General features: G+C 69.9%; 47 protein-coding genes and 1 pseudogene (1 of these 48 running past the window's edge). 24 read left to right on the top strand and 24 right to left on the bottom strand.

The window, feature by feature from the left end:
* The 5 genes from AC07F3_RS33780 to AC07F3_RS33760 all read right to left on the bottom strand — a co-directional run.
* Window positions 1–309 carry the 5' end (the start) of an ATP-grasp domain-containing protein gene (locus AC07F3_RS33780; protein ID WP_479118371.1) on the bottom strand. Its footprint begins 1131 nt before the window's first position, so 309 of the gene's 1440 nt are visible here — the first part of the coding sequence; its start codon is at window positions 307–309; the stop codon falls past the left edge of the window.
* Window positions 310–373: 64 nt separating this feature from the next.
* On the bottom strand, window positions 374–1126 hold the full coding sequence (locus tag AC07F3_RS33775) for a hypothetical protein (RefSeq protein WP_479118370.1): 753 nt from the start codon (window positions 1124–1126) through the stop codon (window positions 374–376).
* Between the two features lie 52 nt (window positions 1127–1178).
* Window positions 1179–1478, bottom strand: coding sequence for a 2Fe-2S iron-sulfur cluster-binding protein (locus AC07F3_RS33770; RefSeq protein ID WP_479118369.1), 300 nt, complete (start codon window positions 1476–1478; stop codon window positions 1179–1181).
* On the bottom strand, window positions 1475–2470 hold the full coding sequence (locus AC07F3_RS33765; RefSeq protein WP_479118367.1) for an NAD(P)/FAD-dependent oxidoreductase: 996 nt from the start codon (window positions 2468–2470) through the stop codon (window positions 1475–1477). Before AC07F3_RS33765 ends, AC07F3_RS33770 begins: the two co-directional genes overlap by 4 nt.
* Window positions 2471–2765: 295 nt before the next feature.
* Entirely contained in the window at window positions 2766–3821 is a 1056-nt protein-coding gene (locus AC07F3_RS33760; protein WP_479118366.1) for a ParB/RepB/Spo0J family partition protein, read from the bottom strand.
* A gap of 738 nt (window positions 3822–4559) precedes the next feature.
* Here AC07F3_RS33760 and AC07F3_RS33755 point away from each other — a divergent pair.
* Complete coding sequence (locus AC07F3_RS33755) at window positions 4560–5672, top strand: IS701 family transposase (RefSeq protein WP_479118365.1); 1113 nt, start codon at window positions 4560–4562, stop codon at window positions 5670–5672.
* 309 nt (window positions 5673–5981) lie between these two features.
* On the opposite strand, the gene AC07F3_RS33750 is transcribed toward AC07F3_RS33755, so the two are convergent.
* From AC07F3_RS33750 to AC07F3_RS33730, 5 genes are all read right to left on the bottom strand, one after another.
* On the bottom strand, window positions 5982–6590 hold the full coding sequence (locus AC07F3_RS33750) for a TetR family transcriptional regulator (RefSeq protein ID WP_479118364.1): 609 nt from the start codon (window positions 6588–6590) through the stop codon (window positions 5982–5984).
* A gap of 801 nt (window positions 6591–7391) precedes the next feature.
* Window positions 7392–8015: a ScbR family autoregulator-binding transcription factor gene (locus AC07F3_RS33745; RefSeq protein WP_479118362.1), complete on the bottom strand. Its 624-nt coding sequence runs from the start codon at window positions 8013–8015 to the stop codon at window positions 7392–7394.
* Between the two features lie 553 nt (window positions 8016–8568).
* The gene (locus AC07F3_RS33740; protein WP_479118522.1) at window positions 8569–10557 is read right to left on the bottom strand and encodes an APC family permease; all 1989 of its coding nucleotides are present in this window, start codon (window positions 10555–10557) and stop codon (window positions 8569–8571) included.
* Window positions 10558–10692: 135 nt separating this feature from the next.
* A complete protein-coding gene (locus AC07F3_RS33735) occupies window positions 10693–11244 on the bottom strand; it encodes a hypothetical protein (RefSeq protein ID WP_479118361.1) in 552 nt (183 codons plus the stop codon).
* 87 nt (window positions 11245–11331) lie between these two features.
* Complete coding sequence (locus tag AC07F3_RS33730) at window positions 11332–12906, bottom strand: Na+/H+ antiporter (RefSeq protein ID WP_479118360.1); 1575 nt, start codon at window positions 12904–12906, stop codon at window positions 11332–11334.
* Between the two features lie 243 nt (window positions 12907–13149).
* Here AC07F3_RS33730 and kdpF (AC07F3_RS33725) point away from each other — a divergent pair, with 243 nt between their 5' ends.
* From kdpF (AC07F3_RS33725) to AC07F3_RS33705, 5 genes are all read left to right on the top strand, one after another.
* Window positions 13150–13239 (top strand): K(+)-transporting ATPase subunit F, encoded by a 90-nt coding sequence (kdpF, locus tag AC07F3_RS33725; protein WP_189960045.1) that lies wholly within the window; start codon window positions 13150–13152, stop codon window positions 13237–13239.
* Between the two features lie 204 nt (window positions 13240–13443).
* Entirely contained in the window at window positions 13444–15981 is a 2538-nt protein-coding gene (locus tag AC07F3_RS33720; RefSeq protein WP_479118359.1) for an ATP-binding protein, read from the top strand.
* A gap of 63 nt (window positions 15982–16044) precedes the next feature.
* Window positions 16045–16884, top strand: coding sequence for a DUF4118 domain-containing protein (locus tag AC07F3_RS33715; RefSeq protein WP_479118357.1), 840 nt, complete (start codon window positions 16045–16047; stop codon window positions 16882–16884).
* A 188-nt stretch (window positions 16885–17072) separates the two neighbouring features.
* The gene (locus AC07F3_RS33710) at window positions 17073–18647 is read left to right on the top strand and encodes a hypothetical protein (protein ID WP_479118356.1); all 1575 of its coding nucleotides are present in this window, start codon (window positions 17073–17075) and stop codon (window positions 18645–18647) included.
* Between the two features lie 43 nt (window positions 18648–18690).
* Window positions 18691–18954 (top strand): hypothetical protein, encoded by a 264-nt coding sequence (locus AC07F3_RS33705; RefSeq protein WP_479118354.1) that lies wholly within the window; start codon window positions 18691–18693, stop codon window positions 18952–18954.
* A gap of 6 nt (window positions 18955–18960) precedes the next feature.
* Here the strand turns inward: AC07F3_RS33705 and kdpB (AC07F3_RS33700) are convergent, their stop codons facing one another.
* Window positions 18961–21141, bottom strand: a complete 2181-nt coding sequence (gene kdpB, locus AC07F3_RS33700; RefSeq protein WP_479118353.1) for a potassium-transporting ATPase subunit KdpB — start codon at window positions 21139–21141, stop codon at window positions 18961–18963.
* A gap of 572 nt (window positions 21142–21713) precedes the next feature.
* Here kdpB (AC07F3_RS33700) and kdpF (AC07F3_RS33695) point away from each other — a divergent pair.
* The 6 genes from kdpF (AC07F3_RS33695) to AC07F3_RS33670 all read left to right on the top strand — a co-directional run bounded on the left by kdpF (AC07F3_RS33695) (window position 21714) and on the right by AC07F3_RS33670 (window position 29726).
* Window positions 21714–21803, top strand: a complete 90-nt coding sequence (gene kdpF, locus AC07F3_RS33695; RefSeq protein WP_063801986.1) for a K(+)-transporting ATPase subunit F — start codon at window positions 21714–21716, stop codon at window positions 21801–21803.
* Window positions 21804–21811: 8 nt separating this feature from the next.
* Window positions 21812–23476, top strand: a complete 1665-nt coding sequence (kdpA, locus tag AC07F3_RS33690; protein WP_479118352.1) for a potassium-transporting ATPase subunit KdpA — start codon at window positions 21812–21814, stop codon at window positions 23474–23476.
* The gene (gene kdpB, locus AC07F3_RS33685) at window positions 23473–25596 is read left to right on the top strand and encodes a potassium-transporting ATPase subunit KdpB (RefSeq protein WP_479118351.1); all 2124 of its coding nucleotides are present in this window, start codon (window positions 23473–23475) and stop codon (window positions 25594–25596) included. The genes kdpA and kdpB (AC07F3_RS33685) overlap by 4 nt, the downstream gene beginning before the upstream one ends.
* Before the next feature lie 24 nt (window positions 25597–25620).
* Window positions 25621–26295, top strand: a complete 675-nt coding sequence (locus tag AC07F3_RS33680) for a potassium-transporting ATPase subunit C (protein WP_479118349.1) — start codon at window positions 25621–25623, stop codon at window positions 26293–26295.
* Between the two features lie 139 nt (window positions 26296–26434).
* A complete protein-coding gene (locus AC07F3_RS33675; RefSeq protein WP_479118520.1) occupies window positions 26435–27121 on the top strand; it encodes a response regulator in 687 nt (228 codons plus the stop codon).
* 61 nt (window positions 27122–27182) lie between these two features.
* Entirely contained in the window at window positions 27183–29726 is a 2544-nt protein-coding gene (locus AC07F3_RS33670) for a DUF4118 domain-containing protein (RefSeq protein WP_479118347.1), read from the top strand.
* A 131-nt stretch (window positions 29727–29857) separates the two neighbouring features.
* Here AC07F3_RS33670 and AC07F3_RS33665 read toward each other — a convergent pair whose 3' ends face one another.
* Window positions 29858–30070: a hypothetical protein gene (locus AC07F3_RS33665; protein ID WP_479118346.1), complete on the bottom strand. Its 213-nt coding sequence runs from the start codon at window positions 30068–30070 to the stop codon at window positions 29858–29860.
* A gap of 301 nt (window positions 30071–30371) precedes the next feature.
* Here AC07F3_RS33665 and AC07F3_RS33660 point away from each other — a divergent pair, with 301 nt between their 5' ends.
* Window positions 30372–31460 carry a hypothetical protein gene (locus AC07F3_RS33660; RefSeq protein WP_479118345.1) on the top strand — a complete coding sequence of 363 codons (1089 nt, stop codon included), beginning with the start codon at window positions 30372–30374 and terminating at the stop codon, window positions 31458–31460.
* Window positions 31461–31462: 2 nt separating this feature from the next.
* Here AC07F3_RS33660 and AC07F3_RS33655 read toward each other — a convergent pair whose 3' ends face one another.
* The 3 genes from AC07F3_RS33655 to AC07F3_RS33645 all read right to left on the bottom strand — a co-directional run bounded on the left by AC07F3_RS33655 (window position 31463) and on the right by AC07F3_RS33645 (window position 33286).
* Window positions 31463–32275 carry a GNAT family N-acetyltransferase gene (locus tag AC07F3_RS33655; protein WP_479118343.1) on the bottom strand — a complete coding sequence of 271 codons (813 nt, stop codon included), beginning with the start codon at window positions 32273–32275 and terminating at the stop codon, window positions 31463–31465.
* A gap of 86 nt (window positions 32276–32361) precedes the next feature.
* Complete coding sequence (locus tag AC07F3_RS33650; protein ID WP_479118519.1) at window positions 32362–32436, bottom strand: 50S ribosomal protein bL37; 75 nt, start codon at window positions 32434–32436, stop codon at window positions 32362–32364.
* Window positions 32437–32476: 40 nt separating this feature from the next.
* The gene (locus AC07F3_RS33645; RefSeq protein WP_479118341.1) at window positions 32477–33286 is read right to left on the bottom strand and encodes an SDR family NAD(P)-dependent oxidoreductase; all 810 of its coding nucleotides are present in this window, start codon (window positions 33284–33286) and stop codon (window positions 32477–32479) included.
* Between the two features lie 974 nt (window positions 33287–34260).
* Between AC07F3_RS33645 and AC07F3_RS33640 the strand changes: the two genes are divergently transcribed.
* From AC07F3_RS33640 to AC07F3_RS33620, 5 genes are all read left to right on the top strand, one after another.
* Window positions 34261–35364 (top strand): hemopexin repeat-containing protein, encoded by a 1104-nt coding sequence (locus AC07F3_RS33640; RefSeq protein WP_479118340.1) that lies wholly within the window; start codon window positions 34261–34263, stop codon window positions 35362–35364.
* Between the two features lie 472 nt (window positions 35365–35836).
* Window positions 35837–36148: a hypothetical protein gene (locus AC07F3_RS33635; protein ID WP_479118338.1), complete on the top strand. Its 312-nt coding sequence runs from the start codon at window positions 35837–35839 to the stop codon at window positions 36146–36148.
* Window positions 36149–36412: 264 nt separating this feature from the next.
* On the top strand, window positions 36413–36871 hold the full coding sequence (locus tag AC07F3_RS33630; protein WP_479118337.1) for a DoxX family protein: 459 nt from the start codon (window positions 36413–36415) through the stop codon (window positions 36869–36871).
* A gap of 337 nt (window positions 36872–37208) precedes the next feature.
* The gene (locus tag AC07F3_RS33625; RefSeq protein WP_479118336.1) at window positions 37209–38426 is read left to right on the top strand and encodes an APC family permease; all 1218 of its coding nucleotides are present in this window, start codon (window positions 37209–37211) and stop codon (window positions 38424–38426) included.
* A 352-nt stretch (window positions 38427–38778) separates the two neighbouring features.
* Window positions 38779–40077 (top strand): M1 family metallopeptidase, encoded by a 1299-nt coding sequence (locus tag AC07F3_RS33620; RefSeq protein ID WP_479118335.1) that lies wholly within the window; start codon window positions 38779–38781, stop codon window positions 40075–40077.
* Between the two features lie 63 nt (window positions 40078–40140).
* On the opposite strand, the gene AC07F3_RS33615 is transcribed toward AC07F3_RS33620, so the two are convergent.
* The 3 genes from AC07F3_RS33615 to AC07F3_RS33605 all read right to left on the bottom strand — a co-directional run bounded on the left by AC07F3_RS33615 (window position 40141) and on the right by AC07F3_RS33605 (window position 46879).
* Window positions 40141–41373 (bottom strand): amino acid kinase family protein, encoded by a 1233-nt coding sequence (locus AC07F3_RS33615; protein WP_479118334.1) that lies wholly within the window; start codon window positions 41371–41373, stop codon window positions 40141–40143.
* Between the two features lie 16 nt (window positions 41374–41389).
* Window positions 41390–42778: an aspartate aminotransferase family protein gene (locus AC07F3_RS33610; RefSeq protein ID WP_479118333.1), complete on the bottom strand. Its 1389-nt coding sequence runs from the start codon at window positions 42776–42778 to the stop codon at window positions 41390–41392.
* A 102-nt stretch (window positions 42779–42880) separates the two neighbouring features.
* Window positions 42881–46879: a Pls/PosA family non-ribosomal peptide synthetase gene (locus AC07F3_RS33605; protein WP_479118331.1), complete on the bottom strand. Its 3999-nt coding sequence runs from the start codon at window positions 46877–46879 to the stop codon at window positions 42881–42883.
* 1073 nt (window positions 46880–47952) lie between these two features.
* Here AC07F3_RS33605 and AC07F3_RS33600 point away from each other — a divergent pair.
* A complete protein-coding gene (locus AC07F3_RS33600) occupies window positions 47953–48330 on the top strand; it encodes a nuclear transport factor 2 family protein (protein ID WP_479118330.1) in 378 nt (125 codons plus the stop codon).
* Window positions 48331–48512: 182 nt separating this feature from the next.
* Here the strand turns inward: AC07F3_RS33600 and AC07F3_RS33595 are convergent, their stop codons facing one another.
* The 3 genes from AC07F3_RS33595 to AC07F3_RS33585 all read right to left on the bottom strand — a co-directional run bounded on the left by AC07F3_RS33595 (window position 48513) and on the right by AC07F3_RS33585 (window position 51448).
* The gene (locus AC07F3_RS33595) at window positions 48513–49754 is read right to left on the bottom strand and encodes a collagen-like domain-containing protein (protein WP_479118329.1); all 1242 of its coding nucleotides are present in this window, start codon (window positions 49752–49754) and stop codon (window positions 48513–48515) included.
* A gap of 258 nt (window positions 49755–50012) precedes the next feature.
* Window positions 50013–50450, bottom strand: a complete 438-nt coding sequence (locus AC07F3_RS33590; RefSeq protein WP_479118328.1) for an SH3 domain-containing protein — start codon at window positions 50448–50450, stop codon at window positions 50013–50015.
* 566 nt (window positions 50451–51016) lie between these two features.
* Window positions 51017–51448: a sec-independent translocase gene (locus AC07F3_RS33585; RefSeq protein WP_479118327.1), complete on the bottom strand. Its 432-nt coding sequence runs from the start codon at window positions 51446–51448 to the stop codon at window positions 51017–51019.
* A 1083-nt stretch (window positions 51449–52531) separates the two neighbouring features.
* Between AC07F3_RS33585 and AC07F3_RS33580 the strand changes: the two genes are divergently transcribed.
* The 4 genes from AC07F3_RS33580 (at window position 52532) to AC07F3_RS33565 (ending at window position 55269) form a co-directional block, all read left to right on the top strand.
* Entirely contained in the window at window positions 52532–52885 is a 354-nt protein-coding gene (locus AC07F3_RS33580) for a hypothetical protein (protein ID WP_479118326.1), read from the top strand.
* An 88-nt stretch (window positions 52886–52973) separates the two neighbouring features.
* Window positions 52974–54437 (top strand): LCP family protein, encoded by a 1464-nt coding sequence (locus AC07F3_RS33575; RefSeq protein WP_479118325.1) that lies wholly within the window; start codon window positions 52974–52976, stop codon window positions 54435–54437.
* A 94-nt stretch (window positions 54438–54531) separates the two neighbouring features.
* Window positions 54532–54756, top strand: coding sequence for a cold shock domain-containing protein (locus tag AC07F3_RS33570; RefSeq protein WP_479118324.1), 225 nt, complete (start codon window positions 54532–54534; stop codon window positions 54754–54756).
* A 276-nt stretch (window positions 54757–55032) separates the two neighbouring features.
* Complete coding sequence (locus AC07F3_RS33565) at window positions 55033–55269, top strand: cold-shock protein (protein WP_479118322.1); 237 nt, start codon at window positions 55033–55035, stop codon at window positions 55267–55269.
* Window positions 55270–55622: 353 nt separating this feature from the next.
* Here the strand turns inward: AC07F3_RS33565 and AC07F3_RS33560 are convergent, their stop codons facing one another.
* Complete coding sequence (locus tag AC07F3_RS33560; RefSeq protein WP_479118320.1) at window positions 55623–55781, bottom strand: hypothetical protein; 159 nt, start codon at window positions 55779–55781, stop codon at window positions 55623–55625.
* A gap of 305 nt (window positions 55782–56086) precedes the next feature.
* Between AC07F3_RS33560 and AC07F3_RS33555 the strand changes: the two genes are divergently transcribed.
* On the top strand, window positions 56087–56713 hold the full coding sequence (locus AC07F3_RS33555; RefSeq protein WP_479118319.1) for a TetR/AcrR family transcriptional regulator: 627 nt from the start codon (window positions 56087–56089) through the stop codon (window positions 56711–56713).
* A gap of 336 nt (window positions 56714–57049) precedes the next feature.
* Here AC07F3_RS33555 and AC07F3_RS33550 read toward each other — a convergent pair whose 3' ends face one another.
* Window positions 57050–57421 (bottom strand): VOC family protein, encoded by a 372-nt coding sequence (locus tag AC07F3_RS33550; protein WP_479118318.1) that lies wholly within the window; start codon window positions 57419–57421, stop codon window positions 57050–57052.
* 66 nt (window positions 57422–57487) lie between these two features.
* Window positions 57488–57671 (bottom strand): annotated as a pseudogene (locus AC07F3_RS33545) (manganese transporter); the annotation flags it as partial.

The raw sequence follows: 57671 nt of genomic DNA, 5'->3' as shown, positions 1-57671 counted from the left end.
CAGTGCCATCAGGTGGCGGTAGCCCTCCCAGACGGTGAGGCAGCACTGCACTTCTTCGCCCGCTGCCCGGAGCCGGTCGAGGTAGCCCTCGACGTCGTGGGCCGTCAACACGTGCCCGCCGGTCACCCGCACGTCGTCGGCGAGGTCGGCCAGCGCCGCCGGCCTGGATGCCTGGTGCTGTGGTTCCGGCAGTGAGCTGAGCACATAGCCCATCAGCCCCCGCGCCGAGACCGTGTCGAGAAGATCCTCCATGAAGGAGAACCCGACATGGCTGAGCAGCAGCACTCCTCTGGCGTTTTCGGTGCTCATTCCGGCCTCCTTGCCGGCAGGCGGGGGCGCGGCGAGGTCGCGCCGCGCCCCCGCTGGGGACGAATCAGGCCGGCTGCTTCTCGGCCCCGGCGATGGTGTCCAGGTAGAGCTCCTCGAAGTACTGCGCCAGGATCTGCTGGTGCTCGCGGAGGTACCGTTTGAACGCGTCGATGTCTTCCTGGCCGCGCAGCAGGTGCCGGACAGCCGCCCAGACCTCGCCGGGGTGGTCGTCGTTGATGTCGGTGTGCGAGTGGTTGATCTGGCCGCCGATGTTGGCCTCGCCGACCGACTTCTTGAGCGCCTCCAGCTTTCGGGGCTCCAGCTTCACGTTCACGTACTCGACGAGATAGGAGTACGCCACCACGCCCAGCGGGCCTTCGTGGTCCAGGAGGTAGGAGAAGTAGCCGGTGAGCAGCTTGGTCGACAAGTAGGGCTCAGTGGCCAGGAATTGCTCGCGGGACACGCCCGCCTTCTCCAGGTCGGTGATGAACAGTTCGTCGTGGAGCATCTCCTCCTGTTCGTAGTTGGCCCAGACCTGCGCCGCCTCGGGGCTGGTCTTGGCGATCTCCACCAGCGCCTTGGCCTCGGACACGCGCAGCATCCGGATGCGCCAGGCGGTTTCGATCAGGTTCCGCTTGTAGTACGCGGAGTCGACGTTCCTGCCCTCGAGATGGGCGGCCTCGGGGACGTTGGCGTACCACTCGAGGACCTGCTGGTCGAGCTGCGCGTCGATCTCGGCGCGCAGCTTCGCCGAGGCACTGCTGCTGAGGAACGGGGTGCGGTCCCCGTAGCCGACGTTGGTCACGCGGTTCGGCATGGTTCACCTTTCGGTTCGGACACTCGGACTCTCGGTGCGAGCGGTCTCGGATTCAGATGTCGTCGGCGACGCGAACGGTCGCGTCGCCCCGCAGCCGGCACTGGCAGGCCAGCCGATGGGTGCCGCCAGTGCGGCCGAGGTCTTCCAGGAAGTCGAGCTCGTCGGGGGCGGGTTCGCCGAGGGAGCCAAGACCATCGAGCACCTCGATGACGCACGCGCCGCACGATCCGGAGCGGCATCCGAAGGGGATGGGCCGCTGCGATGTCTCGTACTCGACTTCGGTGAGCGGGGATCCGGCCGGCAGCAGGATTTCGGTTCCGGCCGGGAGGATGGTGAGCTTCTTCAGGTTCATGACAGCGTCGCGGTGTCGGCGTCGGTGGAGTGCTCCGGTGCGAGGCGCGCCCCGGGGCGCAGTCCGACCGCCGCGTGATTCGCCGCGGTCGCCGCCTCGCCGAAAGCCACGGAAATGAGCGGAACTCGGCCGTCATAATGGCAGATGTCGCCGACCGCGTATACTCCCGGCCTATTCGTCCGCATCGCTCCGTCGACCGTGACGAGACGATTGTTCATCCGGAGGCCCCAATCGGCGATCGGGCCCAAATTGGTGATGAATCCCAGCGCTCCGACGAGTACTTGCGCGGGTATTTTCCATTCGTGTTCTTCGGTCCTGACCCAGACGTCTTCCAGATTTCCGTTTCCTTGGCAAGCCGTCACTTGTGCGTCGGTCACCACTCGCACACCTGACGCGTACATCTGCTTGACGCTGTGCTCGTGGGCCCGGAAGGCCGAGCGCCGGTGCACGATCGTGACGGACCGTGCGATCGGCGCAAGGGCGAGGGCCCAGTCGACCGCGCTGTCGCCGCCGCCCACGATCACCACGTCACGGTCCCGGTGTTCGTCCGGACGCGGCACGTGGTGGGCCACTCCGCGCCCCTGATAGGGAGTCAGGCACGGCAGGGTGCGCGGGACCGAGCGGCCGAGCCCGGCCGCGATCACGACGGCCCCGGCACGCACCAGCCCGCCGTCCTCCAGCCGTATCGCCCAGCCCCTGCCCTCCTCCGACGCCAGGGAGATCGCCGTGCGGCCGAGCAGGAAACGGGGTTGGAACGGCTCCGCCTGGGTCATCAGACCGTCGATCAGTTCCCGGCCCCGCACGGCCGGATGGCCGGCGACGTCGTAGATCTTCTTCTCCGGGTACAGGGCCGCGACCTGTCCGCCCGGCTCCGGCAGCGCATCGACCAACACGCTGGTAAGTCCTCGGAAGCCCGCGCAGCAGGCGGTGTACAGACCGGCCGGCCCTGCGCCGACTACAGCCACGTCCGCGCTCGCTTCCGCGTCGGCCACGGTCGTCTCCACTCGAACCTCCGCTCGGTTCATCCTGAAATTCAGGCATTTCTAGCGTTCGGTCGAACAAGTTCGCCTGCCCCATTCCGAAGGGCGGCCGTCCGGGTGACGAGAAGAAATTGCCTTCCCGTCGCCCGGCTCTTTCCTGCCGGTATTCGGCGCTGGTGCTGCTGAACTGCTTCTCATCATTCAGCGGGTTTGATCCGCCGTCAAACAAGTGATTCGAAAGCGCACCCGCCGCTATTCATGAGCCGCACGGCGCAAGGCCGTTTTCGCTCAGGTCGGGGCGGCTCGTTCACCCCGCGGGCCTTTCCGGATCCGCCGCGCTCGGCTGCCCGTCCGCGTCACCGACTGCCTGGTCCAGAGCGCTGGCGAAGCGCTGCCACTCCTGGGCGTAGGAGCTGGCCAGGTCTGCTACCGCGACGGCGCAGTGCGGCGGCACCGCGGCGAGCAACTGCCGCCCCGCTTCGAGATCGGGCGCCCGCTCGTGGAGCCAGCGCAGCAGCGCGCGCCCGGACTGGGTGAACCTGAGGGAGGGGTCCTTCGCCAGGCTCTCGATGTGCTGGGCCCGTCCGCGCCGCGCGCACCTGCTGCTCACAAGATCGCCCGCGGAGGACCGGTCCCGGACTTCGCGTGCGCCGTTCCGGTCCGGTGGCCTGAGCTCCTGCTCGCCATGCCGCATCCGCTGCCGGATCTCACACGCCGTGCTCATCGACACACCCGCGGCGGTGGCCGCCTCATGGAGCGTGGCGGCGGGATGTTCGGCGAGGAACGCGCCGACTGCCTCCCGGCGTTGCGCCGCATCGAGAGGGCGAGAACGCCCGTCCGCTCCGATCCGGACCTTCGACTGTGGAACTTCCTCACTCGAAGTGCGGCGGACGGCTCCCACGGTCTTGGGTGACAACCTGGTGATGCGCGCGATCGCCCGGTCCGACAGATCCGGGTGTTGGGTCAGGATCCGCCGGGCGGCCGCTTTCCTGTCCTTGAGGGTCAGTGGCAGACCGTGGCTGACGTTGGCCGCCACGGAGTGGATGAAGACTTCACTGGCCGGTCCGTCCAGATATCGGACTGGGATTATCTCGTCGCCGCGAAGACGCACGGCCCGGAGCCGATGCATCCCGTCGACCACGCGCCGGGTGTCGCGGTGCACGAGTATCGGCTCGATGTCGCCCTGGGCGAGAACGTCGATGTGGTCCTGACTCAGCCCTTCCAGGCGCGGTGAGTCGGCATCCACCAGCGAGGCGACGGGCGCCAGATGAACGCCGGCGCTCTCTGCCGATGGCGTCGGGGCGGGGTCCCGGGCCGACGTTGGCGACAGGCCCGGCAGATGTGCGGGGGGCGGGTTGTCCACAAGATCTGAAGGCACCGAAGATCTGCTTTCTGTCGTTTCTGCAGGGGGAGATGCGGGCCCCGAGGAAGATGTCATCGGCTCCGGTGGGCGTGAGGCCGGGCACAGGGGTGCCATGCCGGGGGAGACGGCGAAATGGATCTCGCCGCGAGGGCGAGGACTGTCAGGACGGGGCGGAGTTGGCGCCCGAGGGCGGGCCGGGCATCGGCGGCACGACACGACATGTCCGTCGGTCCCCGCAGGGCTGCCGGGGGGAAGCCAGTGCCTGGTGCGGCTTCGCCCGTCGTCGGCCCGCCCGCGCCGTACAGCCGAAGACGGGATCGGCGGATGCTCCTGGTGTCGGCTCGTGCAGCAGTGCCATCGGGACTACCTCCACGCGACGTACCGCTGTCCCCGATGCATGTGCGGCGGTCCCGCCGCCGACTGCAGGGGATCAAGCGACGGCATGGCCGAGTCAAGCATAAAGAGCGCTATTCATGTGAGTGGGCACGGTGCCGAGTCGCCACTTGGCCAAGTCCACTCGTACGAAACATCCCAACTCGGCTCAAACATGGCGGACTTGCGCCGCTGCCTGGCGCAGTCCTGACACTTGCTCAGGTCGTCACGCACCCTCTAGCCATACATAGAGAGCGCTCTTTATGCTTGGCTCGGCCTCGTCGTCGATGAAACCCCCGTCGCCGACGGCGGGGCCGCACACACGCATCGCGAAGAGCGGTACGTCGCGTGGGAGGGGATGTTCCGATGACGCTGCTGTACGAGTCGGCGCCGATGACTCCGACCGAGGGCGCCCAGGGCTCATGTCTCCCGTCCTTCGTCGAGACCGTCTTCGACCACCTGCCCCGAGCAGACCAGCGCAGGTGGGCGGAGCTGTACGTCCGGGCACTGCTGCAGACACCAGGAAAGAAGTCGTTGCGGCGGCTGGCGGAATCCGTCAGCGACTCGCCGACGGCCACACAGGCTCTGCACCAGTTCGTGAACGCCAGCCCCTGGGACTGGATGACGGCACGCCGCAATCTCCTGCCCTGGGCGGCACCGGCCGGGGAAGCACTGACGGCCTGGACACTGGCACCGGCCTTCATAGCCAAGCGTGGCGAGTGCTCCGCCGGAGTCCACCGCAGGTTCGACCCAGTACGGGGCCGGATGTCGAACTGTCAGCTCGGCCTGGTGGTGCTGGCCGTGGGCGAGCACGGCCCCATGCCCGTCGACTGGAGCCTGTACATACCTCGGACCTGGACGCAGGCACGTCGGTCGAAGGCACGGGTGCCGGACGAGGTCCGGGGGCCGTTGTGGTACCAGGCCGCGGACGTCCTGCGACGAGCGTCCTCGCTGTCTCCCGGCCGATGTGCTCCTGTCACGGCCGACCTGTCCTGGCTGCCGGACCGCGAGGCCCTCCTCGGTCACCTCGCGCGGAGCGAACAGCCCTTCGTGGTGGAGGTTCCCGACACCGTGCGCGTCGCGTGCGCGCCGTCCCCTTCGGCCGGCTCGCCGCTGCTCACCGTGCGCCAAATCCTGGCGGACCGCGGCAACATGACGGCGGAGGAACGGCAGCGCGTCCTCACTCTCCCGGTGTCCCTGCCCTGTCCGCCGAGTGGACACGTCCGGTTGCGATTACTCGTTCAGCATCGGCGGAACGACTCGGCGCAGTACTGGCTGACGAACCTGGTCGACCCTCCGCTGTCCCACCTGAGCCCGCTGATGCGACAGCCACGTCTGGCGGCGCGTGTGATCAACACCCTCCACGAGGACTTCGGACTGCGGGACTTCGAGGGGCGGTCGTTCCCGGGCTGGCACCACCACACCACACTGGTCTCCGCCGCGTTTGCCTACATCCGGCTCCGCAGCCGCCTCCCCTGACCCGGACCGCGCGATCAACTGCGTGGAGGAGTGGCGGAAGCGGCTGCCGCTCGGCGCCACGGGTGCCCGGCCCAACGTGTCCGCCCGGATCAGTTGTCACCCGGCTACCGGGCTGCTGAGACATGCGAGAACATGGGGCTTACGGGCTCATATCCGTGCCGGTCGACTGCGCACTGCCGGTGGCGTCGCGCCGCGAACCCTGCGGCCAGTTGGACCGGACGATCACGGTGTCACCGGCGCGCGCGCCGCCACTCGGAAGAACGGAGGGGAGCGCGTCGCCCGGTCGAGGCGCCTGGCAGCACGGAAGGGTCAGGACCGGTGCGGTGACAGGCCGCCGAGAACCGCGCGCCAGACCTCCGCGAGGTCGGCGACCGATGAACCGCCCTGGATCGCGGCCCTCCGGGACTGTGCCGCCACTCCTGCCGTCACGTACATGATGAGATGCGCCGCTGTCGTCGGCCGCATGCCGGCGGCCAGGTCCCCGGCGAGGGATGCCTCTTCGAGCAGCCGCAGGATCTCCGCGCGGAAGGCATCGAGCCAGTCGGAGCGTACGTGCCCCTCCTCGACCAGCCGCACCGCGGCCCGGCTGAGCGCGGCGGTCTGCAGAGCCGTGGCTACCCGGAGCACAAGGGAGGACAGGTCATGCAAGGGCCTACCGGTCGCGAAGTTCGCCGCGCTGAGGCGCTGCAGTTCGCCGATACCTTCCTCCGCCACTGCCGATGCCAGGGCCGCCTTGGAGCGGAAGTGGAAGGTGAGGGCCCCGAGTGTGACGTTGGCCGCCACACAGACGGAGTTGAGCGTCGTACCGTCGTAACCGTGCTGATCGAAGTGGCGCGCTGCTGCCAGGACGAGATTCGCGCGGGTACATGCGGCGCGTTCGCTGTTCTTCATAAGGGGCCTCGGGGTCAGGGCGTGCATGAGGGTGCGGGTCGGGCTGCGGAGAACGGCGGCGGTGAGCCGTCGGGCCGGTCAGACTCCGGCCGGGGCCAGAGCGGGGATTCCGTGGGCGGATTCCCTCGGGGCCGTCTCGACCACCCCGGAGGTAACGGCGTCGCGGAGCTCGTCGCATGCTCCGGAGTGCGTGCCCGCCTCCTGTCGTCCTTCGCCATGACGAGGCTTGTCAGGTCTCTCATGTACCGTCCCCGGCTTCGGCGCCCGTGACCGCGGGCGAAGCGGTCCCGCGGCGATGGCTCGACGGGCGGTCCGACCCTATGGTGAGGGCTGGGTGACGGGCACGAGAACGAGGAGAACCCGAAGCGTTTCGAGCAAGTCGGCCGCCCCTCTGCGGCCAACGGGCCGTCCATCCCTGGTCGACAGCTTGGCCGCGGTGTAGGCGGCTGGCTTTGACGCGCTATGACAGACGACCCTGAATCAGGCGTGTCCGTCACAGCGCGTCAAAGCCGCACGTATCGTCGCTGCGGAGAGTTTGACGATGTGTCCCACCAAAGCCTCGGCGGCCAGGCACACGATGGGACGGTCGTGTTCTGGCCGGTCGGGGTCGTGCGCGACGACGAACGGGGGATCGGCGCCGTGAGAGACGTCCACAAGGCTCCCCAAATCCCCGCCATCGCGGGCGCGTTACTGGATGCCGGATGGATGCACTGAGCAACGGGCCCTGTGGCTGGTCAGGGTGAGCGATGGCGAGGCGCCGGGTGCCTCACCACCAGCGAAGTGACTTGCCCGGTGAGCACGATGTGCGGGATGTCGCCGCGGTCATGGTCATGGGGTGGGTATTCGGGTGGGGCCGACGCGGATGTCGTGCAGCACCGCTTCCGAGGCGATGCTGGGCAACAGCAAGTCCCACATGTCGCAGACACGTTCCATGAGGTCGACGCGCTTGGTCGCGAGATTCGAGTAGACCTGCATACCGGTGCAGGCGCCCACCACGAAGCGGGCCAGCCGGACGGTGTCGATTCCGTCGCGGAGTTCACCGGTGGACCGGGCCACGTCCAGGTGGCTGCACATCAGCTTCCGCCAGTCCTCGAAGGAGGTGGCGTCGTTCATGCCGTGGCTGCCCTGTTCGATGGCGAGACGGACCCCTGCGCGGAGGATCGGGTCGCGTTTCATGCGGTCCGCCCACACCAGGGTGATGTCCACGACGTGCTGTAACCCGGTTGACGTGAGGCGGGGTTCTATCGTCGCCGGCTGAGCGTTCATCAGGGCTTCGGCCAGTCCTTGTTTGGAACCGAAGTGGAAGTAGAGAGCGCCGAGAGTGAGCCCCGCCCGTTCCACGATCTGGGTCACGGACGCCTTCTCGTAACCGGCCTCGTCGAAGACCTCGGCCGCCGCGAGCAGGACTCGTTGACGCGTACGGGCAGCCTGCTCCGCCTTGGCAGTCGGCACTGGCCATCACTCCTCAACATACATAGATAGTGTCCTTTATGTTTACCCCATCGCTATTGGACAGGTCATCCATACCGAGGAATGCGTGTGGGCAGGCGCCGCTTTCACGGCTGCGGAAGTGACAGGACACGGGGCCCTCGAGCAGGGTTTCGTAAGTCCTCGTCCACCAGCACGCGGCCACCGAAATGCTCGTCGCCGGAGGGCCCGCGTCGCAGATGCGCCGTTCAGGATCAGGCATGTCAGGCACCGACAAGGGGCCCCGTCAGCTGCCCCGGCCCAGCCATAGGGACTGTGATCGAGCGGCACCCTGGCGCCGATGATCGCTCTGCGCTGGTTCCGTCCGGGGCCTTGGGGGGGGCGGGGGATGGCATGCCCGGTGTGCGGACCGTAGAGCGGGTTGATCGCCCTGCTGGGACAGTACCGCGCGGAGAACGGGAGTCGGCCGTTCCCTGGGGTGCGGGCGCGCTCGCAGCCTTGTCGGGTGCGCCCGGAAGCACACTGTCCGATGCGTCAGCGATGCACCAAAAAGGTCATGGATGCCGGAAGTTGGGCGTCAGCCGTTGTGGGTGGGTGTGGTGTTTCTGTGGGGTGCGGTGGGTTCGCCGCGGCGGACGGAGCCGGGGGCGCGGGCGGCCGGGTGGTCGGCGCGGGCGGCGGAGGTGAGCTGCCAGGGGACGCTGGTGACCATCACGCCCGGGGTGAAGAGCAGTCGGCTCTTCAGCCAGAGGGCGGACTGGTTGTGGAGGAGGTTCTCCCACCAGTGGCCCACGACGTATTCGGGGATGAACACCGCGACCACGTCTCGGGGGCTGTCACGGCGCATCGTGCGGACGTACTCGACGACCGGCTTGGTGATCTCGCGGTAGGGGGAGGCCAGGACCTTCAGCGGGACGTCGACGTCCAGGTCCTGCCAGCGGCGTTGCAGGTCGCCGGTCTCCTCTTTGTCGACGGCGACCGTCAGTGCTTCGAGCCGGTACGGCTTGAAGGCGCGGGCGTAGGCGAGGGCGCGCAGGGTCGGTTTGTGGATGGTGGAGACGAGGACGACCCCCAGCACCCTGGACGGTGGGACGAGTTCGTCGCGGGGGTTCTCGACGGCCAGTTCTGCGGCGGTGTGGTCGTAGTGGCGGCGGATGCCGCGCATCATCACCCACAGCAGGATCGCGGCGACCACGGCGAGCCAGGCGCCCTGGGTGAATTTCGTGATCAGCACGATCACCAGGACCAGTCCGGTCACGCAGGCACCCAGCGCGTTGACGACGCGTGCGGACTGGTGGCGGCGGCGCACCGCCGGGTCGGGCTCGGTGCGCAGGGCGCGGTTCCAGTGCCGCACCATGCCGAGCTGGGAGAGCGTGAACGAGGTGAACACGCCGAGGATGTAGAGGTGGATGAGGCTGGTGACATCCGTCTTGTACGCCCACAGCAGCGCGCCGGCGACCATGGCGAGGGCCAGGATGCCGTTGGAGAAGGCCAGCCGGTCGCCCCGGTTGTGGAGCTGGCGGGGCAGATAGCGGTGCTGGGCCAGGATCGAGGAGAGCAGCGGGAAGCCGTTGAAGGCGGTGTTGGCGGCCAGGATCAGGACGAGAGCGGTGGCGGCCTGGATGACGAAGAAGCCGATGGAGTGGTCGCCGCCGAAGACCGCGGAGGCGAGCTGGGCGATGACGGTCTTCTGGGTGAAGGTGTCGCAGTTGCCGCCGATGCCGGTCAACTGGCAGGAGTTGTCGGTGATATGGACCTTCGCGATCAGCGCGAGGGCGGTGACGCCGACGAACATGACGACCGCGATGATGCCCATCGCGGCCATGGTGTCCGCCGCGTTCTTCGCCCTGGGCTTGCGGAAGGCGGGTACCCCGTTGGAGATCGCCTCCACGCCGGTCAGCGCCGTACAGCCGCTGGAGAACGCGCGCAGCACCAGCATGATCAGGGCCATCCCGGCCAGGTTCTGGTTGCCGGGCTCCGGGTGGATTCCGTACGCGGCTGACTCGGCGACCGGCGCGTCCCCGAGTGCGTACCGGATCAGGCCGGTCGCAACCATGATGATCACGCCGCCGATGAAGAGGTAGGTGGGGGCGGCGAAGGTGCGGCCCGACTCGCGCACGCCGCGCAGGTTCATCGCGGTGAGGATCGCGACGAAGCCGAGCGCCAGCAGCACGCGGTGCCCGGCCAGCGAAGGGATCGCCGAGATGATGTTGTCGACCCCGGAGGCCACCGACACGGCCACCGTCATGACGTAGTCGACGAGCAGCGAGGCCGCCACGACCAGACCCGCCGAAGGGCCGAGGTTCCGTGACACCACCTCGTAGGAGCCGCCGCCGCTCGGGTAGGCGTGCACGACCTGCCGGTAGGAGAGCACCACCACCGCCATCAGGGCGACCACCCCGGCCGCGATCCACGGCGTGAAATGGAGGTAGGCGAGCCCGCCGAGGGTCAGCACGAGCAGGATCTCCTGCGTCGCGTACGCCACGGAGGACAGCGGGTCGGAGGCGAAGATCGGCAGCGCGAGCCGCTTGGGCAGCAGCGTCTCGCCCAGCTCCTCGCTGCGCATGGCGCGGCCGATCACGAGGCGCTTGAGCACGCCGGTCACGTTGAACACGTCGCGAGCGTAGGAAAGGGGGAGGACGGATGCCCGTTAAGGAGCCGTCAAGGTTCGCGCAATTCATACCGAAGCAGGAGGAAATGACTACTCCAGGCCGGAGATCTTGAACACAGTGCGGGCTGCTTCGCGGTCCACCCGGGCCGCGATCTGCAGCAGCGCGGTTTCGCCGCAGCGCAGCGTGCCTCGGGTGACGCTGATGCGGGCGTCGGCATCGAGGACGTGCCAGAGCGCAGGGTTGGCGATCAGGATGCGGGGGTCGAGCTCGGTCCGGTTGCCGTCCGCATCCCGCAGGACCAGGCGCTGGGCGACCCCGTTGGACCAGCGCACCGAGACCAGCCGGTCGGTGCGCACCCGGGCCTCGCGCCTGAGGCCGCGCGTGGTCAGCAGGCCCCGTGCGGCCGATACCCGGGTGGGCCACAGCACTGCGAGCAGCAGGGCGCCGAGGAACAGCCACAGGACCGCGCGCAGATCGGTGAGCGTCCCTGCGACCTCGTCGACGCCCGCGAGGAGAACGAACAGGAGCGCCCCGTACCCCGCTGCCGAACGGGCCTCGCCCGCCCAGGTGATGTCGTACGCGACCGGCTCGGGCAGCATGGCCCGGCCTCCCGCCCTGTCGCGGGTCGTCCGTCGTCCCATACCGGGACCGTAAGCGGGCCCGTCGCGATTGTCGTGGCACCGACACCAGTCTTGATGCGGGCCTTACGGCTTTCTGACGCCCAGGCCTCATGTGTCCGCCAGCCGGGCCTCCTCCAGGTCGAGGGAGCGCTGGAGGCGGCGGCGGGTGGTGTCGCTGATGTGGTGGTCGTCGTACAGGCGCTGGAGTTCGGCGGCCTCTTCGAGGATGAGGTCGCGGCGCAGCTGGCGGTAGATGTGGTCGGCCGACGCGCCCTGCCCGTTGCCACCGCTGGTCTCGTCGAGGCGTTCGCGGGCGTGTTCCTGGCGGGCCTGCAGGGCGCGGCGGAGGCGGTCGGCGACGACCTCGGGGACGGCCTCCAGTTCGGATATCTCCTCCAGGCGGCGCATTCCGGCGTCGGCGAGGCTGAGCCGGGCGTGGGCCTCCTCACGTTCGGTGTGGTCGGGTTCGAGGGCGATGCCGGAGCGGCGTACGACGGTGGAGAGGGAGAAGCCCTGGACGACGAGAGTCACCACCACCACGGAGGTGGTGAGGACGAGAACGAGCGGGCGGCCGGGCAGCGTGGCTCCGCCCGCCGTGGCGACCGGGATGGACAGGGCGGCGGCCAGTGGCATGACGCCCCGGGTGCCGGCCCAGGACAGGACCACCGGGACCCGCCAGTTGGCGCGGCGCTGGCCGGCCTTGCGCTGGAGCACGGCAGAGAGCGGGAAGACCCACAGCATGCGGACGGCGATCAGGGTCGCGGCAAGGGCGAGTGCGTACAGCGGCCACAGCCGGTCCGCGGTGCCGAGTTCGCGTATCAGGCCGGGCAGGGAGAGCCCGATCAGGCTGAAGACGACGCTTTCCAGGAGGAAGACCACCGTGCCGTACACGGCGTGGAGCTGGAGGCGTATCCGGGCGCTGGTCAGTCGGTCCGAACGGCCGCCGAGGATCACGCCCGCGACGACGACCGACGTCACCCCCGAGGTGTGGGCGGCCTCGGCGAGTACGTAGGCGGCGTACGGGGTGACGAGCGCGACGACCGTCTCCAGGACCGGCTCCTCGGTTCTGCGCCGGATCAGCACCACGACACCGGCGACCGCCCCTCCGATCAGCGTGCCCCCGCCCGCGAGCAGTGCGAACTCGCCGCCCGCACCCGCCCAGGAGACGGTGGAGGCGGCGACCGCGACACCCACAGCCACCTTGAACAGGACCAGAGAGGTGGCGTCGTTGAACAGACTCTCCGCCTGCACCAGGACTTGCACCTTGGGCGGCAGGGCGAGGCGTCGGCCGAGCGCGGTGACCGCCACCGGGTCGGTGCTGGCCAGGACCGCGCCGAGAACCAGCGCCATCTGCCAGGGCAGCGGGGTGAGCGCGGAGGCGACGAAGCCGACGATCGCGGCCGATGCGAGCACGAGCCCGATCGCGAGCACACCCACCGGCTTCCACACGACCCGCAGTTCGCGCCAGGAGACCTCCTCGGCACTGGCGTACAGCAGCGGCGGCAGCACGACCAGGCCGATGATCTCGGGGGTGACCCGGATCGGCGGGGCGCCCGGCAGCAGCGCCACCGCCAGGCCCGCGACGACCAGCAGGGACGGCGCGGGGATGCGCCACCTGCGGGCCCCGGTGGCCACCAGGGTGGCGAGTACCACCAGGAACAAGACCGTACCTACGCCGCGCATGCCGCCCCCAGGTTTCCGGACCCGATAGTCGGGCCCACCTGGCCCGTTACGCCGACCAGACTTCCCGGCACACCGCCTTCACCCTATCGACTGCGGCAGTCGTCAAGGCCGCGTCAACGAAGCACCCTGCGACGACAGGGAGGTGTCAAGAGGCGCACCCGGGAGGGGCGGGAGGAGTTCGCTTGACGCGTCGCACGAGCCGCCCTTCGCCGTGGTCCACTTCGATCAGGGAGCTGAACGTCTGTGAGCGTCGAGAACATCGTCGGACTGAGCATCGGCGTGTGCCTGCTCGGTTACCTGATCTTCGCGCTGATCTTCCCGGACCGGTTCTGATGGGTCCGGTCGCACTGCTGCGGGGCACTTTCGGTGAAGGGTGACCGAGGACGTAGGAGTTGGGTCAGGAACGCATCAATCTCCTTGTAAGCGGCGCCTTTTCGCGGCGGCTCCCCACGATGATCGGGAACACACATCGCGCCCCGACCGCCCAGCTCGCCCTGGGCGGTCGGGGCGCGCGTATGGAGTGAGGAGGCAGGTGCTGTGGTGGTGGAGCCGGACGTCCCGCCCGGAGGTCGGGGACCCGGGAAGCGGGGTCGGCTGAAGGTCTTTCTCGGAGCCGCCCCCGGGGTCGGCAAGACCTACCGGATGCTGGACGAGGCCCGGCGGCGGGCGGAGCGCGGTACCGATGTGGTGGTGGCGTTCGCCGAGTGCCACAAGCGGCGTCACACCCTGGGAAAGCTGGACGGCCTGGAGGCCGTGCCCAGGATCCAGCGCGCCTACCGCGGCGGCCGGTTCGAGGAGATGGACCTCGATGCGGTGCTCGCCCGGCGGCCGCAGGTGGCCCTCGTCGACGAGCTGGCGCACTCCAATGTGCCCGGCGGGCGCCATGACAAGCGGTGGCAGGACATCGAGGAACTCCTGGCCGCCGGGATCGACGTCGTCACCGCCGTGAACATCCAGCACCTGGAATCCCTCAACGACGTCATCGAGAAGATCACCAAGGTGCCGCAGCAGGAGACCGTCCCCGACGAGGTGGTGCGCCGCGCCCACCAGATCGAGCTCGTGGACATGCCAGCCGAGGCGCTGCGCCGTCGCATGGCGCACGGCAACATCTACGCCCCGGAGAAGGTGGACGCGGCGCTCGCCAACTACTTCCGGGTCGGAAACCTGACGGCATTGCGGGAGTTGGCCCTGCGGTGGGTTGCCGACCAGGTCGACGAGGCGCTGCAGAAGTACCGCAGTGAGCACGGCATCGGCGGGGTGTGGGAGACCCGGGAGCGGGTGGTGGTCGCCCTGACCGGCGGGCCCGAAGGGGAGACGATCATCCGGCGGGCCGCCCGGATCGCCGACCGGACGGCCGGGGGTGATCTTCTGGCCGTGCACATCGCGCGCAGCGACGGCCTTGCGGCCGGGGCCTCCTCGGCGGCGCTGGCCCGGCAGCGGGCGCTGGCCGAAAGCCTGGGCGGCAGCTACCACTCGGTGGTCGGCGACGACATTCCCACCGCTCTCCTGGAGTTCGCCCGTGCCGAGAACGCCACGCAGCTGGTGCTCGGCACCAGCAGCCGGGGCCGTCTCGAACGGTTCGTGACGGGGCGGGGCATAGGGGAGACGGTCGTCGCACTCTCCGGGGACATCGACGTCCACATGGTCACCCACGAACGGGCGGGCAGCGGGCGGCTGTTGCCGTCCCGCCGGCGCACCCTGTCGACGCCCCGGCTCGTCGCGGGCCCGGTGTCCGGCCTCGTGCTGCCCGTCGTGCTGACCCTGGTGCTCGACCAACTCCGGGACAGCCTCAACGTCACCAGCGAGGCCCTGCTGTTCCTGCTCGTGGTGGTCGGCGTGGCCTGCCTCGGGGGAGTCGTGTCCGCGGTCGTCGCCTCGGTGACGGCCTCGCTGCTCCTGAATTATTGGTTCATCCCGCCGATCGGTGCGTTCACGACCACCCTTGACAGCGTGCTCGCCACGGTGGTGTTCGCGGTCGTCGCGGGCATCGTGGCGGCCGTGGTGGACCGCTCGCTGAGGCTCTCGCGCCGCTCGGCACGGGCCACCGCGGAGGCCGAGACCCTGTCGTCGCTCGCCGGCTCCATCGTCCGCGGTCAGCGGGCAGTACCGGCGCTGCTGGAACGCACCCGGGAGACCTTCGGGATGGAATCGGCCGAACTCGCCGAGGCACCCGTGCCGGACGACGGCGCCGTCGTCCAGGTCCCCGTCGGCGAGCAGGCACACCTGGTGCTGCGCGGCCGCCCCCTGCCGTCCTCCGAACGCAAGGTCCTGACCGCCTTCGCCGCGCACGTCGCCGTCGCGGTCGAGCGGGCCCGGCTCGCCGAGGCGGCCGCCGAGGTCGAACCCGTCAAGGCCGCCGACCGCATGCGTACCGCGCTGCTCGCCGCCGTCAGCCACGACCTGCGCACCCCGCTCGCCGCGGGCTGGGCCGCCATCACCTCGCTGCGCAGCCGGGATGTCGACTTCAGCGACGAAGACCGCGACGAACTCCTGGCCACCGCCGACGAGTCGATGGCCCGGCTCGGCCGCCTCATCGACAACCTCCTCGACATGAGCCGCCTCCAGGCCGGCGCCCTCCCCCTGAGCCTGCGCGCCACGGCCCTGGAGGAGGTGCTGCCCACGGCTCTGGAATCCCTGCCGCCCGGAGCGCCCCGCGTGGACGTCCAGTGCCCGCCCGGGATCCCGCCTCTGCTGGCCGATCCGCCCCTGCTGGAACGCGTGGTCGCCAACCTCCTCAGCAACGCCGCCCGTCACACCCCGCCCGGCGAGAGCGTCCTGCTCACCGCGAGCACCCTCGCCGAGCGCGTCGAGATACGTGTCATCGACCGCGGCCCCGGGCTGCCCGCCGAGGACCGCGAGCGCGCCTTCGTGCCGTTCCAGCGCCTCGGCGACACCGACAACACCACCGGGGTCGGCCTGGGCCTGGCCCTGTCCCGCGGCCTCACCGAGGCGATGTCCGGCACCCTCACCCCCGAGGACACCCCCGGCGGCGGACTGACCATGGCGCTGTCACTGCCCGCCGCCGACCAGCGGATGTCCGGCGAGGCCGGCGCCGGGGGAGCGGCGGGCGCGTAGGGGCGTAAGGAGTCCGTCAGGACAATCGCTGCCAGTGCTCCGTCTTCCCGCTGCGGGAGCATCGTGGAAGGCGGAGCACTGGAGGTGGCCATGTCCGGCTTCACGCTGCCAGGGGCCCTGGGGCGGTACGCCCGGCCCGTACGGATCTCCCGCCCGACGCGCGACCAGCTCGCCCTTGCCCTGGCCGTCGCCGGTCCGCTCGCCGTCGCCGCGGCCCTCACGCCCTTGCGTACGCATGTGGCGAGCACCAACCTCGCACTGATCCTCGTGGTGGTCGTGGTGGCCGTGTCCGCCAACGGGCACCGGGGCGCGGGCGCGCTGGCCGCGCTCTCCTCGGCCCTCTGGTTCGACTTCTTCCTCACCCGCCCCTACGAGCGGTTCACCATCTCCAGCGGCGACGAGATCACCACCGCCGTCCTGCTGCTCGGGGTCGGACTCGCGGTCTCGCAGCTCGCCGCGTGGGCCCGGCGCCTGAAGGTCGTCACCGTCACCGATGCGGGCCATCTCGCCCGCATCCACGAAACCGCCCGGCTCGCGCAGAACGCCGCGTCCGCGGACGCCGTCGTCACCCACGTCCGCGACCAGCTCATCGACCTGCTGGCCCTGGACGGCTGCCGCTTCGAATACGGAACGCTTCTCGGCCACCCGCCCGGCCTCGAAGAGGACGGCAGGGTCACCACGGCGCGCGGTGCCCGGTGGGACGTGGAGCGCCACGGCTGGCCGCGGGGGCAGGAGATCGAGCTGCGTGCCGTCGGCAAGGGGCACTACTACGGCCGGTTCATGCTCAGGCCGCGGCCCGGCGACGTCGTTCCCCTGCAGGCCCGGCTGGTGGCGGTGACCCTCGCCGGGCAGGCCGGGGCGGCGCTGGCGGAGGCGGGGGAAGGCGCGGTCCGCGAGGACTGAACACCGGGCCGGCACAACGGGGGACCGACCGGACACGACCGACGGCTTCCGGCCGTCAAGTAGGCGTTAAGCCAAGGCTCTTGGGCATCAAGGACCCGTCAACGCCAGGATCACTCGAACTTCTGCCCCACATGATGGTCAGCGCACGGGAACGTACGAGCGGCCCGTGGCGCGAGGTTGGAGGGCGAGTGACGGTCGCCGCCGGTGCCGGGCAGCGTCAGGGCGCGGGGGCCCCGGCGACTGCTGAACCAGACCCCGCGCCGGACGTTCGTCGCGGGGGAACTCCCGAGCAGCGGTCCGTAGGGGGTCCGCGCAGCGGACAGCCGGGGCGACGGCCTCCCATCGCCGTCGCCCGGCTCGTCCATCTCTTCCGGTACGCCGTCGGCCGCTACTGGACGGGCCGGCTGCGGCTCGCCCGCGCGGTGTGCCTCCTGCTCGGCGCGGGACTCGTCGTCCTGATCGCCGTGGCGGCCACCGGGCTCTCCACCACGTGGGACGCGATCGAGCACCGCGCCGCACCCCGCACGGTCGCGGCGACACAACTCAACCTGGCACTCAACGACATGGACGCCCAGGCCGCCAACATCCTTCTCTCCAGCGGGAATTCGGGCACGGGGCGCCTGGACGAGTCGTACAGCAAGGCGAGCGGCTTCTACCGGGATGCCCAGCAGACCATCAGCGGCTCCCTGCGCACCCTCGGCGCCGCCTCCGAGTGCGACAAGGCGACCGAGGACACGGTGGTCACCCTCACCGACGACTTCGCGCACTACCAGGAGCTGATCGGCCGGTCCCTGGAGAACGACGGGCACCCCGGCGGCAAGGACGCCGCCCGCGCCGACTACCGGCTGGCCACCGACCTCCTGACGCAGCGCCTGCTGCCGCAGGCCCGAAGGCTCGTGGACGCCAACAACGCCGTGTATGAGGGCGAGTACGAGGCCACGCGCTCGGACCTGTCCGTCCAGCTCGTCACCGAGGCCGTCCTTGGGGTGCTGCTGCTCATCGTCCTGGCGGTGCTCCAGGTCCGCATCGCCCGCAGCTTCCGGCGCGTCTTCAACCCCGCACTCCTCGCGGCCACGCTGTGCGCGGTCGTCGCGGTGGTGTGCGGCAGCCGGCTCCTGACGGTCTCCGAGGAGCAGCTGAAGATCGCGCGCCACGACTCCTTCGACTCGGTGGTCGCCCTCTCCCGCTCCAAGGCGATCGGCTACGACGCCAACGCGGACGAGAGCCGCTTCCTGCTGGACGCCGCACGCAGGGACACATACGAGAAGTCGTTCTTCGACAAGTCGCAGCAGCTGTACGGGCTCGACGGCGCGAGCCCTGCCACGTACGACGCGAAACTGGCCGGGACCTGGTCGGCGTATCGACGCGACCACAGCGACAAGCGGTTCACCGGCGAGTACCGGCGCGAGCTGGACAACATCACCTTCGCTGGGGAGCGCGAGGCGGCGGAGAAGACGGTCGAGGCGTACGCCGTCTATCAGAAGGACGACCGGACCCTGCGCCGGCTCGTCGCCGAGGGAAAGCTCCAGGAGGCCACGGTCTTCTGCATCGGCTGGTCCTCCGACACCTCCAACGCCCACTTCGGCGACTGGATGAAGGCCCTGGACCAGGTGACCGGGATCAACGCCGCCCACCACGAAACGGCGATCGCCACCGGCCGGAACGCAATCAACACCCAGGCGTCCACGGCCGCCGGGGCCCTGATCCTGGCGGCCGGGCTCCTCGTTCTCGGGCTGCGGCCGCGGCTGGCCGAGTTCCGCTGACGGGGCGTCCACCGCGGGGAAGGAGGGACGGTGGAGCCGGCACGTGCGCCCGTGCGCGGTCACCGCGGCAGGCGGATTCGCGATGCTCGCCGGAGCGGCCATGGCCGCGGCCACCACACCAAGGTGGGGCCGCGGTTCGACCTGGCGGAGCGGCCGCGCGGCATCGTCGTACACACCCGGGACGGGGAGCGGCTGGCAGGCGATGCGGGAGCCGAACGGCATACCCAACCGGACGGCCTTCCTGGCCGTGCTCGAACACTTCGGCATCGACGTCCGCGAGACACGGACGCAGCCCGGACCCCGCTGATACCGGTCAGCCGAGACCCGGGATCATCGACACGATGACGTCGATGAGCTTGATGCCGACGAAGGGCAGCACGAGCCCGCCGAGACCGTAGATTCCCAGGTTGCGGCGGAGCAGGTCGTGGGCGGAGGCGGGGGTGTAGCGGACGCCGCGCAGGGCCAGCGGGATGAGCGCCACGATGATCAGGGCGTTGAAGATGATCGCCGAGGTGATGGCGGACGTCGGGCTGTGCAGGCCCATGATGTTCAGCGCTTCGAGGCCCGGATAGGCGGAGGTGAACATCGCCGGGATGATCGCGAAGTATTTCGCGACGTCGTTGGTGATGGAGAAGGTGGTCAACGCCCCACGGGTGATGAGGAGCTGCTTGCCGATCTCGACGATCTCGATGAGCTTGGTCGGGTTGGAGTCCAGGTCCACCATGTTCCCGGCCTCCTTCGCGGCCGAGGTCCCCGTGTTCATCGCAACGCCCACGTCGGCCTGCGCGAGCGCCGGGGCGTCGTTCGTTCCGTCGCCCGTCATCGCGACCAGTCTGCCGCCCTCCTGCTCCTTCTTGATCAGGGCGAGCTTGTCCTCGGGGGTGGCCTCGGCCAGGAAGTCGTCCACCCCGGCCTCCCGTGCGATGGCACGGGCGGTGAGCGGGTTGTCACCGGTGATCATGACCGTACGGATGCCCATGCGGCGCAGTTCCGAGAAGCGTTCCGCGATGCCGTCCTTGACGACGTCCTTGAGGTGGATCACGCCGAGGACGCGGGGCCCGTTCCAGTCGTGCACACCGACGAGCAGCGGGGTGCCGCCGGATGCCGAGATCGCCTCGGTGAACTGGAGTGCCTCGGGCGGCACTTGGCCGCCGTACATCATGACCCACTCGATGACCTGGGCGGTCGCGCCCTTGCGGATGTGGGAGACGGCGCCGTTCTCCCAGCGCAGGTCCACCCCGCTCATCCGGGTCTGGGCGCTGAACTCCACGAACCGGGACCCCGCCAGGTCACCCTCGGCGGGCTCGCGCAGCCCGTACTGGTTCTTGGCGAGGACGACGACGGAGCGGCCCTCGGGCGTCTCGTCGGCGAGCGAGGCGAGCTGCGCGGCGTCGGCGAGGTGGTGATCGCGGACCCCGGGCATGGGGATGAAGGCGGCGGCCTCACGGTTGCCGAGGGTGATGGTGCCGGTCTTGTCGAGCAGCAGGGTGTTCACGTCGCCGGCCGCCTCCACCGCCCGTCCCGACATGGCCAGGACGTTGCGCTGCACGAGGCGGTCCATACCCGCGATGCCGATCGCGGAGAGCAGAGCGCCGATGGTGGTCGGGATCAGGGTCACCAGGAGCGCCACGAGGACGGTGGTGGACTGGGCGGCGCTCGCGTACTCGGCCATGGGCTGGAGGGTGACGACGACCAGGACGAAGATGATGGTGAGCGCGGCGAGCAGGATGTTGAGCGCGATCTCGTTCGGCGTCTTCTGCCGGGATGCGCCCTCGACCAGCGCGATCATCCGGTCGAGGAAGGAGTGCCCGGGGCGTGAGGTGACGCGGACGACGATCCGGTCGGACAGGACGGTGGTGCCGCCGGTGACGCCGGAGCGATCGCCGCCGGACTCCCGGATGACCGGCGCGGACTCGCCGGTCACCGCCGACTCGTCGACCGCTGCGACCCCGTCCACCACGTCGCCGTCCGCCGGGATCAGCTCGCTCGCCTCGACGAGTACGAAGTCGAAGGGCTTGAGGTCGGTGGCGGCGACCGCCTCCGTCCGCGCGCTGCGCAGATCGGTGCCGACCCGCCAGTTGTCACGCAGGCGCAGCGCCACCGTGTCCGTGCGGGCCTTCCTCAGGGACTCGGCCTGGGCCTTGCCCCGGCCCTCGGCGACGGCCTCCGCGAGATTGGCGAAGATCACCGTCAGCCAGAGCCAGACGCTGATGACCCAGGTGAAGACCGACGGGTTCAGGAGGGCGGAGAGCGTGGTGAGCACCGCCCCGACCGAGACCACGAAGAGGACCGGGGTCCGCACCAGCGCCCGCGGATGCAGCTTGCGCAGCGCGTCGGGAAACGACGTGACCAGTTGCATGGGCTCGAAGAGCCCGCTGGGGCGGCGGGCATCGCGGTGCGAGGGACGGTCCGGCCCCGGAATCCGGGGATTGCGGGGCGGCGGACCACTGGGAGCGGGGACGGTCTGGGCCTGCTGGGGGGCGGCGGGAGACATCAGGGGTGACCTTCTGGTGGGGACGCGATACGGCGAGACGTCGCCGCAGGTCACCGCTCATGCCGGGACGGTGGAAGGGCATGGCCCGAGTGCGGGCCGGCCATGGCTGTCCGCGACTGTCAGTGAGCGGCAGCACACGAATCTAGGCGACGAAGAAGCCGCACTCCGCCCGTTGAGCGGAGTTTTACGCCCCTCTGACGGCGCCTGCCGCCCCGGGTGTCAGTGTCCTGTCAGGATCCCGTCCCCGGGGTTTGGCCGACCTTCGCGCATCCGGCCGGAAAGCATGGTGATCCGCTCTGGAAATTGCCTCGTTTGACCTAGAAGGCTGCTAGATATCCCCAGGTCGGCGGGTTGCCGTCCGTGCAGGCGTAAGAGTCCCGTCAAAGGGGCGCCAATGGCCGTAAGAGGCCCGTCAACGGAGCGCGCAAACACTGTCGGAGACGGTTTCCTCAGGGCGTCCGTTCTTTTTCGAACCTCTTTCAGGAGTTCACGATGGCCGACGTGGCCTTCGTCGTCACCACGATCGCGGTCTTCGCGCTGGTGGCGCTCATCGCCAGGGGGGTGGCAAAGCTGTGACTGCCGAGAACATCGTCGGCCTGATCGTGGCCGTCGCCCTGCTGGGTTACCTCGTCCTCGCCCTTGTGTACCCGGAGAGGTTCTGAGCCCCGACATGTCACCTGTGCTCTCCGGTGTGCTCCAGTTCCTCGCGCTCTGCGCGGCGCTGGTCCTGGCATACCGTCCCCTCGGCGACTACATGGCCCGCGTCTACTCCTCCGACAAGCACCTGCGTGTCGAGAAGTGGATCTACAAGGCCATCGGCGCCAACCCGTCCACCGAGATGCGCTGGCCCGCCTATCTGCGCGGCGTCCTCGCCTTCTCCGCGGTCGGCGTGCTGTTCCTCTACCTCATCCAGCGCCTCCAGGGCTCGCTGCCGGGCTCGCTGGGCTTCGTGTCGATCGACCCGTTCCAGGCGTTCAACACGGCGGCGTCGTTCGTGTCGAACACGAACTGGCAGTCGTACTCGGGCGAGCAGGCCATGGGCCACGTCGTGCAGACCGGTGGTCTGGCGGTGCAGAACTTCGTGTCGGCCGCCGTGGGGATCGCGGTCGCCGTCGCTCTGGTGCGGGGCTTCGCCCGCTCCCGTACCGGTGAACTGGGCAACTTCTGGGCGGACCTGGTGCGCGGCACCGTACGGATCCTGATCCCGATCTCGGTGATCGGCGCGCTCGTCCTGGTGGCATGCGGCGCGATCCAGAACTTCGCCGGGATCCACGAGGTCGGCCAGTTCATGGGCGGCTCGCAGCAGTGGAACGGCGGCGCGGTCGCCTCGCAGGAGGCGATCAAGGAGCTGGGCACCAACGGCGGCGGTTACTTCAACGCCAACTCGGCCCACCCCTTCGAGAACCCCAACGGGCTGTCGAACCTGTTCGAGATCTTCCTGATCCTGGTCATCCCGCTCGCGCTGACCCGCACCTTCGGCCGCATGGTCGGCTCGGTCAAGCAGGGCTATGCGATCCTCGCCACGATGGTCACCATCTGGGTCGGGTTCACCGCGCTGATGATGTGGACCGAGTTTGCCCACCACGGCCCGGCGTTCGACGTCGCGGGCGGGGCGATGGAGGGCAAGGAGACCCGCTTCGGGATCAGCGGTTCGGCGATCTTCTCGGTGGCCACGACCCTGACGTCCACGGGAGCGGTCAACTCCTTCCACTCCTCCTTCACCGGCTTCGGCGGCGGCATCCAGCTGCTGGGCATGCAGCTCGGCGAGATCGCACCGGGCGGCACGGGTTCCGGCCTGTACGGCATGCTGATCATGGCGATCATCGCGGTGTTCATCGCGGGCCTGATGGTCGGCCGCACGCCCGAGTACCTGGGCAAGAAGATCGGCACTCGCGAGATCAAGTTCGCCGCGTGCTACATCCTGGTGACCCCGTCGCTGGTCCTGATCTTCACGGGGATCGCGATGGCGATGCCGTCGACGCTGGACTCAATGGCGAACTCGGGTGCGCACGGCTTCTCCGAGGTGCTGTACGCCTACACCTCGGGCGCGAACAACAACGGCTCCGCCTTCGCGGGCCTGAACGCGAATACTCCGTGGTTCAACACGAGTATCGGTCTGGCGATGCTGCTGGGCCGGTTCGTGCCGATGGTGTTCGTGCTGGCGCTGGCGGGTTCGCTGGCGGAGCAGGCGCCGGTCCCGGAGACCGCTGGCACCCTGCGCACCAACAAGCCGCTGTTCACGGGTCTGCTGGTCGGCACGATCCTGATCGTCACCGGCCTGACCTACTTCCCGGCGCTCGCGCTGGGTCCGCTGGCCGAGGGGCTGGCGTCATGACCACCAATCTGAAGCACGAGGACGAGATGTCCACTGCCACTGAGACCCGGGCCCCGCACAGCGACGTCCCGACGGGCCACAAGGACCAGGGCAAGGTCGGGGGCGGCATGTTCGACCCGAAGCAGCTCGTCAAGTCCTTCCCGGACGCCGTCAAAAAGCTCGACCCGCGCGTCATGGTCAAGTCTCCGGTCATGTTCGTGGTCGAGATCGGCTCGGTCCTGACAACCGTCCTGGCCATCAAGAACCCGGGCGACTGGTTCGGCTGGGCGATCGCCGCGTGGCTCTGGCTGACCACGATCTTCGCCAACCTCGCCGAGGCGGTCGCGGAAGGCCGGGGCAAGGCGCAGGCGGACACCCTGCGCAAGGCCAAGACCGACACCATCGCCCGCCGCCTGACCGGCAGCACCGAGGAGCAGGTGCCCGGCACCGACCTCAAGATCGGTGACCTGGTCGTCTGCGAGGCGGGCGACATCATCCCCGGCGACGGAGACGTCGTCGAGGGCGTCGCGTCGGTGGACGAGTCGGCGATCACGGGCGAGTCGGCCCCGGTGATCCGCGAGTCGGGCGGTGACCGCAGCGCGGTGACCGGTGGTACGAAGGTCCTCTCGGACCGGGTCGTCATCAAGATCACGACGAAGCCGGGCGAGACGTTCATCGACCGGATGATCAACCTGGTCGAGGGCGCCTCCCGGCAGAAGACCCCCAACGAGATCGCCCTCAACATCCTGCTCGCCTCGCTGACGATCGTCTTCCTCCTCGCGGTGGTGACGCTCCAGCCGTTCGCGATGTACGCGAAGGCCGAGCAGTCCATGATCGTGCTGGCCGCGCTCCTGGTCTGCCTGATCCCGACCACCATCGGTGCGCTGCTGTCCGCGATCGGCATCGCGGGGATGGACCGCCTCGTGCAGAGGAACGTCCTCGCGATGTCGGGCCGCGCGGTGGAAGCCGCGGGTGACGTCTCCACGCTGCTGCTCGACAAGACCGGCACCATCACCCTGGGCAACCGCCAGGCGTCCGAATTCGTGCCGGTCAAGGGCACGACCGAAGCAGAACTTGCCGACGCCGCCCAGCTGTCCTCGCTTGCCGACGAGACGCCCGAGGGGCGTTCCATCGTGGTCCTGGCCAAGGAGAAGTACGGCCTGCGCGAGCGCCACCAGGGCGAACTCGTCGGCGCCGAGTGGGTGGCCTTCACCGCCCAGACCCGCATGTCGGGTGTCGACGTGGACGGACGCAAGACCCGCAAGGGCGCGGCCGGTTCGGTCATCACCTGGGTCAAGGACCAGGGCGGCCAGGTCGCCGAGGACGCCGACGCGCTGGCGAACAAGATCTCTGAGGCCGGCGGCACGCCGTTGCTCGTCGCCGTCCAGGACGAGCGGGGCGCCCGCATCCTGGGCGTCATCCACCTCAAGGACGTCGTCAAGGAGGGCATGAGGGAGCGGTTCGACGAACTGCGCCGGATGGGCATCAAGACGGTCATGATCACGGGTGACAACCCGCTGACCGCGAAGGCCATCGCCGAGGAGGCGGGCGTCGACGACTTCCTCGCGGAGGCCACGCCCGAGGACAAGATGGCGCTGATCAAGCGGGAGCAGGCGGGCGGCAAGCTGGTCGCGATGACCGGTGACGGCACCAACGACGCCCCGGCCCTCGCCCAGGCCGACGTCGGCGTGGCGATGAACACGGGTACGTCGGCCGCGAAGGAGGCCGGCAACATGGTCGACCTCGACTCCAACCCGACCAAGCTGATCGAGATCGTCGAGATCGGCAAGCAACTCCTCATCACCCGGGGCGCGTTGACGACGTTCTCGATCGCCAACGACGTCGCGAAGTACTTCGCGATCATCCCGGCGATGTTCGCCGTGGTCTACCCGGGCCTCGACAAGCTCAACATCATGAGCCTGCACAGCCCCGAGTCGGCGATCCTGTCCGCGGTCATCTTCAACGCGCTGATCATCATCGCGCTCGTCCCGCTGGCCCTGAAGGGCGTGCAGTACAAGCCGACCAGCGCCGACAAGATGCTGCGCCGCAACCTGGGGATCTACGGCCTCGGCGGTCTGATCGCCCCGTTCGTCGGCATCAAGATCATCGACCTGCTCATCTCCCTCATCCCCGGGCTGTAATTTTCTGAAAGCGTGCTGATCGCCATGAACAACTCGGTATCCAACACAGGCCGTCTGTTGTGGGCGGGGCTGCGAGCACTGGTCGTCCTGACGATCGTCTGCGGCGTGATCTACCCGCTCGTCGTGACTGGCATTGCCCAGCTGGCCTTCAGTAGCAAGGCCAACGGCTCGGAGGTCAAGTCCGGCGGGAAGGTCGTCGGCTCCTCGCTCATCGGGCAGACCTACAACCTCCCGAAGAAGGACCCGAACAACGCGGAGGAGGCCGCGCAGCCGGACCTGAAGTGGTTCCAGCCGCGCCCCTCCAACGGGCTCGCCGCGAACAGCGTCAACACCCAGTACAACCTGCTGGTGTCGGGCGCGACCAACCTCTCCGGTGACAACGAGAAGCTGATCAAGCAGGTCAAGGACGCCAAGGACGCGGTCGTCAAGGACAACTCGACGCCCGGCCACCCGGTGGACCCGGCCGACGTGCCCGCCGACGCGGTCACCTCCTCCGGCTCCGGCCTCGACCCCCAGATCTCACCGGCGTACGCCAAACTCCAGGTGAACCGCGTCGCCGAGCGCAACCACCTCGACGTCAGGCAGGTCGAGAAGCTCGTCACCGACAACACCAGCGGCCGGATCCTCGGCTTCATGGGCGAACCCGGCGTCAACGTCCTCAAGCTGAACATCGCACTCAAGGAACTCACACAGAAGTGAGCCACTTACGACGGCGGACGGGAGCCCCGACCCCGGAGGACCTCCGGGCACTGGCTCCCGCCCCTCCGCACGACCGTGCTCATTCACTCATTCCGTGACTCCCACACGACTCGCAGCATGGAAGAAAGGCGGCACACCGATGACCCGGGTGCTGGTGGTCGAGGACGAACCACAGCTCGTACGGGCACTGGAGATCAACCTCCGGGCGCGCAAGTATGTCGTCGACGCCGCCGCGGATGGGACGACCGCCCTTGCCCTCGCCGCCGCGAACCCGCCGGACGCCGTGCTCCTCGACCTGGGACTGCCCGACATGGACGGCATCGAAGTGATGAAGCGGCTGCGCAGCTGGTCCCGGGCGCCCGTCCTGGTGGTCTCCGCGCGCAACACCTCCGACGAGAAGGTCGAGGCGCTGGACGCCGGCGCCGACGACTACATCACCAAGCCGTTCTCGATGGACGAGTTGCTCGCAAGGCTCCGTGCGGCCACCCGGCGCACCGAGTCCGAGGCCCGTGGGGAGGAGGAACTTGCCGTCGTCGCCACGAGCGGCTTCACGATCGACCTCCTTGCCAAGAAGGCCAGACGTGGTGGCACGGATCTGCGGTTCACCCCGACGGAGTGGCACCTGCTCGAAGTTCTGATCCGCAGTCGGGGCAAGCTGGTCAGTCAGCGTCAGTTGCTGCACGAAGTATGGGGGCCCAGCTACCGTACGCAGAGCAACTATCTCCGCGTCTACATGGCCCAGTTGAGGCGCAAGCTCGAAGCAGACCCGTCCCGCCCGAAGCATCTGATCACCGCTCCGGGGATGGGATACCGCTTCGAGGTCTGAGCCAGTACTCCGGAAGTCCTTCCCAGCCTCCAGCAGATTCACCACCACAGAGATCGGAATTATGGCGCGCGGCAAGCTCCGTATCTATCTCGGCGCGGCGCCGGGTGTCGGAAAGACGTATTCGATGCTGTCCGAGGCGCACCGGCGCGTGGAGCGCGGCACTGACTGCGTGGTCGCGTTCGTCGAGCACCACGGCAGGCCGCGTACCGAGGTGATGCTCCACGGCCTGGAACAGGTCGCGCGCCGTGAACTCGAATACCGGGGTGCGGTCTTCACTGAGATGGATCTGGACGCGGTCCTGGAGCGTCGCCCGTCGGTGGTTCTGGTGGACGAGCTGGCGCACACCAACATCCCGGGTTCCCGCAATGCCAAGCGCTGGCAGGACGTCGAGGAGCTCCTGGCGGCCGGGATCGGCGTCGTGACCACCGTCAACATCCAGCACCTGGAGTCCCTCGGGGACGTGGTGGAGTCGATAACCGGAGTGCGGCAGAAGGAGACCGTTCCGGACGAGGTCGTTCGTCGCGCCGACCAGATCGAGCTCGTCGACATGTCGCCGCAGGCGCTGCGCCGCCGCATGGCGCACGGCAACATCTACAAGCCGGAGAAGGTCGATGCGGCGCTCTCGAACTACTTCCGGCCGGGGAACCTGACGGCGCTGCGGGAGCTGGCGCTGCTGTGGGTCGCCGACCGCGTCGACGAGTACCTCACCGAGTACCGCAGCGAACACCGGGTCAACACGATCTGGGGCTCGCGTGAGCGCATCGTCGTCGGTCTGACCGGCGGTCCGGAAGGGCGGACCCTGATCCGCCGGGCCTCCCGGCTCGCCGAGAAGGGCGCGGGCGGCGAGGTACTGGCTGTCTATATCGCGCGCAGTGACGGTCTCACCGCCGCTTCGCCCAAGGAACTCGCTGTCCAGCGCACCCTGGTGGAGGACCTGGGCGGCACCTTCCACCACGTCGTGGGTGACGACGTGCCGACGGCTCTGCTCGAATTCTCGCGTGGCGTCAACGCCACCCAGATCGTCCTCGGCACCAGCCGGCGCAGGGGCTGGCAGTACGTCTTCGGCCCGGGCGTGGGCGCGACGGTCGCCCGCGACTCCGGGCCGGACCTCGACGTCCACATCGTCACCCACGAGGAGGCCGCGCGCGGCCGGGGCCTGCCGGTGGCGCGCGGGGCGCGACTCGGCCGGGGCCGGAGCCTGTGGGGCTGGTTCACGGGGGTGGTCGGACCGGTCCTGCTCACCCTGTTCCTGACGAACATCTCCGTGGACCTCGGGCTCGCCAACGAGATGCTGCTGTACCTGGCGCTGACGGTCGGCGCCGCGCTGCTCGGCGGACTGCTGCCCGCGCTCGCCTCTGCGGCGATCGGCTCCTTGCTCATCAACTGGTACTTCACTCCGCCGGTCCACGAGCTCACCATCTACGACCCGAAGAACATCGTCGCCATAGCGGTCTTCTTCCTGGTCGCGGCCTCGGTGGCGTCCGTCGTCGACCTGGCGGCCCGGCGCACGCAGCAGGCGGCGAGGCTGCGCGCCGAGTCCGAGATCCTCTCGTTCCTCGCGGGCAGCGTGCTGCGCGGCGAGACCAGCCTGGATGCCCTCCTGGAGCGGGTGCGGGAGACCTTTGCGATGGTGTCGGTTGCTCTGCTGGAGCGTGCGAGCGAGGTCGAGCCGTGGACCGTCACCGGAAGCGCGGGGCCGGGTGCGGTGACCCGGCCCGAGGATGCGGACGTCGACATGCCGGTCGGTGACCGCATGGCGCTCGCCCTGACCGGGCGCGTGCTGCCGGCCGAGGACCGGCGTGTGCTCGGCGCGTTCGCCGCCCAGGCCGCCGTGGTCCTGGACCGCCAGCGGCTCAAGGAGGAGGCCGACCAGGCACGGCTGTACGCCGAGGGCGACCGCATCCGCACCGCGTTGCTCGCCGCGGTCAGCCACGACCTGCGCACCCCGCTGGCCTCCATCAAGGCGTCCGTCACCTCACTGCGCGCCGATGATGTCGAATGGTCCGAGGCGGACGAGGCGGAGCTTCTCGAAGGGATCGAGGCGGGCACCGACCGCCTCGACCATCTGGTCGGCAACCTCCTCGACATGTCCCGCCTACAGACCGGCACCGTGACCCCGATCATCCGTGACACCGACCTCGACGAGGTCGTGCCCATGGCGCTTGGCGGGGTCCCCGAGGACAGCGTGATCCTCGACATCCCGGAGGACCTGCCGATGGTGTCCGTCGACGCGGGCCTTCTGGAGCGGGCCGTTGCCAACGTCGCGGAGAACGCGGTCAAATACAGCCCCGAGGGCGAACGCGTGCTGATCTCTGCCAGCGCCATCGCTGATCGGGTCGAGCTACGAGTCGCCGATCAGGGACCGGGGGTGCCGGACGAGGCGAAGGACCGCATCTTCGCCCCCTTCCAGCGCTACGGCGACGCCCCGCGCGGTGCCGGAGTGGGCCTCGGCCTGGCCGTCGCCCGGGGCTTCGTCGAAGCCGTGGGAGGCACCCTTGCCGCCGAGGACACGCCCGGCGGCGGCATGACCATGGTCATCACGCTCCGGCAGGCTTCGGACCACCTCCCGGTCAGCCCGGATCTGCCGGGCGCGGCGACTTCGTAACTCTGCGTTCCCTTACGTTGGTTCGGCTCGGCTCTTGCTCCGGCGGCGGGTTCGCGGTACGGGCGCCGCGAGCCCGCCCGGGCACGGGGTGCGGCGGCGTACTGGCCGCGCTTGCCCGGCCCGGCCTTCTTTCAGAAGGCGAGGGTCTTGCCGAGGTGTTCGAGAAGAGGACGGGGCGGGTTGCCCTCGGTGTCGGGCTCGGCCGTCCGCTCCCAGCGCTTGGCGAAGTACTCCCACGCCTTGTACGCGGCGAGGCCGAGGCCCACGGACGTCCAGGTCTGTTCCCAGGGGCCGGTCAGTGGGGGAGTGGCCCATCTCCTCGACGTGGGCCCGAAATACGGCAATCAAGGTTCTGCTAACGAGCCGGCGGGCGTCGGATTCCCGGCCGGGGCGGGCGTAGCGTCGATCTCACGCGCTCCTGTCGCCTCTCCGTGACGGCCGGGGCGCCCATGCATGTTTCGGGGCTCTGCTCGACCCGTCCCTGCCCGCGACCGCCGCTCACGCGAATCCGGTACCACGAGGGCCGCGAGGACGACACGGGCATGAGAGGGCGGCGACCGCAGTGAGGAAGGGGGAACGGTGAGTTCGGCGCGACCGGCAACGGTCACCGCGGCAGGCGGAATCGCGATGCTCGCTGGAGCGGCCATGGCCGTAGCCGGTGGCTCCGGTGCCGTGTGGACCGTACTGTGGATCTTTGACGCGGCCCCGGGGCACAACCGGTGGCTCGGGGGCTGGGTCCTGTTCGCCTGGTGCCTGCTCATGCTCGGCATGGGCACGGATCTGCTGTGGAGCGGCCGGGGAATCCTGCGGAGCCGGCCCGGTGCCCTGGGCAGAGCGGAGAACGTCCTCTTCCTCGTCAGCTCGGTCGCCGCTCTCGGAGTCGCCGGAACGCTGGGCCCGGCACTGTTCGACGATTCCCTCCCTGTCGCGGACTGGTCGCCCCCGCTGGCGGGTTGCGGGTCGGTCTTCGCTTTCGCGGGGACGGGAATCGTGCTGTGCTCGGCGAAAGCGACGCGGCACTATCTCGAGCCGCAGACCGAGGACTCTGTCATGGCACCTGTCGCGGCGGAGCTGGCGGCCGGAGCGTCGCTCGGCGCGCAGGTCGCGGTGCTCCGGATTCCGCACGAGACCATCCACGTCCACGAGCAGGGTGCCGTCCTCTTCTACGGGCACCGCGCACACTTCCTGCCGGGCAAGGGCAAGACGTTCGCCGTCCGCTGGCAGGACATCGAGAGGATCGACCACTCCTTCTCCAGGGTCCGCCACCAAGGCGCGGTCTACGAGTTCGGGTACCGGTACTGCCTCTGGCACCGGGGGACCCGGCACCGGATGACGGCCGGAGCAGCCGGGCCCGTGGAGACGGCCCTGACGCACTTCGTGCGCCTGGCGGAACCGAAGATCGCGGAGGCGCAGCTCCCCAGGATGCTGGAATGCATCAGCCAAGGTGGAACGGTCGACTTCAAGCTCGCCGGCATCACACCGGAGGGCCTGCTCCTCTACGAATGGCTGCTCTTCGTCAAACGCCGCACACTCATGACCTGGGCCGAGTTGGACCACATAGAGGCGGGGCCGCCGTTGGACCTAAAGGCGCGGCCGCGGGGCATCGTCGTGCACACGAGAAGCGGGGAGGAGAGGCGGGCGATGTGGGAGCCGAACGGCATCCCCAACCGGATGGCTTTCCTGGCCGTGCTGGAGCACTTCGGCGTCGACGTCCACCAGACACAGCCGCGGTGATGTCAGGCGCCCGACACGCTTCCGACGGGAGCAGCGGGATTCCGGCTGCGGGAGACACCCTTCGTGGCGGGGGTGCCGGTCGCGTAGTGAACGTACTCGCGCTCCAGGCGGAAGCCCGCGGTCCAGGCAAGCAGGCGGCTGGGACGGTTGTGGCGGGAGCAGGTCCAGCTCGTGGTGCGGCCGCGCGCCTCGACGTCGGCGCACAGGGCGACGACACAGCTCAGGGCGAGCTGCTCGCGGCGGCGTTCGGGAACGGTCACGACGGCGATGTCCTCGTACCGGCTGCCGAGAACGTAGGTGCAGGCGACCGCGAGGAGCCGGCCCCGGTGGAAGGCGCCCCAGGCGTGCCCGGACCTGGCGAGCCTGGCCGGACCGCCCCAACTGGCGTGAATCCAGGCCGAGTCCGCCCCCAGCGCGGCGAGTGCCGGGGCGTCGGCCTCGACCACGCGCCGTACCGTCACGCCGCGCGGAGGGTGAGGCCGGGCCGGTTCCTCGGTGCGGACGTACACCATCCGCTCCCACGGCACGACCCGGTCGAACGCCGAGCAAAGGGCCGGCAGAAAGCGGGCCGGGGCCAGCACGTAGCGGTTGGAGAGCGGGGCGAGGGAGCCCGTTTCCAGTGCCCCTGGGTCCCCGCTCAGCAGGACGTGCCCGGCGCAGGTGAGGGCGACAGTACGAGGTCGGTCGGCACGGTCTGCCCAGAGGCGGCCGGTTCGGGTGGCGAGGACGTGCTCGGCCAGCGAGGTCGGCCCCGCCGTTCCGCCGGGAAACCAGCGCAGGTAGGAGGGGAGCTGGCGCAAGGGAAGCTCGATCAAGAAAGTTCACCTGATTCTGGGCACGGGGAGGGAGAAGGGGCGGACTGTCCGCCGGTACAGTCCGCCCCCTCGGGCGTTCGGCGGAGCTAGCAGGACGCTTTGCTGCCGTGGTTGGCCTTCTTCTTGCGGCGGTCCTTCTTCTTGCGGGAGCGCTTGGACATGCGGTCTTGCTCCTTCAGGTGGTGCTTGGGGCGGTGTTCTTCAGGCGGTGTGGCCGACGAGCAGAGCGGCGAGCTTGTTGAGGCGCTGCAGGGAGCGGCCCTCGGCGGCCGCGGGCGCGGGGTCGACGCGCTGGTCGCGGTCGTAGTAGGCGCCGTTGACGATCTCGGTGGCCGGGTCGCAGAGACGTACGACATGGGCCGCGCCCTCGGCAGCGGGGACGCCTTCGTGTGCGTACAGCGGGAGGAGAGCGGTGTCGCAGATCCCGGGGTGGACGGAGACGGCGGCGACCCGCGGGTCGGCGGCGAACACCGTCAGCGCGAGCTGCGACTGGGCGTAGGCGGCGAGGCGCGAGTAGCGCTTGGTGCGGTTGGGGTCGCTCCACTGGATGTTGCCCGTGCGGTGCAGCGACGACGACACGTTGACGACACGGCCGCCCGGGTCGCTCGTGAGTGCCGTCTCCAGGAGACACGTCAGCAGGTAGTGGGCGAGGAAGTTGACCTGGAAGGCGACCTCGTTGCCGTCGGCCGTGACGGTGTGCCGCTCGGGGGCGGCCATACCGGCGTTGTTGACGAGGACGTCCAGGTGCGGGTGTGTCTCGACGACCCGGCGGGCGAGCGTCTCGACCTCGTCGAGCCGGGTGAAGTCGGCCGCGTACGAGCGGAGTTGCCCCGGCTCGACACCGGCCGTGGCGATGAGGCGGTCCGTGGCCGCCTGGGCCTCCTCGGTGGTGCGGCCGTGGACGAGGACGGTGGCGCCGCGCTCGGCGATCTGGCGTGCGGTCTCGTATCCGATGCCGCAGGTGGCTCCGGTGACGAGGACCGTGCGGCCGGTCAGGGATGCAGAAGACATGGTGGGCTTTCTGGATGTAGGCACGCCGAAATCGCCCCGAATCAGGGGCGGAGCGTGCTGCGGGAGGAGGTACGCGTACGCCGCCGGGCGTGGGCACGGCGGCGGCGTACGCGTGCCGGGAGGCGTGGCTCAGAGAGCCGACGCGGGAACAGCGCGCACTACCGGAGGCGCCGGATTCGGCGGCCGGTCGTCATAGCGCGGACTGCTGTTCACAGGCTCCATACAACTGCTCCTCGGATGCGGTCTCAAGAGAACCGGGCGGCCTTTGACGACCCTCTGATGCGGCTTGCGTCTCACCCACGAGCAGGGCTGCATCCTCGACGGGGGCACGTCTTTGGGCACGGTGGAGGCGTTGATTGCCGTGTCGAAGGACGCGGTGGCCATGCCGTCGACCCTGCGGACAGCGGCGTCGATGAACTCGCCCAGGGCGATGAAGGCCGACCCGTCTTCGGGGGACAGTCGGATGCCCCGTGGGAGGCGGGCCGAGCCTGACGGCGCCGAACAGGCGGGACGCGTTGTCGCCCATCGGCGAGGTGAGGTCGAACAGTTCATGCGAGACATGCGGTGGACCGGACACGCACCCGCAGTCCTGGCCCATCGGGGCCGCACCCCGACTGGGAGGCCGATCGGCGGCGTGTGGTGTCTGCACCACCTGTCCTGTCCTGGAGAGGGTGGGAGAAGCGTGGTGTGGCTGCGTATTGGACAAATTTGCTGTGCAGGGTGTCGAGGTGTCCGGCACCTGCGCTGGGGGAGGTCCCCCCTTGGCCTGGGAGGGGTCGGGAAGGCGTGTGGCCGCGGGGGTGGCCGCATCCCGTCGAAGGAGGGTCCGTGGGCACCAGCGCGGCCGTCATCGGCCTCCGATTCCCTGGACTTCGCCTGTCGGTGCTCCTAGTGTCCGGGGCGATGGGCGGCAGCGCGGTACGGCAACCGAGCTGTGCCGGACAATCCCGCCCCGGGCGACTTGGGAGGGATCGATGACGATCCAGGCCACGTTCAACCGCTCCCAGCTCAAGTGGGACACGTACATGTTCCTCGGGGACCAATACCTGCTGTACAGCCTGACCGACAACGTCGTGCGTCTGGGCCCCCGGGCCATCAGCGCGGGATGGCCGGGGCTGCAGGACACTCAGTTCGCCGGCGCCATCGACGCCGCCGTGCCCTTCTCGTTCCGCTTGAACCCGGCGGCGATCACCCTGCCGGAGGAGAAGGACTACCTCTACATCTTCCGGGGCGACCAGTACCTCCGGTACGACGTCGCGAACGAGCAGATCCTCTACGGTCCGCTGGACATCGCCCAGATGTGGCCGGGCATGAAGGACGCCGGGTTCGACCGGGACCTCGACGCCGCGTTCCTCGACCAACAGGACGTCCCCTTCGGGACCGTGGACACGTACTACTTCTTCAAGGGCGACAGGTTCGTCACCTACGACGCCCTCACGGACCGCGTGAGCGGCGGCCCCTACCTGCTCGCCGACAAGTGGCCCGGGCTGAAGGAAGCCGGCCTCGACAGGGACCTCGACGCAGTGGTCTACCAGATCATCCCCGCCCAGGTTCTGGCCGGGACGAAGCGCCGCCTGTGCTACTTCGTCAAGGGCGACCAGGCGCTGCAGTTCGACCTCGACGAATGGAAGGCGCTGAGCGGCGCCCGCAGCATCGCCGACATGTGGCCCGGCCTCAAGGGCACAGAGTTCGGCTCGGCCGCGCCCGCCCCTCCGTTCCAGCCGGTGAAGTCGCGCGCCGACTTCAGGATCAGCTTCGTCAACAACGGCGAGTTCGAGCCCGAGCCCTACGGCTCGATCACGCTGGATCTCAAGGACGGCAGCTACTTCCGGATCTGGAGCCAGAAGAACCAGGGCAACTCCACTCCGACCCGTAACAGTGCCGCCCCCTCCATGAATCTGCCGTTCACCGCAGCCGACATCGCCAAGGTCGCCTGCTGGGTCGACGAGTACGACCTGGCCAGCGGGGACGACTTCCTGGCCCGCGGGAACACGGACTTCACCGGCAACGGCTCCTACACCGTGAGGAGCGACGACGGCCACGTCACCATCGACGTCACCATCACTCCGGCCACCTGACCCCGACCTCCCGGCCGGCCCACCCCGGCGGCTTGGGAGACACGGACCAACGCCCTTGGCCGCGGCAGCCCACAGCCGCCGCGGCCAAGCCCATGTCGGCCACGCGGGCCATCCGAAAGCCACCGCACGCGAGCGGAAGCACCGCTGTGCTTGTGCCCGGCTTCTTCCAGAACGCAACCGCCTGGCTCGGCGCACCGGATGTCCGCCCGAGCCCGGCCAGGAGGTCTGCCGCACGCTCGGGTGACATCTGAACCGGCTTGCCCTGCGGTGTTGGTGGAGACACGGCCTTCCTTGAGGCCTCGTGTGTCTTCGCTGCCGAATTCTGCGTCGCACACCGTCAGGATCCCGCTGGCGATGACTGACGCAGGTGGGGCACCTGCCCGGGCGAGTGGGACGGAACGGGCGGGCACAGGAACCGACTTGAGTTCGGATACTCATGCGCGTGCCGGGCCGGAGGGGCAGGATCGGCGGGATGAGTGCGATGAGATCCCGCCGCGCGGTGGACATCCCCTGCGCTGTCCTGGGCTCGCTTATGGGTCTGGTCGTCCTGGCTGCCCTCGTCTACGCCATGATGATGAGCACCCTGTCCTTCGGCGCGCCCAGCAAGCAGGAGCTGATGCAGCAGGCCCAGGACGGACGCGCCATCGCGTGGGTGGCGTCCTGGATCCTCATGGTGGGGGGTGTGCTGGCCGCGTTGCTGCGGTTGTGGCGCACGCTGGCGGTGCATGTGGTGCTGTTCGGCGTGGGGACAGGGTTCCTATGGGCTGAGGCAGCGTCACGCTGACAGCATCGCAGGCCGTCGGCTGGGGACCGGTGTCCTCGGCAGACAGCGCGGATGGAGGAGAGCGGAAACGAGGGCTGGTCGCCGGCGAGGCGTCAGGGGGCGAGGGCCAGAGGGGCGGACGGGGATCCGCGGGTTTTCAGAGGAAACGCAGAGCATCCTCCGGCTGGCGCGGTTTCGCCAATCTGCGTTAGACCTGCCATGTCGTGTACACGTCGGAAACCTGGGCTTCGGCGCCAAGCTTCCCCGGACTTGAGGAGTACCCCCATGAACTTCTCACCAGCACTGGCGTTACGCGCCGTGCGCCCGATAGTGCAGGCAGTGTTCCGCGTGGTGACCGGCTTCCTCTTCGCCTGCCATGGCGCGTCTTCCTTGTCCGGCGTCCTGGGAACCGCCCACGGCGGGGGCACGGTGTCCGCCCTGCAGTGGCCCGGATGGTGGGCCGCGATGATTGAACTGGTGGGCGGAACCCTGGTCGCCCTTGGCCTGTTCACGCGGACTGCTGCTGTTGTCTGCTCCGGATCCATGGCTTACGCGTACTTCAGCGTCCATCAGTCCAGTGCGCTGTTTCCGATCGACAACGGAGGCGAGCCCGCCGTCCTGTTCTGCTTCACGTTCCTGTTGATCGCCTGCCTGGGTCCCGGCCCCTATGGGGTGGAGACGGTCCTGAGGAGAGGCACGATCGGTACCCCGGACGAGGGTGCGGCAACAGTTCCCATCTCGTAGTCCGTTCCTGCGGCCGGACACGGGGGCGGGACAGACGCGCATCCTCCGGTCGTCTTGAGGGCCTTGGGATTGTCCGTCGCCCTCCAGGGGCCAAGGCCCCGGCATGTAGGCCCCCGCGCGGGTCGAGCGGATGGTGTCGGCCACAGTGGGCGCGATCCCCGGGGGCTTGTTGTTCGCAGTGCGGTACCAGACCCTGATCTGCGAGGCCGACGGCTTATGGTTTGCGCGGACCACGGGCCGCCGGCCTGGGCCGGACGAGCCAGGGAGCGTGGCCGAGTTGAGCAGGACCCCTTCAGCGGTCCCCGGGGCACCGGGTGAATTGAACCGGCGGCTTGGTGTGACGGACGCCGTGCTGATCGGTCTGGGGTCGATGATCGGGGCGGGGGTATTCGTGTCCCTCGCCCCGGCGGCCCGTGCTGCCGGATCGGGATTGCTGATCGGCCTCGCCCTCGCGGCGCTCGTCGCGTACTGCAACGCCACGTCATCCGCCCGGCTCGCCGTTCGCTACCCGGCCTCCGGCGGCACCTATGTCTACGGCCGTGAGCGGCTGGGGGCCTTCTGGGGCCACCTGGCCGGATGGGCCTTCGTCGTGGGCAAGACCGCTTCCTGCGCGGCCATGGCCCTGACCATCGGCACCTATGTATGGCCCGGTCAGGCCCATGCGGTCGCGGTCGCCGCGGTGGTGGGGCTGACGGCCGTGAACTACGCCGGGGTGCAGAAGTCGGCGCTCATGACACGGTTCATCGTGGCCCTGGTGCTGGCGGTGCTGGCTGCCGTCGTGATCGTTTCGCTCGCCTCCCGTACCGCGGACGCGGCGCGTCTGGAGGTCGGTGCGGACATGACCGTCGGCGGGGTGCTTCAGGCAGCCGGGCTGTTGTTCTTCGCGTTCGCGGGCTATGCGCGCATCGCCACCCTCGGCGAGGAGGTCCGTGACCCGGGTCGCACCATTCCGCGCGCCATCCCGATCGCACTCGGCATCACCTTGGCCGTCTACGCCGCCGTCGCCATCGGCGTGCTCACCGTGCTCGGGGCTGATGGTCTGGCCGCGGCCCAGGCGCCGCTCACGGAGGCCGTGCGTGCGGCTGGAGCGGGGTGGCTGGTGCCGGTCGTGCGGGTCGGCGCGGCGGTCGCGGCCCTCGGCTCGCTCCTCGCGTTGATCCTCGGTGTCTCCCGCACCACTCTGGCCATGGCCCGCGACCACCACTTCCCGCACGCCCTGGCGGCGATCCACCCGAAGTTCAACGTTCCGCACCGCGCGGAGCTGGTGGTCTGCGCCGTGGTGATCGCGGTAGCGGCGACCGCTGACGTGCGGGGAGCGATCGGTTTCTCCTCCTTCGGCGTGCTGGCCTACTACGCGGTCGCCAACGCCTCAGCGCTCACCCTGACTTCGGCCGAAGGACGGCCGGCCCGGATCGTTCCGGCCGCCGGTCTCACCGGATGTCTCGTTCTGGCTTTCGCCCTGCCCCTGTCGTCGGTCCTGGCCGGTGCCGCCGTTGTGGGGATCGGCGCGGCCGTCTACGCACTGCGCCGCACCCTCACCGCGCGCAGGGCATGAGCCGGCCTCGGGGGCACGGCTTCGCTCGCCGACGTCACCTCATGGCTCGGGCGCAGGAGCCGGGCTCAGTGGGGCCGCGTCTTCGGGTCGTCCGGTTGTGGGTCGACCGTGAGCACGCCATGATGCGAGGCCCCCTCGCTTTTCGCGAAGGCTGTGCGTAGGAGGGGCCGCCTCGTGAACGGGCGGACGTCTGGCGCGCGTTGTGGTGTGCGGACGGCTGGGTGCGGACCCGCAGCAGGGGCCGGGCATCGGCCGAAAGCGCGTCCTTGGTGCGGACAGCCTGCGCCGGGCGGGACACTTGGGAACAGCGGGGTTCGGAATCAGTTCGCCGCACGGCGGGGGCGGGGATGCGATGGCACGTTACTTCTCCCATCACGGCACCTCCACGCTGAGCGTCGCCCGCTACCGCATCCGCCTCGACTGGCGGCCGGAGCCGGGCAGCGTGCGCGCCCATGCGGAGATCGACTTCGTGCCCCACGAGCGCCTGGCCACGGTCATGCTGGACCTGGCGAGGCTGAAGGTCACGGCTGCTGCTGTCGGGGGAGTGCCGGCGGCGTGGCGGCAGCGCAGAAGAAAGCTCTTCGTCACGCCGCAGCGCCCCCTCGCGCACGGTGTTCCCGCCCGGCTCACCGTGGCCTACCAAGGGGTGCCCGGCCCGGTCCGCATGGGGCGGCTCGACGATTCGGCGGGCTGGTTCCGTACCGGTGACGGCGTGCGGGTCACCAGCGAGCCGCTGGGGGCGCCCTCCTGGTTCCCCTGCAACGACCGGCCCGACGACCGGGCCGCCTACCGCTTCGAGATCACCGCTCCCGACGGCTACCAGGTGTACTGCAACGGCCGGTTGACGTCCCGGCGCCCGGACGGTCAGGGGCGTACACGCTGGACGTACGAGCACGACGGGCCGATGGCCACCTATCTGGCCACGGTGGCCATCGGCCGTTTCGTCCTGCACGAACAGAGCGGTGGACCGCCGGACGTCCTGCTGCGCAATGCCTTTCCCGCCCGTATCGCCGCGGAGGCCGCCCACGACCTGGGGCGGCAGGCGCGGATGCTCACCGTCTTTTCCGGTCTCTTCGGTCCCTATCCCTTCGGTGAGTACGGCGTGGTCGTGGTGGACGCGGTGGTCGGAGACCCGCTGGAGGCGCAGACCTTGTCCGTGTTCGGCACCGACCGCATAGACGGACGCCGGGGCTACGAGGACGAGGTGGCGCACGAGCTGGCTCACCAGTGGTTCGGCAACAGTGTGGGGATCGCCGACTGGAGGGACGTCTGGCTCAAGGAGGGGCTCGCCACGTATGCCGAGTGGCTGTGGGAGGAGGCGTCCGGCCAACGGGCGGCCCATGCGAGGGCGCTGCGCGAGACCGCGCGGCTGCGGCGCGGTGCCCAGGACCTGGTCCTCGCCGATCCGGGAGTGGGTCGCCTCTTCGACGACGAGGTCTACTTCCGCGGCGCCGCGACCGTGCACGCGCTGCGGCTGACCCTGGGCGAGGAGCGGTTCTTCCGATTGCTGAAGGAGTGGTCCGCCAGGCATCGCGGGGCGGTCGTCACGACGTCCCATTTCGTGGCGCTGGCCGAGGAGGTGGCGGGCCATGGCCTCGACGCGTTCTTCCGGGACTGGCTGCGCCGCAAGGCAGTGCCCGAACTCCCTTGATGGACAACGGAGTTGGTGCACCGTGCCGCCGTACGGTGGGACGTCCGTACGGCGGCCACGGCCTCAGGCTTCCGGTGCGCCGCGCGCCGCGCCGGTGCCCAGTCGGCAGAACGCGTGCACGGCGCGCACCGCGTCGTCGACCTGCCCGGCGCGGCACACCGCCGTGAGGTACGCGTCGCAGGCGGTGACGGCGTCGAAGCGGATGCCCGATGCGGCCAGTGCCGCGCAGAACGCGGCCGTACCGGGCCGTTGCCGCAGACCGGTGCCCACCAGCGACACCCGGCCCGTGCGGGGACCGCAGGCGAGATCCCGGAGATCGAGTCGTTCACGGGCCCGCTCCAGGGCCGCCAGCACCGCGTGGCTCCGCGATCCGGGCAGGAGCAGCGTCAGCCGGGTGCGGGCGGGGGTGACGTCCCGGGTGAGGACGTCGGCGGTGGCTCCCAGCGCGGTGACGATGCGCAGGATCTGCGCCGTGACCGGGCCGGGGGCGTGCCCGGTCGTCACCGTCACCTCCTGTCCGGTGCGGTGGTGGGCGACGCCGGTCAGCGACGGCTGCTCAGCCGTGCGCGGTTCTTCCTCGCCCACCGTGGTGCCCGGTCCTTCGTGGGCGGCGGCCCGGATGTGCAGCGGGACGCCGTGGCGCCAGGCCAACTCCACGCTCCGCACGGTGAGCAGGGGCGCTCCGCAGGCGGAGAAGTCCCGCAGGTGTTCGTACGCGAGACGGGGGAGCAGGCGTGCGTCCGGCACGATGCGGGGGTCCGCCGTGTGCACGCCGTCCACCGAGGTGCGGAACTCGCAGACGTCCGCCTTGATCGCCACGGCGAGGGCGACGGCCGTGGTGTCGGCGTCGTCCCGGGCGGGTGCCGGGGGAGACCCGGCCGGGGTGGCGGGCACGTGCGGGAACCGCACCACCGCGACCGTGCCCAGGTCGAGGGCCTGGCGTACCGAGTGTGCGAGGGCATCGGCACCCGGCGTCGGGCCGTACGGCGGTGTCGTCGCGTGCTTCGTGTGCGGCGGCCCCGGCAGCGGGCGGGCCGCCAGACCGCGCTCTTCGATCGCGCGGACGAGCGGCACCGGACCGGGGTCGGGGAGCGCGCCGGTCTCGTGACGCGGTGTTGGCGGCGAGTGGGGTGCGGGCGGAGGCGCGGGCCGGTACGTGCCGGTCCGGGGGTCGGCGACCAGCACGACGATCTCGTGCCCGGCCGCCCGGGCGGCGGCGACGCGGTCGGCTGCCAGCGCGAGCCGGCCGGCGCCGCGCAGCCATGAGGCGGCGTACTTCTGGACGATCAGAGCCATGACATGAGCCCCCTCGTCAGCTGAGCGGTGCCGAGGCCGTCGGCCGGGCCGGGCAGGTCTCCACGGCACGGGTCAGGATCGCGCAGGCCGTGTCGACGACGCGCGTGGTGACGTTGAGCGGGGGCAGCATGCGCACCACCCGGTCGTCGCGCCCGCCCAGCTCGACGATCAGGCCCTCGTGCAGGGCCCGCGACTGGACAGCGGCCGCGAGCGCACCGGCCGACTGGCCCTCCAGGTCCGCCAGTTCGATGCCCCACATCAGACCGCGGCCCCGGACCTCGCGTACCCAGGGCAGTGACGTCAGCGCGGCCAGGCGCTTGGCGATGCGCTCGCCCTGGGCGCGCACGTTGCCCAGGACGTCGTCCCGCCGGATGACGCGGATCGCCTCCACGCCCGCGGCGAAGGCCAGTTGGTTGCCGCGGAAGGTGCCGGTGTGCGCGCCGGGCGCCCAGACGTCCAGGCGCTCGTCGTAGAGGATGACGGCCACCGGCAGGCCCACGCCGCTCAGGGCCTTCGAGGCGATGATGACGTCCGGCTCGATGCCGTACTGCTCGAAGCAGTACCAGGTGCCGGTGCGGCCGCAGCCGGTCTGCACCTCGTCCACGATCAGCGGCACGTCCAGCTCGCGGGTGAGGGCGCGCACCCGGCGTACGAAGTCGGGCCGGGCGGGCACCACGCCGCCCTCGCCCTGGACCAGTTCGAGCAGGACGGCCGCGGGTTTCGGGATGCCGCCGTTGGGGTCCGTGAGGGAGCGTTCCAGATAGGTGACGCAGTTGGTGGCGCAGCTGTCGGGGGTAAGGCCAACGGGGCAGTGGGCGCACGAGGAATACGGGAAGAAGTGGACCCCGGGCAGGCCGCTGGGCATCGGCTGCTTCTGGCTGACGAGGCCGGTGACGGCCATGGCGGCGTGGCTGCTGCCGTGGAACGCGCCTTGGAAGGCGACGATCTCGCTGCGCCCGGTGGCCGTCTTGCACAGCTTGAGCGCGGCCTCGACGGCGTTCGCGCCGGTGGGACCACAGAAGTGGATCTTTGTGCGGTCGCGCATCGGCGTGGGCAGCATGTCCAGCTGGGCCCGGGTGAAGGCGTCCTTGGCGGGGGTGGGCAGGTCGAGGGCGTGGGCGAGCTCGCCGAACTGCGCCACGGCCGCCGCCACCAGCTCGGGGTGGTTGTGGCCGAGCGACAGGACACCGGCGCCGCTCAGGAAGTCGATGAAGACGTTGCCGTCGACGTCGCGTACGAAGCTGCCGCGGCCCTCGGCGAGGGCGATGGGTAAGCGCCTGGGGTAGGCGCGGGCACGCGACTCGTGCGCTTCCTGGCGGGCGAGGAAGGCTGCCGAGCCCGGCCCGGGCAGGGCGCCCGCCACGTGCGGGGCGTTCCAGGGGGCCGGACGGACGGAGACTGGCATGGTGACTCCTGGGGGGTGGTGGAGCGGACGGGGCCGGGGCGGGGTGGCGCTCCGGCGCGGTGGTGGCGGGGGCGCGGGGTGGGCGCCGGGGGACAGTGGGGATCAGCAGGGGCAGGCGGGGATGCCGCGCCACCGGCTGCGTGGCGGCAGGCTCTCGCCCTTCATGACGAGGGACATCGCGTCGAGATGGGCCCCTTCGCCCACCTCGGCGCCGTAGAGCACGACGGAGCGGGCCCCGACGGAGCTGCCGGCGCCGATCTTCACGGAGGACATCTTCATCACGCGGTCCTCGAAGAGGTGGGTCTGCAGCGAGGTGAACTCGCCGACGGCGGCATCGTCGCCCACCTCGACCAGGTCGAACTCGGTCAGATACGTGGTGTGCAGCCAGACCCGGCGCCCGATGCGGGCCCCGAACAGGCGCAGCACCGCGGGCATCAGCGGCGTTCCGGTCAGGAAGCCGAGCAGCCCGGGGACCACGAGGTTCTCGAAGAGGCCGGTGATCAGCTCGGTGCGCCGCACCCAGACGCTCCACAGGGCCTCCGTGCGCGCCCGGTACCGGCCGATGACCAGCCACTTCAGGACCACCACGGCCAGGGTCGCCGCCGTACCCGCGCCCAGCAGCAGCGCCGGACCGAGCAGGAAAACGGCCAACGGGCCGGTGTCGCGCGCCAGTTGGACCGCCAGGTACAGGCCGGCCAGGCCGCTGAGGCCGCCGATGGTCGCCGGAAGCGTCACCCGGAAGAACTCGATGAACAGCCGGGCGGCGATCAGCCCCGGGCCGGGGTCGAACGTCAGCCGGGCCGGGAAGGCCGGGCTCTGCTCACGGCTCGGCAGGAACAGCGCGGGCGATCCGAGCCAGGTGGTCTCCGGCTCGATCGGCCGGGCGGGGGCCAGCGAGTGCACCCCGAGCAGCGCGTTGTCACCCAGGCGCGCGTTGCCCGGCACCAGGGCGCCGTTGCCGACGAAGCTGCGCGCACCCACCTCGCCGGGGGCGAGCGCGATGCGGCCCTGGTGGAAGACGGCGGGCGCGACGACCGCGATGTCCGCGACGAAGCTGCGCTCGCCCACCACCAGCATGTCGGGGTCGACGAAGCTCACCGTGGCCACCTCGGACCAGCGCCCGGTGCGCGCGCCGAGGGCCCTCAGGAACGGTACGAGGTAGAGCGTCGAGTAGAGCGCGTGCGTCATCGTCAGACTCAGCGTCATCATGGCGTCGCCGACCCACTTGCGCAGCCCGAACCCGCTGCGCTCCGCGTGGATTCCGGCGTGCACGCGGGGCAGCACGACGCGCCTGACCACCCAGACGAGCGCACAGGTGGTGACAGCCACCAACGGGCCTGCCGCTGCCGTCGAGGCGACGCCCCACCGGCCGCCGTAGTGGGCGATGGTCCACGAGACGAGGGCGGTGGAGGGCGCGAGAACCACCAGGGGCGCCAGCATCAGCAGAACCGCCGCGACGCCGTACCCGGCCAGCACACCGAACGGCCAGCGGGCCGGGGCCCGGTGGGTGTCCATGTCCGCCAGCAGCGGCGGCGGGCCGTCCTGGCGTGCGGTCGGCGATCCGGCCCAGTGCTCTCCGGCCGGAATGCTCTGTCCGGCTGCGACGAGGGACTGCTCGGCGACCGTCGCGCCCGCGCCGACGCATGCGCCGGGCAGGACCACCGAGTTGGTGCCCAGGAAACTCCCGGCTCCGAAGCGCACCGTGTCCAGCCGGAGCCGGCCGTGCTCGACCGCGTACGGGTGCACGCGCGCCCCGTAGCCGATGCTCGTGCCGTCACTGATCTCCACGAACCGGGGCAGCGCGGGAGGCGTGGACAGGTGGCAGCCGCGTCCGACCCGGGCACCCAGCAGGCGCAGGTACGGAGCGAGCAGCGGCGACCCGGCCAGTACTCCGAGCGGCGACAGCGCCAGCACCTTGGTGCACAGCCAGAACCGCCAGTACGTCACCCCCCACAGCGGATACCGGCCGGGGCGCACCCCGGCCATCAGCAGCCGGGCGCCGAGGACCGGCAGCACCGTCGCACTGAAGGTCAGCCACCCCGCGTCGAGGACGACGAACCAAGCGGTGCCCAGGTGACACAGCCGGTCGATGGCACTGCCTGGGGCAACCCCGCGCACCGGCACGTCCAGCCAAACGCACAGCCGGTACAGCAGGAGCGCGGCGGGCAGGCTCAGCAGCAGCAACCAGGCATAGAGGCCCGCCAGTTGGGCAAGGCCGCACAGTCGGACACGGGCCGTCGAGTGACGCAGCGGGGCTTCCTCCTCGGTGGCGCGAGCGGCTGTCGTGCGGCTCTCGATGAGGGCGGCGAGGCCGCGCACCGTCGGGTGCGCGTACAAGTCGCCCATGGCCACCTCGCGCAGCGACGGCTGGCGCCGCAGCAGCGAGACAAGCCGGGCCGCGGTCATGGAGTGCCCACCGAGATCGCAGAAGAAGTCGTCGGTGACGGAGATCTGAACGGTGCCGAGCACCTCGCGCCAGGCATCCGCCAGCCGCCGCTCCAGGGGCGTGTCCGGCGCCACGGGCGGCCGCGCGCCCCGGCCCAGGGGCGGCGAAACGGGGGCGGGCAGTGCCTTGCGGTCGACCTTGTCGGCGGCCAGCAGCGGGAAGGCGGGCAGCACTTCGACGAACGAGGGGATCATGTACGAGGGCAGACGCCGGCGCAGCGACGCGTGCAGGCGCTCGCGCAGCGCTCCCTCGTCGTGCCCGGCGCCGACGGTGAGGGTGACGTATCCGACCAGGTCCTGGACCGTGCCGTCCCGTTCCAGCGGGGCGACGACGGCGTTCTCCACCGCCTGGTCTTCGCGCAACACCTCCTCGATCTCGCCGAGTTCGACGCGATAGCCCCGGATTTTGACCTGGGTGTCGACGCGGCCGCCGTACTCGATCTCGCCGTTCGCGGTGAACCGGCCCCGGTCCCCGGTGCGGTAGAGCCTCGGCGCCACCGCCCGGTCCTGCGCGACGGGGTTGGCGATGAACCGCTCGGCGGTGAGCTCGGGCCGGTTGACGTAGCCGATGGCGACGCCCGGCCCGCCCACACAGATCTCCCCGCTCTCACCGTGCGGAACCGGGAGGAGCTGCTCGTCGAGGATGTAGACGCGGTAGGTGGGCAGCGGTGTGCCGATGGTGACGTCGCGGTGGGGGTGCAGCTCGCCGCAGGTCGCGGTCACGGTGGTCTCGGTCGGGCCGTACGCGTTGAGGATGCGCCGGCCGGGCCTGGACCAGCGCCGCACGAGCCCCGCCGGGCATGCCTCTCCGCTGACCAACAGGCTTCGCAGGGCGGGGAGTTCACCGTCCAGAGTGGTCAGCAGTGTGGGAACGCAGCACAGCACCGTGATGGCGTGCTCGTCGAGGAACTCGGCGAGTCCCCGGCCGACCCGGCGCTCGTCACCCGGGCCCGAGACGAGGGTGGCGCCGGCCATCCAGGCGGGCCAGATCTCTTCCATCGAGAAGTCGAAGGCGATGGAAAGCCCCTGGTACACGCGGTCGTGCGGGCCGACCGCGTAGATCGGGGCGACGACGTGCAGGAAATTCACGATGCTGCCCTGTGAGATGGCCACGCCCTTGGGCCTGCCCGTGGTTCCGGAGGTGTAGATGACGTACGCCGGGGACGACGGGTCGGGACGCATACCGGGGCGGGTGCTGGGCCGCTGCGCCAGCCCGTGCTCAGGGGCGTCGACAGCGAGCACCTGCCCCTCGACCTCGCAGGTGTGCGCCTGAAGCCGCGAGGTCGTCACGAGGTCGGTCAGGCCCGCGTCCTCGGCCACGAACGCGACGCGGTCGGCCGGGAACGAGGGGTCGAGCGGCACATAGGCCGCGCCCGTCTTGAGTACCGCGAGCAGGCTGACGTACAGCTCGGCGGACCGGTCGAGGAGCAGCCCGACCGTCGTGCCTTCGCCGGCTCCCCGCTCGCGCAGCAGATGCGCCAGCTGGTTGGCTCGGGCGTCGAGTGCGGCGTATGTCAGCCGGTCCGTGCCGCACACCAGGGCGACCGAGTCCGGGGAACGGTCGCAGGACCGCTCGAAGAGCTCGGCCAGTGAGTTCGCCCTCGGGCCCCCGTCGGGAGGGGGGTCGGGTGCTGGGGCGGATTCGGTCCTTGTCACGAGCGATGCCTCCTTTGGAGGGCCACGGCATATCGGTCCTCGGGTTATGAGTCGAAGTCCCGTAAAACGGGCGGGAGATCGGACCTGAATTTCTGAGGAATCCTTCATAAATGATGACGATGCCGGAACGGCGCTCCCGCCGAGTCCTGGCATTCATGCCCTATTGAGTTGTGGGCGGCTATGCGGAGAGGAAGCTAGCCACCGTGGCAGGACGCGGACAGCGTGGTATTCGCCAATACGTAATGTGGCGCGCGCGCTGCCAACGAGTCACGGAGCGCAGTCGCCGAACCGGGCCCGGCCTTTGCCCGTGCCGTGAGTCATGCCTGGTCCACCACTGGGACACCGCGGTATCGATCTCGTCCCTTCTGCCCGGACGGCAACGCTCCGAGACTCTGAGGGTCCGTCACCCTGTGTCGTGCCGTGGCGATCTTTCGCGCGCGAGGTCCGGTACTGGTCGCCTCCGAGTGCCATCCGCGCAAAGCTTGTTCCGGAGATGACCCACGCTCGTGGAAAGCCCGGCAAAGGAATTCCCACGGGTATGGGCTCTGCCGCGGTGGGCTCGTTGGGCGATCGGTGAGTCTGCCGTTGGCCTGGACGGCGCCAGGAGGGAGGTGTCCTGCTTTGGCTTGGGAGATGAAAATCCCAATAAGCTGGGAAATCGCCGTTGTTGAAGAAGTGCGGACGCGAGTCCTGCCACCGTGCCCAGAGCTTCCCCGAGCCCTGGCAGGGGAAGGCCAGCGCATGGGCGTCACCCGTAAAGCCAAGAACTGAAAGCGGCGTTCGACCAGGCTCTCGCCCGCCGTCCGCCGCCTGGGTATGCGGTTGCCCGACCGCTTTGGATGAGCCCGACCGTCTCGACGACCGGCCTGCGATGACTGGCCGGCGACGGCGAGCCGGGAAGAGGCCGCCGGGATGCAGCGGGGTTGGCCGGCGCCAACAACCTTGGGGGCGGCCGGGTCCGGGGGTTGGGCCGTGAGCGACCCGCTCAGTGCTGTGGCCAGGATGGCATCACCGTGATCGGATTGCGGCTCGTGGGGGGTGAGTGGGCGCGGGACGGCTGGTATTACTGAGGCATGCAGGAAGAGACCGCACGCTCCGCGATCGACATGTTCATCTCCGCTTTCAACGCCTCGGACGACAGCTGTGTGACGGCTCTGCTCTCCCAGGCCTTGACCTCGGACGTGGTTTTCTGGGGGCCGTTGGGTCGCAGTGAAGGGATCGTGGCGGTCGAGCGGTTCGTGCTGGACATCCGGCGCCATCCGGCGGGGACCGGCACGATGGTGCGCTGCTCAGCGGTGGACATGCCTGGTGAATGGGCCCGGTACCAGTGGGTCTTCACCATGCCTGATGGGGGTCCCCGCCTGGCGGGAACGGACGTTGTTCACCTGCGACGGAGCCTCATCGACCAGGTCATTGTCTTCGCGGGGGAGATCGAGCCGTCCGCTTCCTGAGTCGTCCGTTCTGTTGCTGTCGTCCTCCTGACGGCACCGGCTTCGTTCGTCCACCATGACCGGGGTCGTAGGGCGTTGGGCGCGGGCGGGGTTGTGCCGGTGCCCCTGCCGGTCTGCTCGGGCAGTCCGACGGGGGCACCGGTGTCATGTGGCCCGGAGTGGGGCAGGCGCGGTGGCCGTTGTCAGCCGGTGGGCTGGCAGATCGTGTACACCTTCACCGTGTTGTCGCTTGCGGTGATGGGGTTCTTCAGCCAGACCTGCCACTTGTTCCCGACGGTGTCCGGGTGGGAGGTCAGAAGCAGGGCGTCGGACGGCGTGTTGTTCTGGTAGAAGCCGCCGCCGATGACCTTGCTTCCGGCCGGGCAGACCGGCCCGTTGAAGTTCTGGCTGGCGCCCCTGGGCAGGGGCTGGTTCGCGGAGACGAGGGTGATCGGGTCGCGGGTCGGCCCGGCCGGACCGGTCTCGCCCTTCTCACCTTGTTCACCCTTGGCGCCGTCGCGGCCGTCTCGGCCTGCCGCGCCGGTCTCGCCCTTGTCGCCCTTGTCGCCCTTGGGGCCCGCCGGTCCTGCCGGTCCTGCGGGGCCGGTAGGCGCGGTCTGGCCGTCTCGTCCGGCAGTGCCGTCGGTACCGGCGTCGCCCTTGGCTCCGGCGGGTCCTGCCGCGCCGGTCTCGCCCTTCTCGCCCTGGGGTCCTGGCGCGCCGGTCTCGCCCTTGTCGCCCTTGGGGCCCGCCGGTCCTGCCGGTCCTGCGGGGCCGGTAGGCCCGGTCTGGCCGTCTCGTCCGGCAGTGCCGTCGGCACCGGCGTCGCCCTTGGCCCCGGCCGGTCCTGCCGCACCGGTCTCGCCCTTCTCACCCTGGGGTCCTGCCGGGCCGACCGGACCCGCGGGGCCCTGGGGGCCGTTCTGTCCTGGACGGCCATCGGCGCCCGGTTCACCCTGTTCGCCTCTGGCTCCGGCGGGTCCTGCCGGGCCCGCCGGGCCGGGGTCACCCTTCACGCCCTGGGCGCCGTCGGCGCCGGGCTGTCCGTCGCGGCCCGGCAGGCCCGTGTCGCCCTTCTCACCCTGTGGGCCCATGGGCCCGGTTGGGCCCTGCTCGCCGGTCTCACCCTTCGGGCCGGTCGTGCCGGGCTCACCCTTCGGGCCGGGGGTGCCGGTGGCTCCCTGGGGGCCGACCGGGCCTTCGGGGCCCTGCGGCCCGTCGCGGCCGTCACGGCCGTTCGCGCCGTCCGCTCCCGCATCGCCCTTGGGGCCGGTCGCGCCGGGCTCGCCCTGGGGGCCGGCGGGGCCTGCCGGACCGGAGGGGCCACGGTCGCCGTTCTGCCCTGAGGGACCGGCGGGGCCGGTCTCGCCCTGTTCGCCGCGGTCGCCCTTCGGCCCTTGTTCGCCCGGGGTGCCCGGGTCACCCTTTACGCCCTGTGGGCCCATGGGGCCGACCGGGCCGTCGTGGCCGTCCTGGCCGGGTGTGCCCGGCTCGCCCTGGTCCCCCTTGGTGCCGGGGATGCCCTGTTCGCCCCGGGGGCCGGCGGGGCCTGCCGGGCCCTCGGGGCCCTGTGCGCCGTCGCGGCCGTCCGCCCCGGGTCGGCCGGGCTCACCCTGGTCGCCCTTGGCTCCGGCCGGTCCGATCTCGCCGGTCGGTCCGACGGAACCGACCGGCCCCTGGGGGCCGGTCGCACCCGTGTCGCCCTAGTCTCCCTTGGGCCCGATGGGGCCGGGCTCGCCCTGGTCTCCCTTGTCGCCCTTCGGGCCGACCTTGCCGCCACCGTCCGCGCCGTCGGTGCACCAGCGTACGTAGTGGTGGTTGATGACGTAGCGGGCAGACATCCAGCCCTCACGGTCCTGGAGGCGGTACCAGATGTCGTTGCCGTTCAGGTCCTGCCCGCGAACCTTGCACTTGATCCGGACGTGGGCCTGGCTCGGGTACTCGCCGAGCTTGCGCGATGCCGTGGTCGGCTGTGCGCGGACGAACTGCCCGATACGGGAGATGACTTGGCCGTCGGAGCCAGCCGCAGCGGCGGCTGCCCAGGAGGGGCCGCAGGCGGCGATGACCACAGCCGCACCGAGCGCGACCGCCCTCGATCCCAGGCGCTTCACGGCGCCGTCCCCGTACAACGATGTCGACACAGAACATCCTTTTGCTAGGTCTGGAATGCCTGGGATGATCTATGCGGAAACCGGCTATTACGACAAGACGCCACACTCGGCAAATTGAACACCGCCACCCAGACAGTCCTCGCACCTCACACGCCCGCCCGCGGACGCGCGCCCTGCCCCTCGACACCGCGCAGGACCGGCAGCACTGGCGCCTGTACATGCCGCCACCGCTCCGGGTTCTGGCGAGCCGCATGTGCCGACGGCGGAAGGGTTGCCGCGGCGTGTGCGGCTGCGGGGCGCTGGGCGAGAACGGCGATGACACGGTTCGGCATCCTGGTGCATCAGCCGGGAGGCGACGGCCTGGGGGTCATGGGCCTTGCTGGCCGTTGCCCGAACGGTCGTGAACACTGCGCCATGAGTACCGTTTCACCCCGGTTGCGCATGCTTCCCGGCCCGGTGGATGTCGATCGGCTGGTGAGTGGCGGGAAAGGCGAAGGGGGTGGTGCCGGGCGGGGCCCCTGGTCGTCAGCGGTGGGGGCAGGTGTCGCTTCCTTGCCGGCGCTGGTCCTGTGCGTGTGCGGGCCGCCCGGGGCGGGTCATGTGGCGTCGGGGTCGAACGCGTGCCGCGTCGTCGGTGGCGCTTCAGCATCCTTGGCCAGCGAGACAGCGCCCAGTGCTCCGCCTTGCTGTCGGGCGTCGGCTGTGTCGTGGACGGAGGCCGCGACCTCCTCCAGCTCGGGTCGCGGGTCAAGGGCGTTGCGGATCTGCTCCAGGTCGGCGAGGCCGTCGCCGTCCAGGACGTGCTTGCGCACGAAGGTCTTCGGATGGAGGTCTTCGAACTCGAAGTCCTTGAATTCCGGGCCGAGTTCGGAGCGGAGGTCCTGCTTGGCGCTCTCGGTGAAGGCCCGCACCTTGCGCAAGGTGCCGGTCGCGTTGCGGATGAACTCCGGCAGTCTGTCGGGCCCGAAGACGAACACCGCGACGATGGCGATGGCGATGAGTTTCATCGGGCTCAGTTCGCCGAACATGTGATACCTCCCCGTCGGCCAAGCTCCCGCATGATGCGGGTACGGCGGACCATACCCTCACACTTTAAAACTTGCGCAATTGTGGAACCATCGTTCGCCGTCGCTCGTCCTGCCAGTCGTAGTCGCGACGGCCGGCCCGGCCGGTGCCGACGGAATCCGGAGGGTATCGGCATGAGTGCAGAGTCCGCTGTATCCGCACCCCGACCGGGGGACCCCGGCGCGGTGGGGGCGGAACCCGTCGAGTCGCTGACGCGGACCGCACACCCCCGGGAGCATGTCGACCGTGCCCTGGCGCTGCTGCCGCGCGCCCTGGCCGGCAAGGCGCACGCCGTCTTCATGCCTGGCCCTCGGTGTCTACCGGATCGTGCTGCCGCCCGCGCACATCCTCACCCCGAGCCCAACGGCCGAGCCGATCGGCGGGAACTGCACCAACGTGACCAGTGACGTCGGGGCCCGCTTCGCGGTGGGAGGCACGTTGCCTTTGGTGCGCGCGAACCGCAGGTGTTCACGCATGGAGGAGGAGCGGCTCCGGTCGGCCCGCGAGACGCATCGCTTGCTCCATCACGTGTATGCCGGCCAATCCCGCGAGGTGGGGCAGGGGCCCCGCAGTGGACCGGAGTAGCCGCCGGAGCCGAGCTGAGCTGGAGCGCGCTACCGAGCCCAGGGCGGTCACCAGTCAAAGCGGCGATCAGGGACCCGAAGCGGGGTCGGCCAGCCTTCGGTTCGGTGCCACATCTGCTCTCCAGTGACTCTCCCCACAGTCCGGGCAGCTTGCATAGTTGCGCTTGTGCGCAACTAATGGGGCGGGCAGTAGACCTCCCGCTGATTCAACACAGGGCCGTTGAGTCGCGGGGCGAACCTTTCGTACACGCTGATGAGGACGGGTGCATGCAGGAGCGACAGTCGGCCGTGCCGGGCGGCAGGCCGCCACGCCGGGAGGCAGTCGGCGGATCGCCGATGCGGAAGGGGCCGGGGGCGCCAGCCTCCTCGCCCGGTGCGCCGGTTGCGGGGCATCCATCCGGGAGGGCACGCGGCCGTTCCCGTGGGCGTGGACCCGCGGGCGCCTCCCTGGGGCTGGCTCTGGTGCTCCCCCCGCTGGCGGGCGCCGGTATCGACATCGCCCTCAGGTCCGGTCCGGGCTGGGGACTGCTGGTCGGCGGCATCGCAAGTGCGGCCGCTACGGCCGTGCTGGGATCGCGGCGGCAGGTGCTGGGATGGGTGGCGCCGCTGCCCGTCCTGGTGGTCGCCGCATTGGGTGCGGCTGTGCAGATGCTGAACGGGCCGTCCAGTTCCGGCGGCAAGACGATCTCCACTGACCTGATCCGGTGGGCGGTAGCCGCCTTCCCCGCCCTGGCGGCCACCGCATGCGCGGTATTCGCCGTGCTGGCGGTATGTGGCATCCGGTCCCGTCTGAACGGGGGGCGTCGCCATGTCTGACAACCAGAACCCCGGGCCTCGGGGCGCACGTCGTCGTACCGCTGCGCCCGGTAGAGCGGCTACCGGCCGCACCCGCCCGCGGGGATGGATGCTGGCGCTGCGCACCCTGGTGTGGGTGACGTCGGCGGTCGTGCTGATCGCCTGTGGCGTGACGTGGTTCACCTACCGATCGCTGACGAACGGCCTCACCACGTCGGACGCGCTGGACGCCGTGAAGAAGAACGCGCCCAAGCATCTGGACAGTTCGGTGAACCTGCTGCTGATCGGCCTGGATTCGCGCAAGGACATGGACGGCAACGACCTGCCCAAGGAGTTCGTCCAGGACCAGCTGCACGCCGGGTCCAGCGAGATCGGCTACTACAACACCAACACGCTGATCCTGATGCACATCCCGGCGGACGGCGGCAAGGTCAGCGCGTTCTCCATCCCCCGGGACGACTATGTGGAGACCCTCAATGGCGACGGGTCTTCCCAGGGCGAGCACAAGATAAAGGAGGCGTACGCCAACGCCTACACCGGCGCCAGCGAACGCCTCGCGAAGCAGGGCATCAAGGGCCCGAAGCTCGAGAGCCAGAGCCGCGAGGCGGGACGCGAGGCGACGCTGGCCACCGTGCAGCAGTTCACCGGGGTACCGGTCGACCACTTCGCCGAGGTCAACCTGCTCGGCTTCTACGACGTCGCCAAAGTCCTCGAGCCCATCACGGTCTGCCTCAAGCACCCGGTCAAGGACCGCTATTCGGGTGCGGACTTCCCGGCCGGGGAGCAGAAGGTCGACGCCAAGCAGGCGCTCGCCTTCGTCCGTCAGCGCCACGGCCTGGACGGGGGAGACCTCGACCGTACCCGCCGCCAACAGGCCTTCATCTCCAGCATCACCCACCAGCTCAAGGACGAGGGGCTCTTCGGCGACCTCGGAAAGCTCCAGGGGTTGTTCGGCGTGGTGAAGAAGGACCTGGTCCTCGACAGTAAGTGGCAGGTCCTGGACTTCGCCCAGCAAGCACCCAACCTCACCGGCGGCAACGTCGAGTTCCACACCTTGCCCATCACCGGATTCGCCACCCGCAAGGGCCAATCGGTCAACCTCGTCGACGCCGAGAAGATCAAGGCGATCGTCCAGCAGACCTTCGCACCGAGCCCCACCGCGTCCGGCTCCGCCGATGACGGCAAGGCCACGTCCGGCGCGAAAGCGGCTCCGGCCACCATCGACATCCGTAACGGCAACGGAACCACCGGCCTGGCGGACACCGCACTCAAAGCCCTGACCGCACTCGGGTACACCGCTGGCCAGACCGGCAACGCAGCGGCCCAGGCCCACACCACGGTCGCCTACGGTTCAGGCGCACAGGAAGCCGCCCAGCAGCTCGCCTCCCGCCTCAAGTCCGGCTCCGCCACGGCCAGTTCCTCGGTCCCGGCCGGACACGTCCGCATCACACTGGGCCGCGACTACACACCCCCGGACAACAAGGCCCCCGCCCCCGGCGCCGCCGCCCCCACATCCGACAGCGACGAGACCGGCCCAGCCGTCAAGGCCGGCGGCGTGCCCTGCGTCAACTGATCCGGCCCAGCCGACGCACTCCTCCGCGGGAGGACTGCGCACGAAGCAGAGAAGAGGTAGGGAAATGACGTACACGGCAACGGGAGGCACAGAGGTGAACGACAGGGTCAGCGGCGTGGTGCGCTGGTTCAATCAGGCCAGGGGACAGGGATGCATCGATGGGGACGACGGCCGCGAGGTCCTGGTGCGCCGCGAAGCCATCGAAGGGGCCACGTTCGTCACCGAAGGGCTGCGGGTCACCTTCGTGGCGGTCGACGGTTCCGAGGGACTCCACGCCGAGCATGTCCAGATAGCAGAACGCGTTCGCCCTGCCAGGTGACTTGTCGGCCGTCTGGGGCCCGTCGCCACAGCGGCGGGCCCCAGCTCCCGCGTCCCCGGCGAGCCCCGGGCCGGTGCTTGGGAGCGCATTCTGCGGGCGCATCTCGAACAAGTGCGGTGTGCCGTCGGCGCCCAGGCGCGCGGCCGGGCCGGGGGCTCGTCGGCTCGCAGCGGATTCGACTGAACCCCGGCTACGCCGACTGCCTACCTGCGGAAGTGGGCATCATCCACATTGCGGGACGCAATTGACTGGTGGCCCGTGCGGGGAGGCGCAGGAGTGAACGACAGGGTCAGCGGTGTGGTCCGATGGTTCAACCAGCTGAAGAGCTACGGCTACATCCGCGGAGACGACGGGCGGGACGTCATGGTCCACCGCCGGGACATCGAAGGTGGCACGTTCCTCACTGAGGGCATGCGCGTCACGTATGTGGCGGTGACCGTGGCCGGTGAAGTGCACGCGGAGCACGTTCACATAGTCGAGCGGGCGGCCAGCCCCCCGGGCTCCCACCCGTGACGTAATGTTTCGCGTGCCCGCGCCGAACCCCAAGGGCCGACACGAGAACGGCCAGGCCGCCGGAGACGCGCGGAAGAAACCCGGCAGCAACGCCGACCGTGAGCCTGAGGCCGCACGTAGCGATCGGCGACACCGTTCGCGTCGGGCAGGGGCGAGTTCGTCGCGGCGGCTCTTGGTCTTGGGGATCCGTACGCCCGGCTTCACGGCCACCCGGGTGTCCTCGCCTTCCACCCAGACGGTCGCCGGGGCACTTTCACACGCATGACCGCAACGCCCGACACCCGAGTACTACACAGATGCCCCAACTCGCTGTACCCACCGACTACTTGACGATGCCGTCGAGTGCCGTCGGCTCAGTCGGGCCGCTTCTTTGCCCGTCCAGCCCTTCGCCAGATCACCGTCATCCCGAGCGCCAGGACGCCCAGGGCTATGACCACGATGACGATCTTGATCGCACGGTCCAGCAACAGGTGGTGAAGGAGGTCCGACGACTCTGCGTTGATGTTGGTCATCACCGGCCATCCCGCCCACGTGACCAGGACGAATCGTTCCTCCGGCTCTCAAGCCGTCGGGCAGCGGCGCGCAGTCCCGCTCGCACTGCGGGGTCCGTATACCGGCGCATGTCGTTGAGTTTGCCCCTGCGCCTGAGAGTCAGTGCGACGGCGAAGCCCAGCAGCGCCAGCACGACGAGACCGCCCACTATCAGGCCGAACCTGATGAGCATGAGATTGAGGTACGTCTCCACGAAAGGGCCTCCAGTTCGTTCTGTCACGCCTGTGATAAATCCTTTGTATCACGCCTGTGATAGAAAGGATTCATGCCCAAGCATGTAGACGCGGATGCCCGGCGCCGCCACGTCGTCGACGCGTTGTTCCGAGTCGTCGTCCGCGAAGGTCTGCATCGCACCTCGCTGCGAGCCGTCGCCGACGAGGCCCAGCTCAACATCGGCTCCCTGCGCCACTACTTCGCCAGCCAGCAGGACCTGATGCGCTTTGCGATGCAGTCGATGCTGGACCGGGTCGAGCATCGGCTGCTCGAACACGCCGAGCGGATCGGGGACCTGGGCAGCCGCCCCCGCCCCGAGCAACTCCAGCTCGCAGTCGGGTTCCTGGCGGAGCTTCTGCCACTCGACGAACACCGCCGTGCCGAAGTCACCGTCTTCCTGGACTTCAACACCGCTGCCCGCACCAACCCTGCCTTCGACGACCTGTCGCACCGGGCCGCCGAAGGCACGAGAAGGCTGATGCGCCGCGTGCTCACCCGGCTCGATGCCACAGGCACCCTGCGCTCCGGCCTTGACCTCGACATCGAGACCGAACGGCTGACAGCGCTCCTGGACGGACTCAGCCTCAGCGCCGTCCTGCACCCCGGGATCCTGTCCCCACAGACGTGTGCCGGTGTGCTGCTCACACATCTGGGCGATCTGTCACGCCTATCCGCATGAGCTTCTACGCGACACCTGGGTGACGAAGGCGAGCGGGCGCCCGACAAGCGGCCGGGCCGCGGTGCCGGTGTCGCGGATGTGGTGGTGGATGAGGGCAGACATGAGAGTCACCTCCACGGACAGGAAATGCGGCAGTGCGCGTGTAGGGGTTTTTCGCGACTGAGCCAGTAGCGCCGGGAGGCGGCCGCGATCCCGGGTGCCGCGGCTCATGGCATCGCAACCTCCGGACTCCTCGGAGACACTGCCGTCAGAGCGCGGTGACGGTTCGGGCAGAGACGGGCCGCCCGGGCCCGGACGAGGTGAAACTCAGAGTCGGGGCCGCTGCCGTACCCCCGGCTACGGCAGGGGTTCGAGGAATTCCAGGCGGTTGCCGACCGGGTCCTGAGTGTAGAAGCGGCGGCAGGTCGGCAGGCTCACGTTCCAGATGACCGGGGCGCCGTGCTGCTCCAGACGGGCGGCCAGGGCGTCAAGTCCGGTCACCCGCACCGCCGGGTGGGCCTTGCGGGGCGGGCGGAACCCGTCCTCGATCCCCACGTGGATCTCCAGCCGGCCACCGTCGCCGGCGGCGAACCAGCAGCCGCCCCGCCGGGCCACCCCCGCAGGCTGCGGGATCTCGATCATCCCCAGCGCGGTGAGATAGAAGCTGCGCAACACGTCCTCCGAGCCGGCCGGGGCGGCGAGCTGGACGTGATCAAGTACGGCGAGCATGCGGAACACACCTCAACTTCGAGATGGGCCCGGGGCGATGGTCAGCCTGCCCCGGACCGGGCGGGACTACTGTCCGAGGGCGACCTGGACGACCTTGATGACGACCAGCACCATGGCGATCAGGAGGTAGGTGCGCAGGGCGCCCATGCCGAGCTTTGCGGGCGGTGGACATGGATGGCCGTGTGAGGGTCTCCAGCGGTGGCATCCGCCAGTTCTCCCTGCCGGTGCGGTCGATGGGGTCTTCCTTGGT

Source organism: Streptomyces sp. NPDC045846, assembly GCF_056431605.1.
Note: the sequence above shows the minus strand (reverse complement) of the source record. Positions and strands in the feature narration are given on the sequence as shown.

Coding starts and splice junctions, on each gene's coding strand:
- AC07F3_RS33585 (WP_479118327.1), bottom strand. CDS start 51,448: ATGTTCGGCGAACTGAGCCCGATGAAACTCATCGCCATCGCCATCGTC.
- AC07F3_RS33740 (WP_479118522.1), bottom strand. CDS start 10,557: ATGCGCAGCGAGGAGCTGGGCGAGACGCTGCTGCCCAAGCGGCTCGCG.
- AC07F3_RS33750 (WP_479118364.1), bottom strand. CDS start 6,590: ATGCACGCCCTGACCCCGAGGCCCCTTATGAAGAACAGCGAACGCGCC.
- AC07F3_RS33575 (WP_479118325.1), top strand. CDS start 52,974: ATGCTGGCGCTGCGCACCCTGGTGTGGGTGACGTCGGCGGTCGTGCTG.
- AC07F3_RS33660 (WP_479118345.1), top strand. CDS start 30,372: ATGGCCGTAGCCGGTGGCTCCGGTGCCGTGTGGACCGTACTGTGGATC.
- AC07F3_RS33735 (WP_479118361.1), bottom strand. CDS start 11,244: ATGGGACGACGGACGACCCGCGACAGGGCGGGAGGCCGGGCCATGCTG.
- AC07F3_RS33770 (WP_479118369.1), bottom strand. CDS start 1,478: ATGAACCTGAAGAAGCTCACCATCCTCCCGGCCGGAACCGAAATCCTG.
- AC07F3_RS33680 (WP_479118349.1), top strand. CDS start 25,621: ATGAACAACTCGGTATCCAACACAGGCCGTCTGTTGTGGGCGGGGCTG.
- kdpB (WP_479118351.1), top strand. CDS start 23,473: ATGACCACCAATCTGAAGCACGAGGACGAGATGTCCACTGCCACTGAG.
- AC07F3_RS33670 (WP_479118347.1), top strand. CDS start 27,183: ATGGCGCGCGGCAAGCTCCGTATCTATCTCGGCGCGGCGCCGGGTGTC.
- AC07F3_RS33775 (WP_479118370.1), bottom strand. CDS start 1,126: ATGCCGAACCGCGTGACCAACGTCGGCTACGGGGACCGCACCCCGTTC.
- AC07F3_RS33560 (WP_479118320.1), bottom strand. CDS start 55,781: ATGACCAACATCAACGCAGAGTCGTCGGACCTCCTTCACCACCTGTTG.
- AC07F3_RS33620 (WP_479118335.1), top strand. CDS start 38,779: ATGGCACGTTACTTCTCCCATCACGGCACCTCCACGCTGAGCGTCGCC.
- AC07F3_RS33755 (WP_479118365.1), top strand. CDS start 4,560: ATGACGCTGCTGTACGAGTCGGCGCCGATGACTCCGACCGAGGGCGCC.
- AC07F3_RS33595 (WP_479118329.1), bottom strand. CDS start 49,754: ATGGGCCCACAGGGCGTAAAGGGTGACCCGGGCACCCCGGGCGAACAA.
- AC07F3_RS33600 (WP_479118330.1), top strand. CDS start 47,953: ATGCAGGAAGAGACCGCACGCTCCGCGATCGACATGTTCATCTCCGCT.
- AC07F3_RS33550 (WP_479118318.1), bottom strand. CDS start 57,421: ATGCTCGCCGTACTTGATCACGTCCAGCTCGCCGCCCCGGCCGGCTCG.
- AC07F3_RS33635 (WP_479118338.1), top strand. CDS start 35,837: ATGAGTGCGATGAGATCCCGCCGCGCGGTGGACATCCCCTGCGCTGTC.
- AC07F3_RS33630 (WP_479118337.1), top strand. CDS start 36,413: ATGAACTTCTCACCAGCACTGGCGTTACGCGCCGTGCGCCCGATAGTG.
- AC07F3_RS33675 (WP_479118520.1), top strand. CDS start 26,435: ATGACCCGGGTGCTGGTGGTCGAGGACGAACCACAGCTCGTACGGGCA.
- AC07F3_RS33615 (WP_479118334.1), bottom strand. CDS start 41,373: ATGGCTCTGATCGTCCAGAAGTACGCCGCCTCATGGCTGCGCGGCGCC.
- kdpA (WP_479118352.1), top strand. CDS start 21,812: ATGTCACCTGTGCTCTCCGGTGTGCTCCAGTTCCTCGCGCTCTGCGCG.
- AC07F3_RS33645 (WP_479118341.1), bottom strand. CDS start 33,286: ATGTCTTCTGCATCCCTGACCGGCCGCACGGTCCTCGTCACCGGAGCC.
- kdpB (WP_479118353.1), bottom strand. CDS start 21,141: ATGTCTCCCGCCGCCCCCCAGCAGGCCCAGACCGTCCCCGCTCCCAGT.
- AC07F3_RS33640 (WP_479118340.1), top strand. CDS start 34,261: ATGACGATCCAGGCCACGTTCAACCGCTCCCAGCTCAAGTGGGACACG.
- AC07F3_RS33730 (WP_479118360.1), bottom strand. CDS start 12,906: ATGCGCGGCGTAGGTACGGTCTTGTTCCTGGTGGTACTCGCCACCCTG.
- AC07F3_RS33610 (WP_479118333.1), bottom strand. CDS start 42,778: ATGCCAGTCTCCGTCCGTCCGGCCCCCTGGAACGCCCCGCACGTGGCG.
- AC07F3_RS33555 (WP_479118319.1), top strand. CDS start 56,087: ATGCCCAAGCATGTAGACGCGGATGCCCGGCGCCGCCACGTCGTCGAC.